The 56,339-nt window shown below is 62.6% G+C and carries 52 protein-coding genes (1 of these 52 cut by a window edge); 30 read left to right on the forward strand and 22 right to left on the reverse strand.

The annotated features are described in order from the left end of the window. Window positions 1–244, forward strand: the end of a protein-coding gene (locus LAJ50_RS11910) for a competence protein CoiA family protein (RefSeq protein ID WP_017514159.1). 536 nt of this gene lie to the left of the window's left edge; the window shows 244 of its 780 coding nt (coding positions 537–780); the start codon falls outside the window, past its left edge; the stop codon is at window positions 242–244. Window positions 245–310: 66 nt separating this feature from the next. Here the strand turns inward: LAJ50_RS11910 and LAJ50_RS11915 are convergent, their stop codons facing one another. Further along, entirely contained in the window at window positions 311–2,125 is a 1,815-nt protein-coding gene (locus LAJ50_RS11915) for an ATP-dependent helicase (RefSeq protein WP_020924957.1), read from the reverse strand. Next, the gene (locus LAJ50_RS11920) at window positions 2,112–3,896 is read right to left on the reverse strand and encodes an AAA family ATPase (protein WP_011871446.1); all 1,785 of its coding nucleotides are present in this window, start codon (window positions 3,894–3,896) and stop codon (window positions 2,112–2,114) included. Before LAJ50_RS11920 ends, LAJ50_RS11915 begins: the two co-directional genes overlap by 14 nt. Before the next feature lie 222 nt (window positions 3,897–4,118). Here LAJ50_RS11920 and LAJ50_RS11925 point away from each other — a divergent pair, with 222 nt between their 5' ends. The 7 genes from LAJ50_RS11925 to LAJ50_RS11955 are packed head-to-tail and all read left to right on the forward strand — an operon-like array spanning window position 4,119 to window position 10,159. Beyond that, window positions 4,119–4,718 carry a PilL N-terminal domain-containing protein gene (locus tag LAJ50_RS11925; protein ID WP_020924956.1) on the forward strand — a complete coding sequence of 200 codons (600 nt, stop codon included), beginning with the start codon at window positions 4,119–4,121 and terminating at the stop codon, window positions 4,716–4,718. After that, window positions 4,715–5,365, forward strand: a complete 651-nt coding sequence (locus LAJ50_RS11930; protein WP_009876593.1) for a hypothetical protein — start codon at window positions 4,715–4,717, stop codon at window positions 5,363–5,365. Before LAJ50_RS11925 ends, LAJ50_RS11930 begins: the two co-directional genes overlap by 4 nt. Before the next feature lie 14 nt (window positions 5,366–5,379). Next, on the forward strand, window positions 5,380–6,105 hold the full coding sequence (locus tag LAJ50_RS11935) for a TIGR03759 family integrating conjugative element protein (RefSeq protein WP_009876594.1): 726 nt from the start codon (window positions 5,380–5,382) through the stop codon (window positions 6,103–6,105). After that, window positions 6,087–6,677: a transglycosylase SLT domain-containing protein gene (locus LAJ50_RS11940; protein WP_009876595.1), complete on the forward strand. Its 591-nt coding sequence runs from the start codon at window positions 6,087–6,089 to the stop codon at window positions 6,675–6,677. Before LAJ50_RS11935 ends, LAJ50_RS11940 begins: the two co-directional genes overlap by 19 nt. Next, the gene (locus LAJ50_RS11945; protein ID WP_009876596.1) at window positions 6,674–7,222 is read left to right on the forward strand and encodes an integrating conjugative element protein; all 549 of its coding nucleotides are present in this window, start codon (window positions 6,674–6,676) and stop codon (window positions 7,220–7,222) included. Before LAJ50_RS11940 ends, LAJ50_RS11945 begins: the two co-directional genes overlap by 4 nt. A 4-nt stretch (window positions 7,223–7,226) precedes the next feature. Continuing rightward, entirely contained in the window at window positions 7,227–9,413 is a 2,187-nt protein-coding gene (gene traD, locus LAJ50_RS11950; protein ID WP_011871448.1) for a type IV conjugative transfer system coupling protein TraD, read from the forward strand. Further along, the gene (locus tag LAJ50_RS11955) at window positions 9,410–10,159 is read left to right on the forward strand and encodes a TIGR03747 family integrating conjugative element membrane protein (protein WP_009876598.1); all 750 of its coding nucleotides are present in this window, start codon (window positions 9,410–9,412) and stop codon (window positions 10,157–10,159) included. Before traD ends, LAJ50_RS11955 begins: the two co-directional genes overlap by 4 nt. A gap of 29 nt (window positions 10,160–10,188) precedes the next feature. Here LAJ50_RS11955 and LAJ50_RS11960 read toward each other — a convergent pair whose 3' ends face one another. The 3 genes from LAJ50_RS11960 to LAJ50_RS11970 all read right to left on the reverse strand — a co-directional run bounded on the left by LAJ50_RS11960 (window position 10,189) and on the right by LAJ50_RS11970 (window position 14,792). Next, the gene (locus LAJ50_RS11960; protein WP_011871449.1) at window positions 10,189–12,813 is read right to left on the reverse strand and encodes an ATP-binding protein; all 2,625 of its coding nucleotides are present in this window, start codon (window positions 12,811–12,813) and stop codon (window positions 10,189–10,191) included. A gap of 100 nt (window positions 12,814–12,913) precedes the next feature. After that, window positions 12,914–13,966 carry a DUF3800 domain-containing protein gene (locus tag LAJ50_RS11965; protein WP_011871450.1) on the reverse strand — a complete coding sequence of 351 codons (1,053 nt, stop codon included), beginning with the start codon at window positions 13,964–13,966 and terminating at the stop codon, window positions 12,914–12,916. Between the two features lie 151 nt (window positions 13,967–14,117). Then, window positions 14,118–14,792 carry a hypothetical protein gene (locus tag LAJ50_RS11970; protein ID WP_011871451.1) on the reverse strand — a complete coding sequence of 225 codons (675 nt, stop codon included), beginning with the start codon at window positions 14,790–14,792 and terminating at the stop codon, window positions 14,118–14,120. A 104-nt stretch (window positions 14,793–14,896) separates the two neighbouring features. Here LAJ50_RS11970 and LAJ50_RS11975 point away from each other — a divergent pair, with 104 nt between their 5' ends. The 17 genes from LAJ50_RS11975 (at window position 14,897) to LAJ50_RS12055 (ending at window position 29,970) form a co-directional block, all read left to right on the forward strand. Beyond that, window positions 14,897–15,799: a bacteriophage abortive infection AbiH family protein gene (locus LAJ50_RS11975; protein ID WP_017514686.1), complete on the forward strand. Its 903-nt coding sequence runs from the start codon at window positions 14,897–14,899 to the stop codon at window positions 15,797–15,799. Between the two features lie 136 nt (window positions 15,800–15,935). After that, the gene (locus tag LAJ50_RS11980; RefSeq protein ID WP_009876602.1) at window positions 15,936–16,316 is read left to right on the forward strand and encodes an RAQPRD family integrative conjugative element protein; all 381 of its coding nucleotides are present in this window, start codon (window positions 15,936–15,938) and stop codon (window positions 16,314–16,316) included. Next, entirely contained in the window at window positions 16,313–16,546 is a 234-nt protein-coding gene (locus tag LAJ50_RS11985; RefSeq protein ID WP_009876603.1) for a TIGR03758 family integrating conjugative element protein, read from the forward strand. Before LAJ50_RS11980 ends, LAJ50_RS11985 begins: the two co-directional genes overlap by 4 nt. 16 nt (window positions 16,547–16,562) lie before the next feature. Continuing rightward, complete coding sequence (locus LAJ50_RS11990; protein ID WP_009876604.1) at window positions 16,563–16,922, forward strand: TIGR03745 family integrating conjugative element membrane protein; 360 nt, start codon at window positions 16,563–16,565, stop codon at window positions 16,920–16,922. 12 nt (window positions 16,923–16,934) lie between these two features. Continuing rightward, window positions 16,935–17,345: a TIGR03750 family conjugal transfer protein gene (locus tag LAJ50_RS11995; RefSeq protein ID WP_003158639.1), complete on the forward strand. Its 411-nt coding sequence runs from the start codon at window positions 16,935–16,937 to the stop codon at window positions 17,343–17,345. Beyond that, window positions 17,342–18,031, forward strand: coding sequence for a PFL_4703 family integrating conjugative element protein (locus LAJ50_RS12000; RefSeq protein WP_009876605.1), 690 nt, complete (start codon window positions 17,342–17,344; stop codon window positions 18,029–18,031). Before LAJ50_RS11995 ends, LAJ50_RS12000 begins: the two co-directional genes overlap by 4 nt. Beyond that, window positions 18,028–18,945, forward strand: a complete 918-nt coding sequence (locus LAJ50_RS12005) for a TIGR03749 family integrating conjugative element protein (RefSeq protein ID WP_009876606.1) — start codon at window positions 18,028–18,030, stop codon at window positions 18,943–18,945. The genes LAJ50_RS12000 and LAJ50_RS12005 overlap by 4 nt, the downstream gene beginning before the upstream one ends. After that, window positions 18,935–20,365, forward strand: a complete 1,431-nt coding sequence (locus tag LAJ50_RS12010) for a TIGR03752 family integrating conjugative element protein (RefSeq protein WP_011871453.1) — start codon at window positions 18,935–18,937, stop codon at window positions 20,363–20,365. Before LAJ50_RS12005 ends, LAJ50_RS12010 begins: the two co-directional genes overlap by 11 nt. Further along, window positions 20,346–20,786, forward strand: a complete 441-nt coding sequence (locus LAJ50_RS12015) for a TIGR03751 family conjugal transfer lipoprotein (protein WP_003158644.1) — start codon at window positions 20,346–20,348, stop codon at window positions 20,784–20,786. The genes LAJ50_RS12010 and LAJ50_RS12015 overlap by 20 nt, the downstream gene beginning before the upstream one ends. Continuing rightward, window positions 20,786–23,668 (forward strand): conjugative transfer ATPase, encoded by a 2,883-nt coding sequence (locus tag LAJ50_RS12020; RefSeq protein WP_009876609.1) that lies wholly within the window; start codon window positions 20,786–20,788, stop codon window positions 23,666–23,668. The genes LAJ50_RS12015 and LAJ50_RS12020 overlap by 1 nt, the downstream gene beginning before the upstream one ends. Window positions 23,669–23,681: 13 nt before the next feature. Next, a complete protein-coding gene (locus LAJ50_RS12025) occupies window positions 23,682–24,446 on the forward strand; it encodes a DsbA family protein (RefSeq protein ID WP_011871455.1) in 765 nt (254 codons plus the stop codon). A 184-nt stretch (window positions 24,447–24,630) separates the two neighbouring features. Next, on the forward strand, window positions 24,631–25,125 hold the full coding sequence (locus tag LAJ50_RS12030; protein WP_009876611.1) for a JAB domain-containing protein: 495 nt from the start codon (window positions 24,631–24,633) through the stop codon (window positions 25,123–25,125). Window positions 25,126–25,283: 158 nt separating this feature from the next. Continuing rightward, window positions 25,284–25,730, forward strand: coding sequence for a TIGR03757 family integrating conjugative element protein (locus tag LAJ50_RS12035; RefSeq protein WP_011871456.1), 447 nt, complete (start codon window positions 25,284–25,286; stop codon window positions 25,728–25,730). Continuing rightward, window positions 25,727–26,674, forward strand: coding sequence for a TIGR03756 family integrating conjugative element protein (locus tag LAJ50_RS12040; RefSeq protein WP_009876613.1), 948 nt, complete (start codon window positions 25,727–25,729; stop codon window positions 26,672–26,674). Before LAJ50_RS12035 ends, LAJ50_RS12040 begins: the two co-directional genes overlap by 4 nt. Window positions 26,675–26,743: 69 nt before the next feature. Further along, window positions 26,744–28,081, forward strand: coding sequence for an integrating conjugative element protein (locus LAJ50_RS12045; protein ID WP_009876614.1), 1,338 nt, complete (start codon window positions 26,744–26,746; stop codon window positions 28,079–28,081). Further along, a complete protein-coding gene (locus tag LAJ50_RS12050) occupies window positions 28,078–28,437 on the forward strand; it encodes a hypothetical protein (protein ID WP_009876615.1) in 360 nt (119 codons plus the stop codon). The genes LAJ50_RS12045 and LAJ50_RS12050 overlap by 4 nt, the downstream gene beginning before the upstream one ends. A gap of 15 nt (window positions 28,438–28,452) precedes the next feature. Beyond that, a complete protein-coding gene (locus LAJ50_RS12055; protein WP_009876616.1) occupies window positions 28,453–29,970 on the forward strand; it encodes a conjugal transfer protein TraG N-terminal domain-containing protein in 1,518 nt (505 codons plus the stop codon). A gap of 13 nt (window positions 29,971–29,983) precedes the next feature. Here the strand turns inward: LAJ50_RS12055 and LAJ50_RS12060 are convergent, their stop codons facing one another. From LAJ50_RS12060 to LAJ50_RS12070, 3 genes are read right to left on the reverse strand one after another with little or no spacing between them, the layout of a single operon-like run. Then, entirely contained in the window at window positions 29,984–30,361 is a 378-nt protein-coding gene (locus LAJ50_RS12060) for a DUF3742 family protein (protein WP_011871459.1), read from the reverse strand. Between the two features lie 27 nt (window positions 30,362–30,388). Beyond that, window positions 30,389–30,847, reverse strand: a complete 459-nt coding sequence (locus LAJ50_RS12065) for a type II toxin-antitoxin system YhaV family toxin (protein ID WP_009876618.1) — start codon at window positions 30,845–30,847, stop codon at window positions 30,389–30,391. Next, on the reverse strand, window positions 30,847–31,164 hold the full coding sequence (locus tag LAJ50_RS12070) for a type II toxin-antitoxin system PrlF family antitoxin (RefSeq protein WP_009876619.1): 318 nt from the start codon (window positions 31,162–31,164) through the stop codon (window positions 30,847–30,849). Before LAJ50_RS12070 ends, LAJ50_RS12065 begins: the two co-directional genes overlap by 1 nt. A gap of 305 nt (window positions 31,165–31,469) precedes the next feature. Here LAJ50_RS12070 and mobH point away from each other — a divergent pair, with 305 nt between their 5' ends. Next, a complete protein-coding gene (gene mobH / locus LAJ50_RS12075; protein WP_009876620.1) occupies window positions 31,470–33,314 on the forward strand; it encodes a MobH family relaxase in 1,845 nt (614 codons plus the stop codon). Between the two features lie 80 nt (window positions 33,315–33,394). Here mobH and LAJ50_RS12080 read toward each other — a convergent pair whose 3' ends face one another. The 12 genes from LAJ50_RS12080 to LAJ50_RS12135 all read right to left on the reverse strand — a co-directional run bounded on the left by LAJ50_RS12080 (window position 33,395) and on the right by LAJ50_RS12135 (window position 47,160). Beyond that, window positions 33,395–36,046: an excinuclease ABC subunit UvrA gene (locus tag LAJ50_RS12080; RefSeq protein ID WP_020924950.1), complete on the reverse strand. Its 2,652-nt coding sequence runs from the start codon at window positions 36,044–36,046 to the stop codon at window positions 33,395–33,397. 25 nt (window positions 36,047–36,071) lie between these two features. Beyond that, on the reverse strand, window positions 36,072–37,937 hold the full coding sequence (nhaA, locus tag LAJ50_RS12085; protein ID WP_011871462.1) for a Na+/H+ antiporter NhaA: 1,866 nt from the start codon (window positions 37,935–37,937) through the stop codon (window positions 36,072–36,074). Between the two features lie 54 nt (window positions 37,938–37,991). Beyond that, window positions 37,992–39,305 carry a replication-associated recombination protein A gene (locus tag LAJ50_RS12090; protein WP_023106336.1) on the reverse strand — a complete coding sequence of 438 codons (1,314 nt, stop codon included), beginning with the start codon at window positions 39,303–39,305 and terminating at the stop codon, window positions 37,992–37,994. A 51-nt stretch (window positions 39,306–39,356) separates the two neighbouring features. Continuing rightward, window positions 39,357–40,664 carry an NAD(P)/FAD-dependent oxidoreductase gene (locus LAJ50_RS12095; RefSeq protein WP_011871464.1) on the reverse strand — a complete coding sequence of 436 codons (1,308 nt, stop codon included), beginning with the start codon at window positions 40,662–40,664 and terminating at the stop codon, window positions 39,357–39,359. A gap of 16 nt (window positions 40,665–40,680) precedes the next feature. After that, a complete protein-coding gene (gene fghA / locus LAJ50_RS12100; RefSeq protein ID WP_011871465.1) occupies window positions 40,681–41,511 on the reverse strand; it encodes an S-formylglutathione hydrolase in 831 nt (276 codons plus the stop codon). 58 nt (window positions 41,512–41,569) lie between these two features. Beyond that, on the reverse strand, window positions 41,570–42,904 hold the full coding sequence (locus LAJ50_RS12105; RefSeq protein WP_023106334.1) for a DUF3422 family protein: 1,335 nt from the start codon (window positions 42,902–42,904) through the stop codon (window positions 41,570–41,572). A 182-nt stretch (window positions 42,905–43,086) separates the two neighbouring features. Further along, window positions 43,087–43,485 carry a VOC family protein gene (locus tag LAJ50_RS12110; RefSeq protein ID WP_017514589.1) on the reverse strand — a complete coding sequence of 133 codons (399 nt, stop codon included), beginning with the start codon at window positions 43,483–43,485 and terminating at the stop codon, window positions 43,087–43,089. Between the two features lie 43 nt (window positions 43,486–43,528). Further along, the gene (locus LAJ50_RS12115) at window positions 43,529–44,638 is read right to left on the reverse strand and encodes an S-(hydroxymethyl)glutathione dehydrogenase/class III alcohol dehydrogenase (protein ID WP_007182549.1); all 1,110 of its coding nucleotides are present in this window, start codon (window positions 44,636–44,638) and stop codon (window positions 43,529–43,531) included. A 59-nt stretch (window positions 44,639–44,697) separates the two neighbouring features. Then, the gene (frmR, locus tag LAJ50_RS12120; RefSeq protein WP_007182548.1) at window positions 44,698–44,973 is read right to left on the reverse strand and encodes a formaldehyde-responsive transcriptional repressor FrmR; all 276 of its coding nucleotides are present in this window, start codon (window positions 44,971–44,973) and stop codon (window positions 44,698–44,700) included. A 282-nt stretch (window positions 44,974–45,255) separates the two neighbouring features. Then, window positions 45,256–46,146 carry a carbon-nitrogen hydrolase family protein gene (locus LAJ50_RS12125; RefSeq protein ID WP_007182547.1) on the reverse strand — a complete coding sequence of 297 codons (891 nt, stop codon included), beginning with the start codon at window positions 46,144–46,146 and terminating at the stop codon, window positions 45,256–45,258. After that, window positions 46,143–46,751, reverse strand: a complete 609-nt coding sequence (locus LAJ50_RS12130; RefSeq protein ID WP_007182546.1) for a GNAT family N-acetyltransferase — start codon at window positions 46,749–46,751, stop codon at window positions 46,143–46,145. Before LAJ50_RS12130 ends, LAJ50_RS12125 begins: the two co-directional genes overlap by 4 nt. A 1-nt stretch (window position 46,752) precedes the next feature. Next, the gene (locus LAJ50_RS12135) at window positions 46,753–47,160 is read right to left on the reverse strand and encodes a ketosteroid isomerase-related protein (protein WP_017514126.1); all 408 of its coding nucleotides are present in this window, start codon (window positions 47,158–47,160) and stop codon (window positions 46,753–46,755) included. A gap of 154 nt (window positions 47,161–47,314) precedes the next feature. Between LAJ50_RS12135 and LAJ50_RS12140 the strand changes: the two genes are divergently transcribed. Next, window positions 47,315–48,220, forward strand: coding sequence for a LysR family transcriptional regulator (locus LAJ50_RS12140; RefSeq protein WP_020924945.1), 906 nt, complete (start codon window positions 47,315–47,317; stop codon window positions 48,218–48,220). A 150-nt stretch (window positions 48,221–48,370) separates the two neighbouring features. Here the strand turns inward: LAJ50_RS12140 and uvrB are convergent, their stop codons facing one another. After that, window positions 48,371–50,347 carry an excinuclease ABC subunit UvrB gene (uvrB, locus tag LAJ50_RS12145; RefSeq protein WP_020924944.1) on the reverse strand — a complete coding sequence of 659 codons (1,977 nt, stop codon included), beginning with the start codon at window positions 50,345–50,347 and terminating at the stop codon, window positions 48,371–48,373. Between the two features lie 493 nt (window positions 50,348–50,840). On the opposite strand from uvrB, the gene LAJ50_RS12150 reads away from it, so the two are divergent. Further along, window positions 50,841–52,112 carry an IS4-like element ISPa45 family transposase gene (locus tag LAJ50_RS12150; protein WP_020924943.1) on the forward strand — a complete coding sequence of 424 codons (1,272 nt, stop codon included), beginning with the start codon at window positions 50,841–50,843 and terminating at the stop codon, window positions 52,110–52,112. Window positions 52,113–52,369: 257 nt separating this feature from the next. Here LAJ50_RS12150 and LAJ50_RS12155 read toward each other — a convergent pair whose 3' ends face one another. Continuing rightward, window positions 52,370–52,801, reverse strand: a complete 432-nt coding sequence (locus LAJ50_RS12155) for a DUF488 domain-containing protein (RefSeq protein ID WP_023835768.1) — start codon at window positions 52,799–52,801, stop codon at window positions 52,370–52,372. A gap of 484 nt (window positions 52,802–53,285) precedes the next feature. Here LAJ50_RS12155 and LAJ50_RS12160 point away from each other — a divergent pair, with 484 nt between their 5' ends. Both LAJ50_RS12160 and LAJ50_RS12165 read left to right on the forward strand, forming a co-directional pair. Then, window positions 53,286–54,227, forward strand: coding sequence for a LysR family transcriptional regulator (locus tag LAJ50_RS12160; RefSeq protein WP_028698648.1), 942 nt, complete (start codon window positions 53,286–53,288; stop codon window positions 54,225–54,227). 514 nt (window positions 54,228–54,741) lie between these two features. Continuing rightward, on the forward strand, window positions 54,742–55,908 hold the full coding sequence (locus LAJ50_RS12165) for a glutathione-independent formaldehyde dehydrogenase (RefSeq protein ID WP_020924942.1): 1,167 nt from the start codon (window positions 54,742–54,744) through the stop codon (window positions 55,906–55,908). The last annotated feature ends 431 nt before the right edge of the window (window positions 55,909–56,339 follow it).

Raw genomic sequence — 56,339 nt, forward strand, 5'->3', positions numbered from 1 at the left:
CGGCCACTTCGGCCCGTGCCTTTCTGACCTGCCGGTCGCGATGCTTGAGCTAGATCCGGCCCCAACGGTCAAGGGTGCCGGATTCTTCAACGCAACCCTTCCAAACATACTTGAAGCAGTGCTTAGTGAGCGCTTTCTTTGCATCAACGGTCTATGGTGTATCGATAACCTAGACTCGATGAATAACGCCGCCAGACTCGCGCGCGAGCGTTTCGCAGCCAATCGCTTGGCTGCAAAGATGTAGCTCGACTGTGGTGTTGCTCGACATGCGCCGACGCAGCACCGACACTCCAGATTCCCGGGTTCACACTCAAATGCCAGCGGCACGCATTCGCGCCTCCAGCTCATCAAGGAATGGCGAGCGCCCAAAGCGCATAGGGCCATAGCGGCCATCAACGAAGCCCGAATACAGCATGTGGACCTCGTCGCGAGCACGTGTGAGTCCCACATAGAAGAGCCGGCGACTTTCGCGCAACTTCTCTGGAGTTTCATTGCGCCACGGCAGATTTCCGAGGTCGAGTCCAACCATGATGACGACGTCGTACTCACAGCCCTTTGCGGAATGCAGTGTCAGCAGATTCAGGTGATCGGGCGAACCGTCCCGACCGCCCAAACTCGTGATGTCTAGCGAAGCCAGTGCACCGCCTTCAGCGAGCGCTGCCGTCATGCGATCCAGTTGCTCCTTCTGATCAGCGAGCGCCAATTCAGCCGCCAGCAGATGATCCACTACACCGTTGCGCAGCGAAGCAACAAATTCTCGCGCAGGTTGCTGGTCAGCACGCAGCTCCCATAGCAAGGCGGTTAGCTCTTGCTCTTCGCGCTTGGCCTGTGAATCGTCCAAGCTCGCCCGATGAAATGCGCGATAGCGGTCGAGTAGTCCACGCAATTGTGGGCGTCCAACACGCCAGCCACCCGCGCACCACGCCGCACAATCTTCTACCCAACTTGTTAGGGCAACCTTGCGGTAAGGTGCTGCGGTATCCACACGGATGTGATCGAGACCACCGGTTGCCACAGCTTCAGCCACGATATCGCCTGCGCGATAGTCTTTGTATAGGATCGCGATATCGCCCAGTGTTCGTCCCGGCTTGGAGGCTAAGGCCGCCGGAATGATCTGCGCGACGGCGTGCGCAGCCTGGTCCGCCATACCACCCGGGCGCAGGACAAATTCGATGGTCGTTTGTCGCGCAGGATCGCTCGCTTGATAGCCTCGGGCTTCTCCAAGCGCCATCTCTGACGCAGTCACGATCCCTGCACCAGAACGGTAATTTAATTGAAGCTGGACAGGCTCAATGTCTCTGCGAGCCGCCAATTCCATGAGCAACGCGCCATCAGCTCCCGTAAATCCATATATCGACTGATCCGCATCCCCGACAGCGAAAAGTCGGACACCCCCGTCGAAGGCAAGGCGTTTGACGATGCGATGCAGTGCCACGCCTAAATCCTGGTACTCATCCACCGCGAGCACGGGGAATTTTGCCTGAACCAGAGGTAGTACCCAGTCGTGCTCGGCGATCAAACGCTGGCCGAAGACAACCATGTCATCGTAGTCAATCAGCCCCTCGTCGCGCAGAGCGGCCTCGTAGGCCTCGGCCCAGGCAGCGAGTTCCTCCTCGCTACGCCAAGCGACGCTATTTCGATTGAGCACGGAACGGCGATGCCGCCCGAGGTCAATAACTTTGTACGGATGGTTCTGGCCGAAAAGCGCATCTCCAGTTTGCTTCAACAACCGATCACTGACTCGTTGAGTGGCTACCGAAAGTGGGAAAGATATGGGCAGGCCGGCCAGGCGTCCATACGGCATCAAGAGATGACGCAGACAGAACCCATGGACCGTACCAATGAAAAGATTAGGTGCCTGCTGAAGTCCCAAGTTTTCAATTCGGCGAGCGAGTTCGCGAGCGCACTCCTGGCTATAAGTGATGCACGCAACGCCACGAGGGGCCTCGACGTCTTCGGCCAGGATGCGGGCGAGCTTTAGGACGAGTGTCTTGGTCTTACCGCTCCCGGGACCAGCGAGTACCACACAATGTCCTTGAGAGTTGTAAGCTGCCAACTGCCCTGGATTTCCAGCCAACTCGGCAGCCTGCGCCAGGTAGGCTGTACCGACGTTACGCGACGGCATCGCGGATATGCTCCAGCGCAGAGCGAATGTAGGCCGGGCAAACGTCCTCAGACACCGACGGCGCAAGTGCCTGTGCAAATCTCCCCTTGCCAATCCGTTCAATCAACTTCAGCAGCCGGTCTTCATCGACCTGATCCGGATCATCCACCCACTCTTGCAATGCGTCCCGGGTGACTTGCCTCAGCGGCAACTCCTGCTCGATTACCGACTTCATCGCCTCGGTCATTCCGGCGGCAAATAGGTCGGATTCCAGCGTGCTCTCGTTGACGAAGTATCCAAACTCTGCGGCGTATTTGAGCACCTCATCTATATCCAGGTCATCGTAACCATATTCGTCATCGACCTCGTTTAAGAGATTAATTAATCGCCTGTGGGCTAGTGGAGGTTTGCCATTGACCGGGTCGCGATCTGTCAAAATTACATGTGGAATATTTAGCCCTTTAGGGCCCAAAAGCTTCACATAAGGAGTGAAGTTCGTCCCCCCGACCGAGCACACAGTGATTCCAAGTATGTCGAAAGGAATCCCGAGGGCGTCGGCGAACGCGGGAATGATGAAGCGCTCGGCGTCCCCTTCAACCAGAATCACTCCCCGGGAAAATAATATTTCTCCGCGAGTGACGTCGATGTAGCGCTGGAGGTCGTCTTCATCCCTCTGTGTGAAAGGTGTGTTCGCGGTCGAAACCGCGACGGTTTTCCCGTCCGTTGCGTTATGACGCAGGAGAACGATGGACCTAATCGGTGTAACGCTTGCGATATGCGGCGAGTGAGTAGTGAGAATTGTCGTCAGTGGAGGGGCTTCGTCCTCATCTTCCGCTCTTGTGCCGAGAAAGTAGCGATAGACAAGACGCTGGACATGCGGATGCAGGTGCGCTTCGGGCTCCTCGACGACGAAGAATGTGTGGTCGCGCTCCCCCTCGGAGACGAGACGGTCGAGTTCGAGGCTCTTCAAGGCCAGGAAGATCAGATTCGCCGTTCCTAGGCTGGCATCGCCGACACCGCGAACACCGTTGTCGATAAGCAGCCGAAGGCTACGCAGCAATGCATCCACTCGTGTAGGTGCAAGTCCGAGCGATACCGGGACAGCATGTTGCCCCCCGGCGATTGCGATCAGCCGTTCGCTGATCCGTTCTGCTGTCGCTACCACTTCCTCGTGTCCAGCCAGCTCTCGCTGTGCTTGGTCGACCTGATTCTGAATCTCCTCACGGGCGTCATCATCCAACGACGCGGCAAGATCCTCAATGAGTGGCCTCAATGGCGAATTGCGCCAGCTCGCAAGGTCCTTCTCAGCGTCACGCAGGGCTACCTGAACATCTATTGGCAACATCCGGCGAAGTGCGCCGCCGATACGCATTTCGGGATCGTTGCCACCGAAGATCACATACTCATAGTCCTTCAACGATTCCGGGGCGCGCCCCAGGCCCGCCTTAGGCTGGAAGCGGTAGGTGAGTCGGGCCACCATGGGTGGGCCAGGATCAATCACGCAATCGTTGAGGTGAGCCATCAGCCGGGGATCGTTTGTGAAGTCCGTTAGATCCACAGAGACCTCAATGGTCGCACCAACCTTGTCTTCGCCAAGTCCGTCCCAGAAATGTTCAAGCCCCAGTTGTCGATCGCGTTCAGACAAGCCCGGATCAAGGATCAACTGCAGGCCGCGAATGAAATTGCTCTTGCCAACCTTGTTCTCTCCCACGATGACGATACTTTCCCCCGTCTCGACATCAACATCCGAGAAATTGGCGAAATTGATCAACCTGACCCGAGAAACCCTCATTTACGCCCCCGTCCACTGGTGTTTTAACAAATAGTAGCAGTCAAGCGGCCGGCCTCCATCCGCCGACCGCGACTGAGCTTTTCCGTTTCGGCGCCCTCAAGGCCGCTTTTGTTCGACTAGACCGCTGCCGGCAAATCGGACGCAGCGTGGTTCGCATTGTTTGCTGCTGCCCCGGGCCTTAGCGGCGATGGTGAGGGCTCGTTGTTTCAGGACGCCGAGCTTATGTGCCCCTCTCCACCTTGGTTTCACCATCCCGAACGCCGCCTGCTGGCAGGAGTCCTCGGCCTGCTCTGGTCGGTGCTGGCTGGCGGCTGCGCTACGACGACTGCGCCGCCCGCACCTGATGCCATCGAGGAAGTGTTGGCCACGCCCGAACCCGAGGCGCCCGAGTACATCCCCGTCGTGCGCTACGGTCGCTACACGCTGGTCGAGCTGGCACCCAGAGCGGCGCAACGCGACCTGCTGTTGCAGACCATCGACGTGTCCATGCCCGAAGATGCCCGCGCCACCGTCGGCGATGGGCTGCGGCATGTGCTCAAGCGCAGCGGTTACAGCCTGTGCCAGACGGCGCACGCGGTAATCGAGCTGTACGCGCTGCCGCTGCCGGCGGCGCACCTGCACCTCGGCCCCATGACCTTGCGCGATGCGCTGCTCACACTGGCTGGCCCGGCCTGGGAACTGCACGCGGATGATCGCGCACGGCAGATTTGCTTCGAACGGCCCGCCGACAGCGCGGTCATCGAACCCGCATCCGAGCCACCCGCCGCCGAGGCGGTGCAGACGTTCCCGCTGGAGCCTTCGGTTTCGGGAGGCCAGCCATGAGCGCCCCACAGTCTGCCCGGCGCCCGGCCGCCGTCGTGATGGTGCAGAGCCTTCTGTGGCTCTGGCTGATCGGCCTCAGCGTCTTCGTAGCCTTGGGCTACCAGACCATGAACGACCAGGCCGACCAGGAACGGCTGGATTCCCGCCTGCAACGCCTGGAAGCCCGGGCGGCGGGCCTGGTCGAGTCGATCGAGGCCATCCAGCAGCGTTCGGCCGTCGCAACGGCGGCAGACCTCAAAGACACCCGCCAAGTCTTGGAAGCACGCGCTGCCCAGGTTGAGAAAACGCTGAGCGGCTATGCCGCTGCCGACGACCTTCAGGCGCTGCGCGCGGAGGTCGAGCAGATCAAGGCGCGCCAGACCGCTGCGCCCGTTCCGCGCGCCGCAGCACCCGCCCAGCCGCGCGCATCGGGCAAGGCCGCCGCCAAGCCCGAACCGCCGCCGCTGCCGTTCCGCGTCGTCGGCGCCGAATTGCGCGCTGGCCAGCGCAGCGTGTCCGTTGCGCCGAGCAGTGCGGACTTCACGCCTGACCAGCTTCAGGTGCTGCTGCCAGGTGATGCGCTCGGCCCGTGGCACTTACAGGCGATTGAGGGCAACACCGCCGTGTTCCAGGCCGGCAACCAGACCCGTCGCGTGGCGATTCCCTGACCGGAGCACACCACATGAATCCGTCGATCATCCTTTCCGCGCTCCTGCTGGCATCCGCCCAATTGCCCGCCTGGGCGCAGCAGCCGGTCACCGCCCCGGCCCGCAATGCGCAGAACCAGGAGCGTCCGCTGGTCGCCCGAACCCCGGACGACCAGGTAGCAGGCGACTGGGGCCTCCAACCGCAGGAATGGGCGCTATACCGCGAGCTGATGGACGGGCCGCTGGGCATCTATTCGCCTAACCTGGACCCTCTGTCCGCCCTGGGCATCGAGGCCCGCACCGACGAGGAACGGCGGCGCTACGCAGAACTGCAGGTGCAAATCGAAGCGCGCCGCGTCGAGAAGCTGCTTGCCTATCAACGTGCCTACGACGAAGCCTGGCAGCGCCTGAACCCCGGCATGCAACGGGTGAACCTGCCTGACGACAAACCCAGCGGCGGCGCAGTGCGCGGCGGCGGCCGCACGGCGGTGTTCGTCAAGGACGGCTGCGCGGCCTGCGGACAGCTCGTGCAACGCCTGCAATCCTCAGGTACCGAGTTCGACCTGTACATGGTCGGCAGCCGCCAGGACGACGCGCGCATCCGCGACTGGGCCAAGCGCGCACAGATCGACCCGACACGGGTGCGCAGCGGCACCATCACGCTCAACCACGACGGCGGCCGCTGGCTGTCGCTGGGTCTGCCCGGCGATCTGCCCGCGGTCGTGCGCGAGGTGAACGGCCAATGGCAGCGCCAGCCCTGACGGCGCGGTTTCGCGTACTGGTGATCGCTGCTGGCCTGTACGCCTGCGCCGTCCATGCCCAGGAGGTTCCGCCTCCGGCCTATCAGCTTGCCGCCCAACGTGCGGGCATTCCCTCCACGGTGCTCTACGCCGTGGCCTTGCAGGAGAGCGGCATCCGGCGGAACGGACGCATCGTCCCGTGGCCGTGGTCCCTCAACGTCGCCGGCCAATCGCGCCGCTATGCGACCCGCGCCGACGCCTGCGCCGGTTTGCAGCAGGCGATGCGCTCCACGCCGCACACGCGCATCGACGCGGGCCTGGGTCAGATCAACCTCGGCTACCACAAGCACCGCTTCACCAGCCCGTGCGACTTGCTCGATCCGTACCGCAACCTCGCCATCGCCTCCGAGATCCTGAAGGAGCAGCACATCCCGGGGGAGAACTGGCTGCTGGCGATCGGCCGCTACCACCGCCCCGCGGGGGGCGAGCCCGCAGCCCGCTACCGGCGGAGCGTTTCCCGCCACCTCGCCCGCGTGCAGGGCACGCGCCCAACCGCCGCGGTCCTCGCCGCGCGCCAGGAGACCACCCCATGACGAAATCCCATCTGGCCCATCTCGCGGCGAAAGGCCTGCTCGTGCTGCTGGCGGGTCTGCCGCTGGCCTCGCGTGCCGGCGAGCCGCTGATCTTGGTCGAAGACCGTGGCGGCACGTCGGCGCTGCCGTACTACGAAGCCCTGAGCCTCCAGCCGCGCGCCAACACTCCGGCCCGATCGCCCATCCCTGCGACTCAGATCCCGGCCACGCCGGCGGATGAGGCCGCGATGTTGCCGGTGCGCAGCGCCAAGCTCACGCCCGGCACCGTCGCGCGGCGGGTGATCGAGGCCCCGGGCCTGCGTCCCTTCGTGGTCGTGGGCGACGACGAGGCTTCCCAGGCCTGGTTGCGCCGCCATGCAGCCTCATTGCGCGAGCGCGGCGCGGTCGGTCTGGTGGTCAACGTCGAGACCGTGCAAGGCCTGGCGCGGCTGCGCGCACTGGCGTCCGGCGTGCCGCTTGCGCCCGTGTCCGGCGACGACTTGGCCGAGCGCTTGGGCCTGCGGCACTACCCGGCGCTAGTCACGGCCACCGGCATCGAGCAATGAAGCCATGTCGGGGAAACAGCCGGTCGAGGTTCTGCTTCGCCCAGCGGTGGAGCTATATACCGTCGCGGCGTGTGCAGGCGCCGCGTTTCTGTCCCTGGTGGCCCCGTGGTCGCTCGCGCTGAGCCCCGCCATGGGTGTCGGCAGCGCGCTGGCGTTCGGAGCCTATGGCGCGATCCGCTACCGCGATGCCCGCGTCATCCTGTGCTACCGGCGCAACATCCGTCGCCTGCCGCGCTACGTGATGACCAGCAAGGACGTGCCGGTCAGCCAGCAACGTCTGTTTGTGGGACGCGGCTTTCTGTGGGAGCAGAAACACACCCATAGGCTCATGCAGACGTACCGGCCAGAGTTTCGGCGCTACGTCGAGCCGACGCCGGCCTATCGGCTGGCCCGGCGCCTGGAGGAACGGCTGGAGTTCGCGCCGTTCCCGCTGTCCCGGCTATCGAAACTCACCGGCTGGGACGTGCCTTTCAATCCGGTGCGGCCGCTGCCGCCAGTGGGCGGCCTGCCGCGCCTGCACGGCATCGAACCCGACGAGGTGGACGTCAGCCTGCCGCTGGGTGAGCGCGTGGGCCACTCCTTGGTTTTGGGAACGACAAGGGTGGGCAAAACACGTTTGGCCGAACTCTTCGTCACTCAAGACATCCGCCGGAGGAACGCCGCGGGCGAACACGAGGTCGTGATCGTCATCGACCCCAAAGGAGATGCCGATCTCCTGAAGCGGATGTATGTCGAGGCCAAGCGCGCGGGCCGCGAAGGCGAGTTCTATGTCTTCCATTTGGGGTGGCCGGACATTTCGGCACGCTACAACGCCGTAGGCCGATTCGGTCGCATCTCGGAAGTCGCCACCCGCATCGCGGGGCAGCTCTCCGGCGAAGGCAACAGCGCAGCCTTCAGGGAATTCGCGTGGCGCTTCGTCAACATCATTGCCCGCGCCTTGGTGGAACTGGGGCAGCGCCCGGACTACATGCTGATCCAGCGGCACGTCATCAACATCGACGCGCTGTTCATCGAGTACGCCCAGCACTACTTCGCCAAGACCGAGCCCAAAGCCTGGGAGGTGATCGTCCAGATCGAGGCCAAGCTCAACGAGAAGAACATCCCGCGCAACATGATTGGGCGCGAGAAGCGCGTGGTGGCGCTGGAGCAGTACCTATCCCAGGCCCGTAACTACGACCCGGTGCTCGACGGCCTGCGCTCGGCGGTTCGCTACGACAAGACGTATTTCGACAAGATCGTCGCGTCTTTGCTGCCGCTGCTGGAGAAGCTCACCAGCGGGAAGATTTCCCAGCTTCTGGCGCCGAACTATTCCGACCTGGCCGACCCCCGCCCGATCTTCGATTGGATGCAGGTCATCCGAAAGCGCGCAGTCGTCTATGTGGGCCTGGACGCGCTATCCGATGCCGAGGTCGCCGCAGCGGTCGGCAACTCGATGTTCAGCGATCTCGTTTCGGTGGCAGGCCATATCTACAAGCACGGGATCGATGACGGCCTGCCGGGCGCATCGGCTGGCACGCGCGTGCCGATCAACGTCCACGCGGATGAATTCAATGAACTGATGGGTGACGAGTTCGTGCCGCTGATCAACAAAGGCGGCGGCGCCGGTCTGCAGGTCACCGCGTACACGCAGACGCTTTCGGACATCGAGGCCCGTATCGGGAACCGCGCCAAAGCGGGTCAAGTGATTGGCAATTTCAACAATCTGTTCATGCTGAGGGTCAGGGAGACGGCCACCGCCGAACTGCTGACCCGGCAATTGCCGAAGGTCGAGGTCTATACGACCACCATCGTCTCCGGCGCGACCGACAGCTCGGACATCCGCGGCGCGACGGACTTCACCAGCAACACGCAGGACCGCATCAGCATGTCCAGCGTGCCGATGATCGAGCCGTCGCACGTCGTCGCCTTACCCAAGGGCCAATGTTTCGCATTGTTGCAGGGCGGCCAGCTTTGGAAGGTTCGCATGCCGCTGCCGGCACCGGACCCCGATGAGGTCATGCCGCAGGATCTGCAACAACTGGCGGGCTACATGCGCCAGAGCTACAGCGAGGCCACGCAGTGGTGGGAGTTCACCAGTTCCCCGGCGTTGCAGGACGGGGCCTTGCCCGACGACCTGTTGGATGATGCCGCTGCGGCCGAACCTGGCCCGGTGGCCACCGACGACAGCGCCGGCAATGAGGCCTCGCCATGAAGGATGCCGCCTCGACCGCGCAGCGGGAGCAGAACCAGCGCCAAGGCCTGATCGTCGGCACCATCACCTTGCCGTTCCGGCTGCTGGGGGTGCTGATCGGCTCGCTGCTGTTCTCCATTGTCGTGGAGTGCGTCGGAATGCACCTGTTCTGGAAGGACGAGGGCTGGCGACACTCCCAGCAGATGTTGCAGTACGAGTTGGGGCACCTGTCCAACCACTTCACGCGCAGCGTGGTCGTGCAGGAACCGGGGCGCACGGCGCACGAGCTGGTGGATACCGGATACGAATGGGTGTTCGTGCGCTCGGGCTTGCTGGAGCGCATGAGCCAGACCGCCGAGCGCGCCCGTGCACCCAGCCACGGGCAGACACGCAACTTTCGCTACTACATCAGCCAGGCCTATGTCTGGACCGAGAGCTACCTGATCGCCGCAGCCTTCACGACGCTGACCTTCCTTGTGCGCCTGCTGGTCCTGGTGCTCACGTTGCCGCTGATCCTCACCGCGGCATTCGTCGGCCTGATCGACGGCCTAGTGCGGAGGGACGTGCGCCGGTTCGGCGCGGGCCGCGAATCGGGCTTCATCTACCACCGCGCGAAAGCAAGCCTGATGCCGCTGGCCGTTCTGCCCTGGGTCACGTACCTGGCCTTGCCGATCTCGGTGCATCCACTGCTGATTCTGCTGCCGAGCGCCGCCTTGCTGGGGCTGGCCGTGAGCCTGACCGCGGGCAGCTTCAAGAAATACCTTTAGGCGAATGCTGTCCCGCGTGGCTGTAGTGCTCATCGGTTCTGCAGAACATCTAACGCAGCGTCCAACGCCGTAATCGATTCGACAATGACTCTCACTAAGGAGCGGTCGAACTCGTGGTCTCGCTGGGAATCGTGGACACCGCTGTTGAGACACCCCCATTCAATGCTTCCTGCACCAACACCAAGCAGCCGGGTCAAAGCGACAACGACGTCTGGCGCGCCAGCATGCTGCGCGGAGATGCGATCGACGGCTGATCTCAACTTTGCGCATTTGTTGTTCAATTCCCAGGGGGAGCGTGGCCCGCCTAGCTTGAGTTCGATGCGCCCATCTGCTCGCCGGCCCAGCCAAGTCCAGAGACGGTCAGTCAGACTCTCCAGCGCGGGCCGCGCCTGGCGCAGCGCCTCACGCTTCTCATCGGCTGCCAACGCCTGCTGGGCCAACAGGACGTAGTTCTTCGTCGGTGGATCGCTGTCAACGCGCAGCTCATGCTCGCCCTGGTGCGGGAGGAACTTGTAGCGCTTGATGGACCCGGCCCGCCGGGCGCCCAATTCCTGCTGGATCCGGTGCAGAAACTCCTCGGCGTGTGAGGTGAGGATGACCTGCTTGCCGACGAGCAAGCCATCCTCGAAGAAGGTACGCCAGATTCCGTCACGATGGTCATCGTCGATCGCGTTGACGACGTCATCGAAAATGACCACGGGGCACCCCTGCGCGATGTTCTTCGCCAGCAGAATCGCCAGACCCAGGCACTTGATATGCCCTTCGCTGAAGACCACCAGCGCGTCATAGCGCACGCCAGGCTCACCGGTGAACTCTACTTCGATCTTGCCGTTTTCGGCGACAGGCAGCCACAACGCGTGCAAGAGGTCGCCAGGCGGATCAGCACGATTGAATGCGTTGTACAGATTGCGTGCCTGTTCTCCGAGGCCCTGGAGCAGCACGCCCGGCAATGCGGCCAAGTAGGCTTGGATTTCGGGCAAGAAGCCGTCGTAGGCGGCCTTGACCCGCAGGTGGTGCGCGACTACCGGCACTTCGGTTGCGACCGACTCGATCAACTCACGGTTCGCCTCGTCAAATTGGGCCACGGTCTGGCGGGCAGCGGCCATTTCTTGGTCGGCTGTCATGCGTATGGTCCGCAGCCGTTCGATCTCCAGCCGGTGCTGGTCCAGTGCGTCCCGCTCCCGGGCCAGCGCCCCGCGCAGGGCATGCGCTTCGCGGGCTTGCGCGTCGGCGCGCTCGATGATTTCCGTGACCTGCAGCAGAGCGTTCCAGGCACGCCGGTCGCCATCGACCCATGCGCCAAGCCAGGCGCCTGTCGAGGTAGGCGGCAATGGAGGCAGGCCTGCTGCCTGCAACTGTGCAGGACAAGCGTTTGCGCCAACCGCGACTACCCGACGCATCTCGTCCCACAGCGCCCGCACCGCCTCGCTCAACTGCGTCCGTAGGCCGGCTTCCTGCTGCTGGAGGGTGGCCAACTGCGCGAGCTGCTCCAGGCCCGTGCGGGCCTTGGCGAAAGGATCCTGTGCGACAGCAGCCAATCCGGTTCCGCATGCGGGACAGGTGGTCGCCCCGTCAGTCAAGGCCAGCACAGCCTCGTAGAGCTTAGCGTACGACACTTCCCCAGCACGCGCCGAAAGCTGTCCGGTGGCCGCCTGCCACAGGCCTTGAAGGTGATAAGCCTCATCCAGCAGCGTCTGCAGCCGCGCTTGGCTCACCTCATGAACGGCAGGTGGGACGGCAACCAGTTGCGCCTGGACGTACGGCAGCCGCCCTTGCTGCTCCGGTGTGCCGAGCAGCCAGTCAACGCAAGCCTGGTACGTCGCGCCGGGCGACATTCGTTGCGCCAGCGCTTGCTCGGAGTTCTCCACCGCCGCGATCTTTTGCGGATAAGCAGCGATCGTCTGTTCAGAGTTCGCCAACTGCAAGCGCCGCTGCGCGAGTTGAGTAGCCTGGGCGCCGACGAGCATCAGGTCTTGGTCGAGCGCGGGATTGAAGCCGCGCACGAAGTCGCTGAACTGATCCACGCCAAACAAGGTAGCGATGAGCTGCCGCTGATCGCCCGGAGTACGCGCCGCGATGCGGGCGAAGTCATCGAGGCGGTTCTTTTCGATGAAGCAGAAGCGGTACTCCGCTTCGTTGGGCTGCACAGCCTGGGCCTGGTCTGGTGCTCCGGAAGACAGGACGGGCGCGACATGGCGACGCAACCGGGCATTGTTGCAGTATGTCCGTTGGTCGACCCGCTTGACTTGGGCCTCGCTGATGGAGCCGAGCATCGCCACTTCCAGCGCCTCGCAGAAGCTGCTCTTGCCGGTACCGTTGGCGCCATAGACCAAAGTGATGTCGTGGCTGAGGTCGAATGTCTCTTGCCGCATGAATCCGCGAAACGGTCCCACCTCAAGCTGGCGCAGGCGCCCCAGCGCCGGCCCGACTTCGGGTCCGTGGCCATCTCCCTGGTACGCGACCGGCATCTGCGCCAAATGGGCGACGGCCAGTGGCGCCATGCGGGTGGAGCGTCCACGGCGCGCTGCACCAACTTCAGCCAGAGGTTGCAGGTGATCAAGCACCAGATGCGCGAGCCGGCACACGTCGTCATGCACCTGGCGTTGCGCCAAGTGCGCCAAGAAGCGGTGGTACTCCGAATGAATGCTTGCCATGCAGCCCCCTCTACACAGGAAGACGCTTCGATGGCGTCCTTGATGATGTTGATCGGTCGCCAGCGCAGTAGGCACAGGCGGGTCATGCTTCCATTCGCTATTACGGTTTGTGGAAGTTCTCAGCAAAATAGTCGATGACCTGCCCCGCTTGGGATCCCTGACGGAAACGCTTTTGCTCCTCGAAGTCGATCGAGGGCAGCATATGGATCAGTTGATGATCGGCGTACAGCGCCATGACCTTCTCGGCATCCAGTACCCCGGCGCGTTGTCCGGTAAGCGTATTCGCCGCTTCGATGGCCGCGCCGATCATCACGTCCGCCACTTGCACTGCAGGACTGTGCTTTGAATCGATCTGAGTCACGGACTGAAGCTTGAGCGGAAAGGTGATGCTGGCGATCTCCGATTGACGAAACGTGATCGGTTTCTCATGGCGGATGTACCGCTGCAGCAGGTCGTGATAAGTGAGCAGGTTCTTGGACTGATCGTGCTCGACCCGATACGGGCCGTCAGCCATGATTTCCATCCGACTGACCAGGGACTGCAGCACCACGAAAGCAGCATCGGTGTTGACGCCCGGCGTGACGATCGCCTTCAGGCATTCAGGGGCAGCGAACTGCGCAAGCGGGCCAAGCGCTTCCGGCAGTTCCCACCAGCGCGATGCGCACGCCGCATCGATCAGGTTCCCAAGCGCCTCCGAGCTCTTTTCCTTCACCGCGCGCTGGAAGCTGACCAACAGCCGGTCGAGCGCGCCTTTGCCGAGGAGCGTCGGTCCAACCGTATACAGCAGCGACGCAAGCGAGTAGTTCTGCCCGTCTTCGTAGAAGTCCATGCCGCGCTCGTAGTAGAACGGCTCGACCGCGTAGTCCAGGAACATCAGCAGCAACAGGTAGCGCTTGTCGCAGACGTAGGTCACGCACTTGTGGTCGGTTAGCAAGTCGCGCTGCAGCGCCATCAGACGGGGGTGATTGGCTGGGCGCCGAGCCAACGCCCGGTACTTGAGTTCGTCCGCCTGAAGCTTGGGAAAGTGCTCCCGGATCAGGCGCCCGGCCTCGTCATCCTCAATGGCGATGGCCGTCGCTCCTTGGAACCGCTGCTCAGGGTTCATCAGGTCAAAGCCGGTATAACCACTTTCATCGATCCGGAAGCATTCCATTCAACTCTTCCCCTGGACAATGGACACTCCGATCCTGTCGGCCAATTCGAGCACGGCATCGTAGGCACCGACGTCGTTGTGCGAAGGCTCAGACGCGGCCGAGGATGGTTCACTAGGTGGCTCGCCATCGGCGGGCAGATTGGCGCATCGCTTAGTCATGGGTCATTTCAAGAATTTCATCCACAGCGGCCGCAATGACACGGTCCGGTGCCGAAGCGAGTAGATCCTGGGGACGATTTCCACCCAGGAAGCTGTTTTCGGAGCGGAACCAATAAGCCATGCCCCAGCCGTCTTTGTGTCCTTCGAAGGTTTCAATCACTTTGGCCAGCGATTTCAGTGGACGGAAACCAGCGTCACGATCCAGCCCGTAGTCCGGAAAGTAATCGATGCCACCGTGGTTGATAGCGAAGATTTGGCGTTGCTTCTTCCACTTATTGGGCTGAGCGCTCGGGTTCCGGGTGCTCAGTTCCGCGAGTTGTGCGATGTTCGCGGCGGTCAACCAGTCTCCACTTTCCAACACCGCCTTACGCGCCTGCACCAGCAGGCTCGCTTCCTTGAGCAGCCGGGGCGACAGCGGATTGCGCGGCACGAGCATTTCTGCCAGCCGTTCGAGCGATTCGCGGTCCTGACGTTCAAGCAGCACCTCGAACATGGATGAAGCGACGTTGGTGAAGTTTTCCGCCAATGCCGCGAAAACACTGGGCTTGATGTGGTCGAACGCCACCACCAGCACGTGGTCAGCCTGCGACCGAGCGAGTTGAGCCTGAATCTCTTTGGGCGTACCCACAAGGGTCGACACGCCGAGACGGTCTGCAACGACGCTCATGACTGACTCCTCAAATGGGTTATTTACGCTATTTGATATTACTATATCGACCATAACCTTCAATGCCCAGACACTTCGGATTCTTGGGACCTAAGGAGCACACCGTGCACCCCACCACGCTTTATGTAGTCGGCAATGGATTCGACCTGTGGCACGGCATTCCATCGGGCCTCGGACAGTTCAAGGAGTATGTCCTGGCCACAGACCGGGACATTCATCGCGAGGTCGAGGACTACCTTCCAGCCGGAGACGACTGGTGCGACTTGGAATTAGCCCTGGCTGAACTGGATGCCGATATGCTGGTCGACAACTTGGGGCACTTCATGGGGGCCTATGGTGCCGAGGACTGGAGTGATTCAGGGCACCACGACTTTCAGTACGAGGTGGGGAACGTCGTCGAGCGACTGTCCAAGGGGCTTCGGACGCGCTTTGCCGAATGGATCCGAGACTTGCCCATCCCGACACACGACACCGCCCCGCGACGGCTTGCGACGCTGGATCCACAGGCGCTGTTCCTGACCTTCAACTACACGAGCACGTTGGACACTCTCTATGGCATCGATCTGGCACGTGTTCTGCACATCCACGGCCGATCCGATGCGGCAGACGATGAGTTGGTCTTGGGCCACGCCTGGAATCCCCAATCCCGCCCCTCGCTCAACGACCGTCCGGATATCGAGGAGATCGATACCCGGGTGGCTGAAGCCAACGACATCATCGACGACTACTTCTCAGCCACCTTCAAGCGTTCCGAGGAACTGATCGCCCAGCATAGGACGTTTTTTCAGGCGTTGGGAGCCATCCAGAAGGTCGTCGTGCTTGGCCACTCTCTGTCCCCCGTGGATGCGATCTACTTCCAGGCGCTCCTTCAGCAGCCCAGCGTTGCCGCGGCGCGATGGACAGTCGCATGCCGCAGCAAACAAGAGTGGCCTGATAAGGAACAACGGCTCGTCGCCCTGGGTTTGTGGCCGGGTGCTGGACAGCCATCTTCTTGGGACGCACTGTAGAACAAAGCGTCGTTCGCTCCTGTATTTGCGGATCGCTGCGCACCTAATCCGGTCGGCCCCAGTTCCTATTGTTTGTGGCCTAAAGCAGCCCTGATCTCCACGATCAAGCCATTGCTGATTTCACAGGAATGGCGCGATGTTGGCTCCGATCTGGCTGCGCGCCGCGCATCGCGGCGTGCCCACTTTTCTCGTGACGGCCCTCCTGCTGGGCCAGTCCCCGATGGCGTTGGCCGAGCCCCCCACGCAGCGCCAGGAACTGGTCGCGGCGCTGCGCCAGCTCGACGCGCTGGAGCGCACCGTCGCCGACAGCGCCGCGCATGCCCCCATCCAGCCGGGAGAGCGCTACCACTTCGATTACCCGCGGCTGCTGGCTGACCTAGCGCGCGTGCGCGCCGGTATCCAGGCCCACCTCTCACCTTCGCGTGCCCAGCCGCGCGACCCCTCCGAACTGGCCGGCGACTACCGCACTGAGCGGGCCGTCGAGCCATCGCCGACGACCGCGGAGGTCAAGCCATGAACGGCGCCCAGGTCTCGGCATTTCAAGCCAACAGCGGCATCGCGCCTTCCGCGATGGCGACCGTCTTGGTCGGCGTCGTGTTCGCGGTCCTGCTCGTCTGGGGCGTCTGGGCCATCCGAACGGCCTACGTGGGGTGGTCCGAGAGCCACCTCAACCAGCGCCAGTTCCTCGGCGTCTGCATCCGCTTCGTCGCGATGTACCTCGTCCTGAGTTTCTTCCTCCTCTCCTGACCTGAAAGGCCTGACCATGCAAAACCGCATCCTCACTTCCCGTTTTGTCCAGCGCGCCACCGTGGCTCTGGGCGCCGCCGCGCTGCCCGCGCTGTCGTTCGCGCAGGGGTTGCCGCAACTGGAGAACCCGACCCGCGGCACGGGCAACGGCATCATGGAAACGATCAGGAACTACGGCTACGACATCATCATGCTCGTGGCCCTGCTGGTTGTGGCGTCGATGTTCATTGGCGTGTGCTACCACGCCTACGGCACCTACGCGGAAATCCACACTGGTCGCAAAACCTGGGGCCAATTCGGCCTCACGGTCGCCATCGGCGCGGTGCTGCTCGTGATCGGCATCTGGCTGCTCACCGAAGCCACCGGCATCCTGTAAGGCGAGGCCGGTATGTCCGAGCAGCAGCACGTCCGTGCTGACGGGACGGTCACGTTCCTTCCGCACCGGCTCAACCGCCATCCCGTTGTCGTGCGCGGCCTCACCGCCGACGAGCTGTGGATCTGCTGCGGCCTGTCCGGCGCCGCCGGCCTGCTGGTCGGTGCGCCGCTGTCCTGGGTGTTCCGCACGATCGCGCTCGCGCCCACGTTCGTCGTGCTGGGCGTGGCCTTCGGCGTGTTCATCGGGGGCGGCATCCTGCGTCGCCTCAAGCGTGGGCGTCCCGACACCTGGCTGTATCGGCAACTCCAGTGGCGCATCGCCACGCGCTATCCGCTGGTGGCGGGCTGGGTGGGCGGCCATGTGCTGATCTCACGCTCCGGCTTCTGGACCACCCGAAGGTCTGCTGCAAGGGGGGCACGATGAGCCGCTTCAAGAACGAGATCACCCATCTGCAGGCGCACATCAAGACGCTTCGCCTGGGTGCTGGCGCGCTGGTCATCGTCGCCCTGGTCATGGGCGGCGGCTGGTGGAGCGCTCCGCGCGACCTGACCATCCACGTCCCGCCTGATCTGCGCTCCGGCAGTACCCGCAAGTGGTGGGAAGTGCCGCCCGAATCGGTCTATGCGTTCACGTTCTACGTGTTTCAGACCCTCAACCGCTGGCCGACGAATGGCGAAGAGGACTATGCGCGTAATCTCCACACGCTCTCGCCGTACCTCACCCCATCCTGCCAGGCCTTCCTGCGGGCGGACTACGACTATCGCCGCTCCACGGGCGAGCTGCGTCAGCGCGTGCGCGGCATCTACGAAATCCCCGGTCGCGGCTACGGTGACGACCCCACGGCGCGCGTGCGCGTGGTGTCCGACCGCGACTGGGTGGTGACGCTGGACATCACCGCAGACGAGTACTACGGGGCGGAACAAGTCAAGCGGGCTTTGGTGCGCTACCCCGTGAAAGTCACGCGGGTGGACATCGATCCCGCTCGCAATCCGTTTGGCCTGGCGCTCGACTGCTACGAGGGTGCGCCCCAGCGCATCAGCACACCGGAGCCGTCGCGCCCGGCACCTGGCGGCCTGTCTCCGCAAGCGCCTCAAGGAGAAACCCCATGAAGCACCTTGTACTCGCACTGCTGGGGCTGCTGGCCGTCGCCTCGGCTCCTTTTGCCCAGGCCGTGGAGATCCTTCGCTGGGAACGCATGCCCCTGGCCGTGCCCCTGCGTGTCGGGCAGGAGCGCGTCGTGTTTATCAACCGGAACGTCCGCGTGGGCGTGCCCGCGGGCGTCGGCGAGCGCTTGCGGGTGCAGAGTGCGGGCGGCGCGGTGTACCTGCGCGCGAGCGAGCCGATCGAGCCCACACGGCTGCAATTGCAGGATGCCGACACGGGCGCGCTGATTCTGCTCGATATCGCGGCCGAGCCGGCCAAGGACGGCGAAGCCGAGTTGGAGCCGGTGCGCATCGTCGAGGGCGACAGCGCCCCGACGCGCTATGGCGATCAAGCCGACGGAGCAGACGACGCCCCGGCGCGCGCCCAGGACCAGGCAGGCGCGCGGGCAGCGCGGCGTGAAACCCCGGTTCCGGTCGTGCTGACGCGCTTCGCCGCGCAGAACCTCTACGCACCGCTGCGCACCGTGGAGCCGCTGCCGGGCGTCATGCGGGTGAACCTGCGCCGCGATCTCGACCTCGGCACGCTGGTGCCGACGCTGCCGGTGCGCGCAGTTGCGCTCGCCTCGTGGCGTCTGGAAGACCAGTGGGTCACAGCCGTGCGCCTCACCAATAGCAGCGGCGGCTGGATCACCCTGGACCCGCGCGTGTTGCAGGGCGATTTCCTCACCGCCACCTTCCAGCACGAAGCACTCGGCCCGCGCGGGACGCCAGAGGACACGACCGTCCTGTACTTGGTGACGCGGGGGCACGGCCTCGCGCAATCGCTGCTGCCGGCGATCAACCGCTTCGACCCAGCCGTGCATCTGCCGCAGCCCGAAGCCGAGGCCACCGACGACAAGGAGGCCCGCCATGCGCAGTAACGGACTCCTGAAGTGGTTAATGATCCCCGTGGCCCTGCTGGTGCTGTTCGTCGCCATCCGGCTGTTTTCGGGTGGAGGCTCGTCGGCGCCGCCCGCTGCGGATGCCGGCGCCAAGCTCACGCCGGAGGAGATGAAGGCGCTGGGCATCGAGGGCGATACCCCCCGCGATACCGTGGCGACGCTCGTGGCGCAAGTGAAGCAGTTGCGCACCGAACTGCAGACGGCGCTGTCCGACAACAAGTCCCAGCGCGAAGAGAACCAGCGCCTGCGCCAACGCGAGAACTCGATCGACCAGCGCATCAATTCGGCGCTGGAGACCGAGCGCTCCAACCTGCGCCGCGACCAGCAGCAGGCAGCCAGCGAACGCCAGCAGACCGAGGGACTGCTCGCCGACCTGCAGCGGCGCCTGGAAGGCATCGGCGGGCGCGGCGGCGGCCACGCCGATCTACCCGTGGGCCTGGGGCTGCGTAACGGCGACGAGGCAGGCATGGAAGGCGGCGTGCGCTGGGTCGAGCCGGACGACGCGAAGCCCGCTGATGGGCGTAACGGCAGTCGCGGCACGGGTGGCGGCATGAGCTTTCCGACGAGCTTCGGCCCCGCGCAGAGCACGCTGGAAACCACGGCACAAACCGTGGCGAACGCGGGCGCCCGCGCCGCAGGCGTCAAGAGCGCCAAGCCGGTCTATACGGTGCCGACCAACTCGACGCTGATGGGATCGGTGGCAATGACGGCGCTGATCGGCCGCGTGCCGATCGACGGTACGGTCAACGATCCGTATCCGTTCAAAGTCCTGGTCGGTCCCGACAATCTCACGGCAAACGGTATCGACATTCCCGACGTGGCGGGCGCCGTGTTTTCCGGCACGGCCTCGGGCGACTGGACGCTCTCTTGCGTGCGCGGCCAGGTGCGCAGCATCACCTTTGTGTTCCATGACGGGACCATTCGGACGATTCCCGAAGACCGCGACGGCAACCAGCAGAACAACCAGCAGCAGAACTCTCAAAGTGGGGGCCTGGGCTGGATCAGCGATCCCTATGGCATTCCCTGCGTCAGCGGAGAGCGGCGCAGCAACGCCCAGCAGTACCTCGGTTCGCAGGCGCTGATCACCGCGGCGGGTGCTGGCGTGGCCTCGCTCATCGACAGCGACAGCGGTCAGATGTCCTACGTGGGCGCAGACGGTTCCATCGGCAGCGTCGGCATTTCCAGCAACGAGGCCGTAGGTCGCATCCTGGCCGGTGGCGTGCGCGACATGGCCGATTGGGTGAACAAGTTGTACGGCCAGGCCTTCGCCGCCGTCTATGTCCAACCCGGCGCAAAGGTCGCCGTCCACCTCGAAAAGCCGCTCGCCATCGATTTCGATCCCGAAGGTCGCAAGGTCGATCACCGTGCAGGAGAAAGCCATGCTCTCGAACTTGAATAAGGGCCTGGCGCTGGCCCTTGCCGTCGCGGTGCTCGGCGGCTGCGCCACCAGCAAGGAAAAGCTGCTGCCCCACGGCGACAGCACGATGATGGACATCTGGCAGCAGAACGCCGGTGACGGCGGCGGTGGCGCCGGCCAGGTGGCACGCAGGCAATTGCTCGACGCGCGCCAGAGCCTGCGCCGGCCGCTGACCGAGATGGATGTACAGGCCGCGCCCGCCGAGCAGATGCGCTACACGCGCACAGCGCGCAACGAGGTCTATCGCCAGTTCCAGCGCCTGCCGAATCCCGACCTGGTGATGTACGTGTACCCGCACCTGGCAGGCACGGACCCGGTGCCCGTGCCGGGCTATACGACGGTTTTTCCCTTGTACCAGCGCGTGCAGTACGCCATGCCGGGCGAGCGCGTGGAGGACTACTGATGCGCTGGAAACTCCCCTGGCACAAGTCGGCCGCGCCGAAGCTGGCCGCATCCGGCGCAGGCGATGACGAGCGGCCGGAGGGCTGGCAACGCCACGTCGAGGCCTTGCGCCAGGCCGGCATCCCAGAACCCGGCACGGCGGTCCATGGCCGCAGGCCGGCGACCGTGGCCGACGAGCAGGCGCTGTACGACGTCGCGCCGTCGTTCGCGGAATTCCTGCCCTGGGTGGAGTTCCTGCCCGATTCGAAGTCCATGCTGCTGGAAGACGGGCAATCGGTCGCGGCATTCTACGAGCTGGTGCCGCTGGGCACCGAGGGCCGGGAACCCGGCTGGCTCGCGCATGCCCGCGACGCCTTGGAGAACGCGCTCCAGGACTCGTTCGATGAACTGGACGAGAACCCCTGGGTACTCCAGCTCTACGCCCAGGACGAACCCAGCTTCGACCAGTACATGCAGACCCTGCGCGACTACGTGCAGCCGCGCGCCCGCAATACGGCTTTCACCGAGTTCTACCTTCGCTTCTTCGGACACCACCTGCGCGCGGTAGCGAAGCCGGGCGGGCTGTTCGAGGACACGGTGGTCACGCGGCTGCGTTGGCGCGGCCAGACGCGGCGCGTGCGCATGGTCGTCTATCGCCGGGCCACCGGGCAGGCGAGCCGCCGCGGCCAGACGCCCGAGCAGATGCTGAACATCGTCTGTGATCGCCTGTGTGGCGGGCTGGCGAACGCCGGCATCCAGGCCCGGCGCATGGTCGCGGCCGACGTCCATGACTGGCTACTGCGGTGGTTTAACCCGCGTCCCACGCTGCTCGGCCCTGGGGTCGAGGACCGCGAACGCTTCTATGCGCTGGCACGCTACCCCGACGAGACAGAAGACGGTGAGATCGAGCTGGCGAGCGGACGGGATTTCAGCCAGCGGCTTTTCTTCAGCCAGCCACGTTCGGACGCGGAGCACGGCACCTGGCACTTCGACGGCATGCCGCATCGTGTGCTGGTCACTGACCGGCTGCGCATGCCGCCCGGCACGGGGCATTTGACTGGCGAAACTCGCAAAGGCGATGCGATCAATACGCTGTTCGATCAGATGCCCGAGGACACGACGATGTGTCTGACCATGGTGGCGACCCCCCAGGACATCCTCGAATCGCACCTGAACCACCTGGCGAAGAAGGCAGTCGGCGAAACACTGGCATCGGAACAGACGCTCAAGGATGTGCAGGAGGCCCGCTCGCTGATCGGCAGCGCGCACAAGCTGTACCGGGGAACACTGGCGTTCTATTTGCGCGGCCGGGATGAAGCCGAACTGGACCGGCGCGGCCTTGATCTGGCGAACGTGATGCTTAACGCCGGTTTGCAGCCCGTGCGCGAGGACGATGAAGTCGCGCCTTTGAACAGTTATCTGCGCTGGCTGCCGTGCTGCTACAACCCGAGCCAGGATCGACGGAACTGGTTCACCCAACTGATGTTCGCCCAGCACGTGGCGAACCTCTCACCGGCCTGGGGCCGCAGCCAGGGCACGGGCCATCCGGGTAATACGTTCTTCAATCGAGGCGGCGGGCCGATCACCTTTGACCCGCTCAACCGCCTGGATCGGCAGATGAACGCGCACCTGTTCCTGTTCGGCCCCACCGGCTCCGGCAAAAGCGCAACGCTCAACAACCTCTTGAACCAGGTCACGGCCATCTACCGGCCGCGCCTCTTCATCGTGGAAGCCGGCAACAGCTTCGGCTTGTTCAGCGATTTCGCCAAGCGCCTGGGCCTGACTGTGAACCGGGTCAAGCTGGCCCCTGGCTCGGGCATCAGCCTGGCGCCGTTCGCCGACGCGCGTCGGCTGATCGAAACGCCGAGCGACGTGCAGACGCTGGATGCCGATGTGCTGGACGAGGACATGCCACCCGATGCATCGGCCATGGAAGCGGACGAGCAGCGCGACGTACTCGGCGAGTTGGAAATCACCGCACGGCTGATGATCACCGGCGGCGAGGATAAAGAAGAGGCCCGGATGACGCGGGCCGATCGCTCGCTCATCCGCCAGTGCATCCTCGACGCCGCCGAGCATTGCGTGGCCGAGAAGCGCACGGTGCTCACGCGCGACGTGCGCAACGCGCTGCGCGAGCGCGGCCAGGACCCAACGCTGCCAGAGATGCGGCGCGTGCGGCTGCTGGAGATGGCAGATGCCATGGACATGTTCTGTCAAGGCACCGATGGCGAAATGTTCGACCGCGACGGCACGCCGTGGCCCGAGGCCGACATCACCCTGGTCGATCTGGCGACCTATGCCCGCGAAGGCTACAACGCGCAGCTTTCCATCGCCTACATCAGCCTGATCAGCACGGTGAACAACATCGCCGAGCGCGACCAGTACCTGGGCCGCCCGATCATCAACGTGACCGATGAAGGGCACATCATCACCAAGAACCCGCTGCTCGCGCCCTACGTCGTGAAGATCACGAAGATGTGGCGCAAGTTGGGTGCCTGGTTTTGGCTCGCGACGCAGAATATCGACGATCTGCCGCGCGCCGCGGAACCCATGCTCAACATGATCGAGTGGTGGATCTGCCTGTCGATGCCGCCGGACGAGGTAGAGAAGATCGCCCGGTTCCGCGAACTCTCGCCCGCGCAGAAAGCGCTGATGCTTTCGGCGCGCAAAGAGGCGGGGAAATTCACCGAGGGCGTCATCCTCTCCAAGAGCATGGAAGTGCTGTTCCGCGCCGTGCCGCCGAGCCTGTACCTCGCGCTCGCGCAAACCGAACCCGAAGAGAAGGCAGAGCGCTACCAGCTCATGCAGCAATACGGCTGCACCGAGCTGGAAGCAGCTTTCAAGGTCGCCGAGAAGATCGACCAGGCACGCGGCATCGAGTCGCCGGCCTTGGAACTGTCGTAAGCCGGAGAACACCATGGAGCAGAAGCGTCCTTCCATTCCGATACAAGTCCAGGCGTTCCGCCGTCGCCACAGGCGGCCCCGCTGGCCTTGGGCCTTGACTGCTGCGCTGGTCGCGCTGCTGCTGATCTGGCTCGTGTCCCGGTCGCCCGGCGAATCCTCATCGCAGTCGCCCACGCCGGCTAGCACGGCGCAGATGGCCGGGCCGCCCTGGAAAATGGGCAACCCCGAGGGCCGTTTCACACTGACGCTCTATGCCGATCTGGAATGTCCGTTCTGCCGGGAGTACTTCCCGCAGCTCAAGCGCTGGGTCGGCAGCAACGCCGACGTGACCCTGCAATGGCATCACCAGCCGCTGGCTGCGCACGAGCCGGCCGCGTTGGCCGAGGCGCGTCTGGTCGAGTGCGTCGCCGAAGCCGGCGGGCATGCTGCCTTCTGGCGAGCCGTCGAGTGGGTCTATGCCCACACGCGCAGCGACGGCCTGGGACTGCCCGATGGCCTGCGCTACCCCGAATCGACGCCGGCCGTCGAGCAGTGCATGGCAAGCGAGCGGGTCGACGCGGCCATCCGCGCCCAGGCCGCGGAAGCCACGAAAAGCGGCGTGACGGCCACGCCGTCGCTGCGCCTGCTCGATCGCCAGACGGGTCAGTCCATCCTGCTGCAGGGACCGATCGAAGGCGATGCCTTGCTGTCGGCCATGGACATGCTGTCCGCTGATGAACCACCCGCCACACCCGCCACCGAAATGCCTGCCGACGTTGTCGGCGACATGCCCAGGTAGCCCGCGGTCCTTGAGGCTACGGCGCAGTCTTCTGCGCTGACCGCTCCCCGTTCGCTCCGCATCCTGGCCGCGAACAATCACCTCTGCGTGGTGGTGGATGCACCTTGTTCCGTTGTTCTCATCCCCAGGAGGGCTTGCCCTCCCAGGGCGTGCGCCCTCTGATCTCATCATCCGGAGGTTCGCCATGTCTCTCGTCGTCAATGACTCCTGCGTGGAGTCGCTTTCCGCTGTCGCAGCCCAGCGTGAGGACTGGATCATCCAGCAGGCTATCGCGCTGCTGGAGAGACGGATCTTCAAAGTCGGACCGTGCCTCAGCCGACCGGCCGCCGTGCGGGACTACCTGCGTCTAAAACTGGTCGCTGAGCCCAACGAGGTATTCGCAATCGTTTTCCTGGACAGCATGCACCAAGTGTTGGCCTACGAGCCGATGTTCAGGGGCACGATCAATTCGACTGCGGTCTATCCCCGTGTCGTCGTGCAGCGTGTATTGGAGCTGAAAGCCGCCGCAGTGGTCTTCGCGCACCAGCACCCCTCGGGTGTCACTGAGCCGTCGAGCGCCGATCGTGCGCTGACCCAGCAACTGCAGGCAGCGCTGGCGCTGATCGATGTTCGGGTACTGGATCACATCATCGTTGGCCAGGGGATTCCGTACTCCTTCGCGGAGCACAGCTTGCTGTAGCGCATCGTTCATTGATCACAACGGGGGCTTCGGCCTCCGTTTCTTCCTTGCCCCGAAGCAAGCAGGTATGCGGGGTGTCCGCGATGCGCATTGTTTGTGGGGGCTGCACCGGATTCGGCGTTTGACTATGGCCCTGATCAACTTCCGGGGCACGTGTCATGCCAGCATCTTTTCCCAGGTTCGCGCCAAGCTGGCGAGCCCTTGGCCTGGCCGTTGCACTGCCGGTGTCCTTGGGTGTCTTTAGTCCGGCCACATTCGCTGCCGATGTGCTGGTCATCACCGACAGCCGCCATCCGGTCAAGACCATGGGCGGCGAGCGGCTGATCGAGCTGGACGAAGCGCACCGGATCGAAGCGGAGCTTTCTGCGGAACTGCCCGCCGAACCCGAGCAGGCGACCGCCATCGTCAAGCGCCGACTGAACAGCGGCGGCACCGATCTCCAACGCCGCATCGCTTCCGCCTACCAGGGCGTCACCGACGCGTGGAGCCTGGGCATCACCAGCATCCCGGCCGTCGTGGTGGATCAACGCTACGTCGTCTATGGCGAACCGGATGTGGCCCGCGCAGTCGCTCGCATCGAGCAGCACTGGAGGGCCCAGCCGTGACCCGCCCATTCGACCTGATGCGCCGCCTGCGTGCTGGCGTGGCGTCCGTTCTGCTGCTCAGCGCCACGGGCAGCTACGCGCTCAACACCGCAACCATCGTCGGCTCGGTGGCATCGCCAGACTGCCTCGAATACCGCGTCGTCGGGATCTGCTACTGGCTCTACTGCACCTGGACGGGCTGTACGGTACGCACGTCCATCAAGGTCCGCCACTACATCCCCGATGCGATCGTCTCCAGCTACAGCAACACCGGCGAAAACCCCTGGATCGAAGTCCGGCCGATGAGCACGCCCAACCCATCCGCCCAAACCGGCGGGGACGGAACGACGAACGAGGACCACGAAAACAACCTCGCCAAGTTCAAGAACGCGGACGTCATCGGGCACCCGGGCGTCGAGGTGTTCAACCAGTTCGTGTCGTCCTCGGGCTACTTCTGCGAGGGTGCGGGCACGGCGTTCATGCCGTACTTGCTCGGCACCCTGGACACGCTGGCCTGGCGCTACAACGTGCCCGAGATGGCCTACCCGGAGGCGCTAATTCCCGGCATGCGTGAGGTCGGTGCACGCACCACGATGAACCTCTGGGGCAACGTGTATCCCCGCGGGGGTTTCCTGCACCAGACCGACGACCACAAGGCCAGTGCAGTGGTGGCCCAGCGCGCAGGCGATGTCGTCACGCGCCGGGGACAGATCCACGTTTATCAGCCGCTGCTCGCCAACTCCCGCGATGGCTACTGGCCGGCTGGCGCGCTCATGGAGAGCGATGCCTCGACGGGCAAGTGGCAGGAACTCACGCCAGTCCTGTCCTCGTCCTGCTCGGTCTTCCCGCGCAGCGGCGCCCTGACACAGGCCCGGCAAGGCGATTACGCCTGGGCGCTGTGGCGGCCCTATGCGTGCTGCGAACGCCGGGGCCAGGTGTTTCTCGGCAGCGTCGATTTCCTCTGAGGTGGTGCCATGAAGTTCCGTCCTGCATTCAATCCGTTCTCCCGCCGGGTACGTCGCACGAGGATCGTCATGGCGGTGGCCGGTGCGCTCGCGCTGACGAGCGGTGTGGCCTGGAGCCAACTGGGCTACCAGACCGGCGGCAGTGTCATCGGCGATGACGTCATGTACTCGATCGGCGGCGGAAACGCCGTGTCGATGGGACGTGCGGCTGGCATGCGCTCTCTCGGGGTCGGCGTGGGCTGGAACAGCAACTTGATCTGCGGTGACATGAGCATCCAGACCACGTTGAAGAATCAGCTCAACGGCGTCACCAACGGCTTCCAGCAAATCATGTCATCGGTGATCCAAAGCGCCACCAGCGCGGTGGCGTCGTTGCCGGCACTGATCATTCAGCGGGCCGATCCCGGCCTCTACAACCTGCTCACCAATGGCGTGTTGCAGGCACGGCTCGATTTCGACCGCTCCAAGCTGACGTGCCGTGCCATGGCGGAGAGGATGGCCGAGACGGCGGGCGGGCAGCTCGGCTGGAGCCAGATGGCAGAAGGCTTGGCGCTGCGCGATGCGGTGTCGAGCACGGATGCGGTCTCGGCCGTCGAGCAGGCCGAGACGCGCCGCGGCAATGACGGTGTGCCGTGGGTCGGGGGCAGCAACGCGGGAGGCTCCGGCCAGCCCGCGATCAAGGTCGTCGGCGATGTCACCCGCGCCGGCTACAACCTGGTCAACGGCCGCGGCGTGACCGATACATCGTCCATCGCACCGACCAGTTGCAGCAGTCTCTCGTGCCAGACCTGGACCTCGCCGCAGGCCGCCGTCGAGTGGGCCACGCGCGTACTCGGCGAGAAGGAACAGCGCACTTGCGATGCCTGCACCAAGACCGAGACGACGCCCGGCGTAGGGCTGACGCCGTTGATCCAAGAAGAATACGACGCCAAGCTGCAGGCGCTCCAGGATCTGGTGTCCAAGGCGAAGAACACGACGCCCGAGAACCTGCGCGAGGCTGGCAGTGCATCGCTGCCCATCACCCGCGGCGTGATCGAGGCGCTGCGTGACGAGCCGGACCAGCACCTGCTGTCGCAGCGCCTGGCGTCCGAGGTCGCGCTGTCCTCCGTGCTGGAGAAGGCGCTGTTGCTACAGCGCACGCTGCTCACGGGCAAGAAAGAGCCCAACGTCGCGGCCAACGAGCTTGCGGTGGAGGCCGTGAACAAGGAGAGCGATACGCTCGACCGCGAGATCCAGAACCTCAAAACGGAACTGGAACTGCGCCGCGAGCTGGCCAACAACTCGCCGATGGCCATCATTCAGCGCCATAGCACGCGCGCTTCGGGTTCGCGCGGCATCTACGAGGGCGATCCGGTGCCCGACCGTCTCGACCAACTCCAGAAGGGCAATCCGGGAGGTCGGCCATGAGCGAGGCTCGCATGACTTGGCGTCCACTACGCTGGCTGTTCAGCCGGCACGCGGCGAAAACCCTGCTATGGCTTGTGCTGGTCGTGGCCGCCGCCGTAGGGGCCAACGTCGCGGGCATCTACCTGGTCGGCAGTGTCGCGGCCTGGGAGCGGTGGCTGGCGGCGTCCGCAGGGTATTTCTTCATCTGGCGACTGTGCCTGTACGGCGGTACGGCCTATGGATGGGTCTGGATGCGCCGTCGGCTGCTGGCCCGCGAAGACAGCACGCAGGCGCGACGTCGGCTGATCCGCGCAGAGGTCGCCGGCGTCCTTGCCATTGTGGCGCTCGAAGCCAGCCTGTTGATGCAGGCCGCTTGAGGGGAGATCGAGGCAATGACGCTTTTCACGACCGACTACCTGGAGTACTACCTCACCCTCGTGTCCTGGATCGTCAACAACGGCATCTGGGCCGTGCTGGTGTCCAGCGGGGTGTTTGCGCTGCCCTTTGTGGCGATCGTCATCCAGGAATGGCTCAAGGCCAGAGCGGAGGGCGCCGACGAAGGCAACAAGGGCGTGCTCTCGGCGGCGCGCATCGAGAACCGAGTATTTGTGGCCATCGTGGTCGTGATGTTCGCCGGCATTCCGTTCATCGACGTCGACCTCAGCACTATCCAGTACGACAGCTCGCGCTCGGCGCAGTGCCAGGTCAGCGTGCCGCAGCCCGCGCAAACTGGCTGGTCGCAGTCCTTCAGCACCATCAACAACCAGTCGGCGAAGGTTCCGGTCTGGTGGGCTTTCATGCACGCGCTTTCGCGCGCCGTCACGAGCGCCTCGGTGGCTGCGATCCCGTGCGGCACGGATCTGCGGCAGATGCGGATGGAGATCGATGCCACACGCATCGACGACCCGGTGCTGGCCCAAGAAGTGGCGGATTTCACGCACGATTGCTATGGACCGGCTCGCGCCAAATTGTTCATGGCGCGGCCGGAGCTGGACGAAACGCAGATGAACGATGTGACCTGGATCGGTTCGAGGTTTTTCACGGACACGGGCGGTTACTACGACAGCTACCGCTCTAGCACGGCGCGCGAGGCATGGCCCTATGACGACACCCGCGACGCTGGGCTTGCGCAGGTTGCCAATGGTGGCGGCTACCCGACCTGCAGGCAGTGGTGGTCCGACGGCAGTAACGGACTGCGCGCGCGGCTGCTGGGGCAAGTGGACCCAAGCCTGCTGAATCGCCTGGCGGGCTGGGCTGGATTCCTGAGCCGGGCCGAGGTGGACGACTCCGTGATCCGCGCCATCGCGTCACCGCGGCAGCAGAAATTGAACCAAGGCAGCGTCTATACGGACTACGGCGGTCAGATCGACAAGACATTGCCCAATGTCGTCAACCGTGCCACCAGCGATGTTGGCTTGGCGGTTGGGGCTCTCGCCGCCTTCCCGGCAATGGACGTAGTGCGCCAAGCACTGCCCATGGTGCTCGCGCTGCTCAAGATGGCGCTCGTGATCTGCATTCCGCTAGTGCTGGTCGTGGGCACCTATGACCTGAAGATGGTCGTCACCGTCAGCACCGTCCAGTTCGCGCTGTTCTTCACGGACTTCTGGTTTCAGCTCGCACGCTGGATCGACAGCACCATCCTCGATGCGCTCTACGGGTGGGGCTTTGGCTGGAACCGGCCGCATACCAACTTCGACCCGCTGGTGGGGCTGAACAATGCCTTCGGCGACATGCTTTTGATGTTCGTCACCGGCACGATGTTCTTGGTCCTGCCGACTTTCTGGGTGGCAGCGCTTGGGTGGGTCGGAGTAAAAGCCGGGGTAATCGCTCAGAACCTGGCTGTCGGTTCCAAGGAAGCACGCGACAGCGCGGGATCAGGCGTAAACAAGGTTACCGGCAAGGTGCTTTGATCGGTCGCCCATTTCAGTCGTTGAACGGATCGTTCGGGTCGTGCGGGTCGATCCGCTGACCGCTGGACGAATACAGGCCAAAGCCTGCCTCGCCGTTTCGCAGTTCGTCCGGTTGCGTCCAGCGATCATCATTGACCGTCGAATTGCTGGCCGTCCATGCTGCGGCAACCCCAACCAGAAGCACCAACGCCAGCCAGAACGCGGCGTAGAACAGCAATCCCAGCGCGACCAGCTTCACTACCCATACGAGCACGGTGGCCCCGGCAAGCGGCATCCCCTTGGAGGCGAGCCAACACGACAACCTTCGCTCGCCGCGCGCATAGGCGCGCCATCCACGGCCAACGCTGCGGCCGAGGCGTTCTGCGGTGCTGATGCGGGTTGTCGTGTTCATGGTCGTCTCCTGCTACATGAGGAATGCCTATTCCAGTTTGCTCCAATCCTGCTTGCTTGCCTGCACCAATACGTTCCAATCGTCTGGTGGATTTCCACGTCCGAGCATTTTCTCGAACACGGCATAGGGATCTGACTTGCTCCCCGAAGACCGCAAGGTCTGCTCATCATTGACCCAGGCGTACACGATGACCTTGGCCTTCGAGTCGTACCGGAAGAACAACCGGAACCGCCTTCCGATCTTGGCCCTTCGCCAGTGCCGGTGGGCCAGCCCCAGGGTGTTGCCCTGGCGGTACTCGTCGCGTGCCGGATCACCGGGCACCACATCTAATATCAACTGGTTCAAGGCCCGGAAGAGCTTGACGTTGGCGTTGGACTCGAAGCCCTCCGGGTCGTTCTCCTGCGCGCGCCGTGCGGCTGCGTGCAGCTTCTGCAACTGCTCGATCACACAGTCGTGGAACAGCAATGCCCAGCCATGCCGTTGCATCAGAGTTCCACTTCGCCGTCGATTTCCTCGTCCAGCTTCACGCCGTGACCCGCTTGCTCCAGCATGGCGCGAGTTAGATCCTCGGGCAGACCATGGACGTTCCGGCCCGCCTCGATGTCGCGGGCCAGCAGACTCAGGAACGCACCGATGGCGGGGTCCTCGTGCTCGGCGTCGGCACGGGTCACGACGACTTCTCCGTCACGCAGGTCGAACGCAACCTTGCCGCCGGCATCGACACCGAGCGCCTGCCGGATGGGCTTGGGCAGCGTGATCTGGCCTTTGGAGGTCAGCGTGGCAACTTCATGAATGGCAGGCATGGCCGTTCTCCTAATAGCGATGCCCTGATGGTAAGGAATATTCCTTACCATGTCAATATGGGGTCTCATGGCGTCCTCCCGAGTCCAAGAATCGGCCCATCGTAGGGCGGGAACACCAAGCCTTCACGCATCAATCCGGCCCGCCGAACCTCGCATTGGCCGTGGACGGTCAATGCCCCACGCCCTATACCCAAATGGTTAAAGGCTAAAGGGCCGAAAGGGCAAGGGAATGGGGTGCAAGGGGAAAGGCCCTACCTCGAAAAGGCGAAAAGGCCCCCCGCTCGGCCCACCACCAGGACACCCGCATGCTCTTTCTGTTCCAGCGGAAACGACCTCCGGTCGCTGCCGCTCCGTCGCCAGCGCCCGCCCTCGATCTCCCGAAAGGGCTGCTGCGGCCCGAGTCGGCCGCATCGCTGCTGGCCACGCCGCGCCGGCAGAAGCTGCTGGAATACATCTGGCAGCGCACCTCCCTCTCGCGCAAGCAGTTCGTCACCCTGTACCGCACGCCGCTGGAACGATATGCCGAGCTGGTCCAGCAATTTCCCGCTTCCGAAAGCCACCATCACGCTTACCCGGGCGGCATGCTCGACCACGGCCTGGAAATCGTCGCCTACAGCCTGAAGCTGCGCCAGTCCCATCTGCTGCCCATCGGTGCCAGCCCCGAGGACCAGGCGGCGCAGTCCGAGGCCTGGACCGCCGCCGTCGCCTACGCGGCACTACTGCACGACATCGGCAAGATCGCTGTCGATCTGCACGTCGAACTCGCCGACGGCAACACCTGGCATCCCTGGCACGGGCCGCTGCTCCAGCCGTACCGCTTCCGCTATCGTGAGGATCGTGAATACCGCTTGCATAGTGCTGCAACAGGTCTGCTCTACCGCCAACTGCTCGATCGGCACGTCTTGGACTGGCTCAGTGGCTACCCGGCGCTATGGGCCCCGCTGCTCTACGTCTTGGCCGGACAGTACGAGCATGCCGGGGTCCTGGGCGAGCTTGTCGTGCAGGCTGATCGCGCTTCTGTGGCTCAGGAGCTGGGTGGTGATCCGGCCCGCGTCATGGCAGCACCCAAGCACGCACTGCAACGCAAGCTGCTCGACGGGCTGCGTTATCTGCTCAAGGAAGAGTTGAAGCTGAACCAGCCGGAAGCCTCCGATGGCTGGCTCACCGAGGATGGTTTGTGGCTGGTGAGCAAGACGGTTTCGGACAAACTGCGCGCACACCTCCTGTCTCAGGGGATCGATGGCATTCCTGCGAACAACACCGCCGTGTTCAACGTGCTGCAAGACCACGGCATGCTCCAGCCCACCTCGGACGGCAAAGCGGTCTGGCGCGCGACCGTGACCAGCACGACCGGCTGGTCCCATTCGTTCACCCTGTTGCGTCTCGCTCCCGCGCTGATCTGGGAGTCTGGCGAGCGACCAGCACCTTTCGCGGGCACGGTAGAGATCGACGCGACGCCCGCGGAAAACGACGCCTGCATGTCGGCTCCCGCGCCTACCGTCTCGGTGAACCCAGCGCAGGGAGGTCAAGAGCCTCCGATTTGGGAGGGCGACAGCACCACCATCGTTTCACCGCCCGCAGCCCAGCCCGTGCCCGACGTCATGGAGGATTTGCTCGCGATGGTGGGCTTGGGTGAGTCGGCCGGCGTTGGCCAGGATGCCGAGGAGTTCCTCCACACCCCCGCGCCAGCAACAGCCGCGACGTCCATTCCATCGCCTGCACCTGCACCCGCGCCTACGCCTGGGTCATCGGCAACGAAGCCATCCGGGGAACAGTTCATGGTTTGGCTGAAGCAGGGAATCGCCTCACGACGGCTCATCATCAACGACGCGAAGGCACTCGTGCATACGGTGAATGAGACGGCCTACCTGGTCAGCCCGGGTGTGTTCCAACGCTATGCGCAGGAGCATCCCGAAGTGGCCGCACTCGCCAAGCAGGAGAATCAACAGGATTGGCAGTGGGTGCAGAAGCGCTTCGAGAAGCTGCAGCTACATCGAAAGCAGCCCAATGGCCTGAACATTTGGACCTGTGAAGTCACGGGCCCGAGGAAGTCCCGCCGACTGCATGGCTACCTCCTCGAAGATGGGTCCTTGGCACTCGCCGAAATACCGCCCAACAATCCCTATCTTGCTCTGACTCAGGAAGGATGACGCGATTCGGGCATTGATCGCCACCGTCGTGTGGCGACGATCAATGCCCCGCGAAAATTGGCAACATTTGGCGAACTGAGCTACTCGGCCCGCGCCAACTCCTGTGCAAGGAACGGAGCGGTTCTGCTGCCAGACGTTCGGGCCACCTGCTGAGGGGAGCCCGCCACCACGATGCTGCCGCCGGCAGCGCCTGCACCAGGCCCCACGTCGATCACCCAATCGGCCTGGGCCACCGCGCGCATATCGTGTTCGATCATCACTACGGTATTGCCGGCATCGACCAGGCGCTGCAACTGCACCAGCAGCCGGTCGGCGTCCGACGCATGCAGCCCGGTAGTCGGCTCGTCGAGCACGTACAGGCTTCGGCCGCGCTGGCTGCGCTGAAGCTCGGTCGCCAGCTTGATGCGCTGCGCCTCGCCACCGGAAAGCTCAGTGGCTGGTTGTCCCAGGCGCAGATAGCCCAGTCCGATGTCGCGCAGCAGTTGCAGGGGCCTTGCCACCGCGTCTTCACCCGCGAAGAATTCGCTGGCCTCGTCCACGGTCATCTGCAGCACCTCGGCGATGTTGCGCCCGTTCCACTGCACCTTCAGCGTGGCCTCGTTGTAGCGCGCGCCATGGCAGGTCGGGCACGGCGCGTACACGCTGGGCATGAACAGCAGTTCCACGCTAACGAAACCCTCGCCCTCGCAAGTCTCGCAGCGCCCCTTGGCGACGTTGAACGAGAACCGTCCGGCATCATAGCGGCGGCGTCGAGCATCGGGCGTGGCAGCGAACAGCTTGCGCACATGGTCGAACAGGCCCGTGTAGGTGGCCAGGTTCGACCGCGGCGTGCGCCCGATCGGTTTCTGGTCCACCTGCACCAGACGCTGTACGGCGTCCACGTCGCCCGCCAGATGGCCGCCGGTCGCTTCGATCACTGCCGGCCCTTCGCTGGTGGCGCTTTCGGCTACATCGTCTTCCGGCTCGTGGCCCAGGTGCAGCAGCACCAGCTCCGGCAGGGCCTGCGCGACGAGGCTGGACTTGCCCGAGCCGGAGATGCCGGTGACGGCCGTCAGCACGCCCAGCGGAATGCGCGCATTCACGCCATGCAGGTTGTGGCGGTGAATGTCCTGCAGCTCCAGCCAGCCGGTCGCTTCGCGTGCCCGGCTTCCCGGCGCGGGGATCTCATCGAACAGGTAGCGTGCAGTACGCGATTCGGCAATCTTGCGCAGGCCATCCGGCTCGCCGCTGTAGAGCACGCGGCCGCCACGCTCCCCAGCATCCGGCCCGACATCCACCAGCCATTGCGCGCGGCGCATCAGGTCCAAGTCGTGCTCCACCACGAACACCGAGTTGCCGGCGTCGCGCAGCCGGTCGAGCGCGTCGTACAGGGCCTGGCTATCGGAGGGGTGCAGGCCCGCGGAGGGCTCGTCGAGCACGTACACGACACCGAACAGCAGGGAACTCAATTGCGTGGCCAGCCGCAGGCGCTGCAACTCGCCGGCCGAAAGCGTCGGCGTGGCCCGGTCCAGCGTCAGGTAGCCCAGGCCCAGCCCACGCAGTTGGCGCAGGCGTGCCATCACGCCACCGGCCAGGCGCTGCGCGGCGAGGCGCTTTTCTTCCGATAGCGCCGAGGTGCGGCGCACGTCGGGCGATACCGCATGGACGGCGCGGCCGGAGGCCGCGCGTTCGGCACGGTCGCGTCGGGTCGCTTCCTTGTCCGTAGCCGCCCCCGCTGCATGGGCGCGGAAATCGCCCTGGGCGATGGGTTCGAGCAAGGCCGCCAACTGGTCCAGCGGCATCTGCATGAACGCGCCGATGTCCACGCCGGCGAAGGTGACCGACAGCGCCTCGGGCTTGAGCCGCTTGCCGTGGCAGGTGGGGCACGGTTTGCCCTCCATGAACCGGGACACGCGCTTTCTCATCAACGCGCTCTGGGTGTTGGCAAAGGTGTGCAGCACGTAGCGCCTGGCGCCGGTGAAGGTGCCCATGTAGCTCGGCTCCATCTTGCGCTTGAGCGCGGCGCGGGTTTCGGCGGGCGTGAAGCCGGCGTACACCGGCACCGTCGGTGTTTCCTCGGTGAACAGAATCCAGTCGCGATCCTTCTTCGGCAGGTCCTTCCACGGTCGGTCAACGTCGTAGCCCATGCTGACCAGGATGTCGCGCAGGTTCTGGCCTTGCCAGGCGGGGGGCCAGGAGGCGATCGCCCGCTCGCGGATGCTCAGGGAGGGATCGGGCACCATGATGGCCTCGGTCACCTCGTACACATGGCCCAGGCCGTAGCAGGTCGGGCACGCTCCCTGCGGCGTGTTGGGCGAAAAATCCTCGGCGTACAGCATCGGCTGGTTGGCCGGATAGGCGCCGGCGCGCGAATACATCATCCGCACCAGGCTGGACAAGGTGGTCACACTGCCCACGGAGGAACGCGCGTTGCTGGAGCCCCGCTGCTGCTGCAGCGCCACCGCCGGCGGCAGGCCGTCGATCGCATCGACGTCCGGCACGCCGGCCTGCTCGATCAGTCGCCGCGCATAGGGGGCCACCGACTCGAAGTAGCGTCGCTGGGCCTCGGCATAGATGGTGCCGAAGGCCAGCGAGGACTTGCCGGAGCCGGAGACACCCGAGAACACCACCAGCGCGTTACGCGGGATGGAGACGTCCACCTCCTTGAGGTTGTTCTCGCGCGCACCGCGCACTTCCACCATGCCGCTGGCCGCAGCGGTACAAGAGGATTCACCGAAAGAATTGTTTGGCAAGTTTTTATCCTGTAGTTCGTCCCGCTCAGGACGGGACTTCCTGAGTTCGGGTGCCGCGGCGGCTGGCTTCGAGCACTGCGGTGACAGTGCGGGCGTCGTAGCTGCCGCGCAGACGACGACCCTCGACGAAGAACGTCGGCGTGGCGTGCGCACCGCTGGCGACCGCACTGGCGAGGTCGCGCTCGACACGCTCGATCACCGCAGGGCTGTCGAGATCCGCGATGAACCGTTCGACGTCGAGCCCAAGCTCGGCGGCGTAGCCGATCAGATGCTCGCGCTCCAGCGCATGCTGACGGGTGAACACGAAGTCCAGCCACGGCCAGAACATCCCCTGGTTCGCCGCTGCCTCGGACGCCCGCGCGGCAATCGGCCCGTGCGGGTGGTGCGGCAGATGGCGCACCACATACCGCAGGTCGTCACCGAAGTGGGCGCGAAGATCGTCCCACGAACCGGTGGCGTGCGCACAGTACGCGCACTCGAAGTCCACGTACTCGACGAGTGTGAGCTGGGCGTCCTCCGGCCCGCGGATGTGATCGATCTCCGGATCGACCGGCGGCTCAAGCACCATCGGCAGGTCAGCGGTCTTCTCACCCCACCGCTGGGCGGCGACCTTGAAGATCAGCCACCCGAGCAACGTGGCGAACACCATCGACACGAGCACGCCGACCGTCGCCTGGCGGCCCAGGTCGGAGGTCGTGCCGAACGCGAGCCCGATGATCAGCAGCGACACGGTGAAGCCGATCCCGGACAGCGCCGCCCCACCGAACACGCTCCCCACCCCGACGCCCTCGGGCAGCCGGCCCAGGCCGAGACGGACGGCGACGAGCGTGGTGAGCCCGATGCCCAAGAGCTTGCCGAGCACGAGCCCTGCGATGACGCCCCACGTGACTGGCGAGCCAAAGGCCTCGGCGAGCAGCCCGCCACGCACGTCCACCCCGGCGTTCGCCAAGGCGAAGATCGGCACGATCAGCAGCGCCGTCGGCAGCCGCAGGAACTCGTGCAATCGCTCGTTCACCGAGATACCCCGGGACAGCCCGCAGTCCACCGCGCGGGCCGATGCGGCACTCGGCGACTGCCAGAAGTCACGGAACAACTGTCTTGCCGCAACGACCCCGTGACGTTGCGTCGCATAGGCGGGGATCAGCAGCCCCGCGGCCATCCCGGCGAGGGAGGCATGGATGCCGGAATACACGGTTGCGAACCACAGCACGATCACGATCAACACATACGGCGTCGCCCGCCACTGGCGGGTGCGCCCCAACAACCACAATCCAACGAGGCTGGCGAGGGCGATAAGCAACGGGACGATCCGGATCTCCTCGCTATAGACGATGCCGATGATGGACACTGCGAGGAAGTCATCGACCACGGTCAGGGTGAGCAGGAACACGCGCAACTGACCCGATAGCCGCGGGCCGACGATCGCCAAGGTGCCCAGCATGAACGCCGTATCGGTGCCGACCACCGCACCCCACCCGTGCAGGCCCTCACTTCCGGCTAGTTTCACGATCAGGACATACACCAGCGCGGGAAGCACGACTCCCGTGACCCCCGCGATCAGGGCGAGGCGGGCACGGCTGCGGTCACGGAGCGATCCGTGGGCGAACTCCTGACGCACCTCCAGTCCGATCAGGAAGAAGAAGACGACCATCAGGCCGTCGTTGACCCAGTGATGCAGATCCATGTGTAGGCGCAGTGGCCCGAAGTTGAACCCGACGTCTAGGTGCCACAACTCGAAATAGGCGTTAGATAGCGGCGAGTTCGCCCACACGAGCGCCACAACCGTGACGATCACCAGCAGCACCGCAGCGCCAGACTCCGTGCGTAGATAGTGGGCAACGCGTCTCCGTCTGATATGCGCCGAGGACTCACCAAAAGAAGAGGCTGGCATGTGCTTATCCTGTAGTTTGTGAGATCACGATGGGCAGGTTTCGGAGGCGACCGGTCAGGCGTCCGCCTCTGGCAGCGTCCCATCATCCAGCGAGCGCAGCCAAGTAAGCCATTCTCCCAGCCTGCGCTCAACACCTCTGTCCGTTGGCTGATACCAGCCCGGCCGCGCCACGCCCTCGGGAAAGTAGCTTTGCCCAGCGGCGTAGCCGTTGGGCTCGTCAGGAGCGTAGCGGTAGCCTTCGTGATACCCCATCTGCTGCATCAGCTTCGTCGGCGCATTGCGAAGATGGAGAGGCACAGGCAGGGAGCCGCTGTTCTTGACGAAGGTCTTCGCCTTGTTCCAGGCGGCATAGGCAGCGTTCGACTTGGGGGCGGCAGCAAGGTAGGTCGCCGCGTGGGCAATCGGTATTTCGCCTTCGGGGGAACCCAGCCTCTCATAAGCCAGCGCGGCATTGAGCGCCAGTTGCAGCGCCTGCGGGTCGGCATTGCCGATGTCTTCGCTGGCCACTACCACCATGCGGCGGGTCACCTGGCTGACGTCGCCGCTACCGTCAAGGATGCGGGCCAGCCAATACAGGGCCGCATCAGGGTCGGAGCCCCGTAGCGACTTGTGGAAGGCTGAGAGCTGCCAGTAGAACTCGTCACCGCCCTTGTCGAACCTGCGCAGCGATGGACTGGTGGACAGCTTGGCGGACTGGCCATCGACCACGGTCTTGCCAGCGCCCGACGCCGCATTCGTCACCTGCTCAAGCAGATTGAGGAAGCGCCTGCCATCGCCATCGGCAAAGCCCTTGAGCAGATCCAGCGCGTCCGCGTCCAACGTGACGCCCTGGAGATGCGGCAGTGCGCGTTCGTAGAGTTGGTTCAGTTCGTCGCTGGACAGCGGTTCGAGGGTATAGACCTGCGCGCGCGAGAGCAGTGCGGAATTGACCGCCAACCCCGGATGCTCGGTCGTCCCCCCCACCAGGGTCAGGAGCCCCGACTCGACATGGGGCAGCAGGGCATCCTGCTGCGCCTTGTTGAAGCGATGGATCTCATCGACGAAAAGCACCGTCGATCGACCATGGTTGTCCAGTTCGGCCTGGGCCTCGTCGATGGCTTGCCGGATGTCCTTCACCCCGGCCAGCACGGCCGAGATGGCGATGAATCGGCTGTCGGTCGCACTGGCGGCCAGGCGCCCTAGGGTGGTCTTGCCCACGCCTGGCGGCCCCCAGAGGATGAACGAGTGCAACTTGCCCGCCTCGAACGCGAGACGCAGCGGCTTGCCGGGGCCGAGCAAGTGCCGTTGCCCGACGAATTCGTCCAGCGTCTTGGGCCGCAGGAGTTCGGCCAAGGGAGGCTTGGGCTTTGTCGTGAATAGATCGGTCAAGTTCCTCTCCCTGGCATTTCTGATAGTTGACGTTCCGATAAGGTGGGCACCTCAATCCAGAGAGCCGGATTTATCCAACGCCGTGGGCTCTTTGTCGGCAATCGCATGCATGATGATGCGAGAGCCGCGGTAGCCGATGCTGTGGTTCCATACCCAGCTCAAAGCGACACTGAGACGATTTCGCGTGCCGATCAGAAAGTAGATGTGCGCCAGCTTCCAGATCCACCACGCAAAGGCACCACGCAGCTTCACCCGCCCCATGTCAATCACCGCCAGGCTGCGGCCGATGGTGGCCAGGTTCCCCTGATGCCGGTATTTGAAAGGCCCGTCAGCGGGCTTGCCCTTCAAACGCCGTCCAATCAGGTTAGCGACGTACTTCCCTTGCTGTTTGGCGGCCGGGGCGATGCCCGGCACGGGCTTCCCATCGGCCATGGTGCACGAGGCTGTATCGCCGATGGCGAAGACCTCCGGGCGACCGGCCACCGTCAGGTCAGGGCCAACGACCACTCGACCAGCACGATCAGACGCAGCGCCCAACCAGCGAGCCGCGGGAGACGCCTGGACTCCGGCGGCCCAGACGATGGTCTTGGCCGAAAGGGGCTTGCCGCCATACACCACGCCGTCGGCCGAGCATTCGGTGACCGGAGTACCCAGCACGACCTCGACCCCGAGTTTTTCGAGTGCCTGGCGCGTATAGGCCGAAAGATCCTCTGGAAAGACCGACAACAGACGCGGGCCAGCCTCGATCAGTACAACCCGCGATGTGCTCGGGTCGATCGAGCGGAAGTCACGCGCCAGCGTGTCTCGTGCCAGCTCGGCGATGGTTCCGGCCAATTCAACCCCGGTGGGACCACCACCGATGATGACGAACGTCTGCAGCGCGGCACGCTGCTGAGGATCGCTCGTGCGCTCAGCTTCCTCGAAAGCCGCGAGGATTCGGCCCCGAATGGTCGTGGCATCTTCCAGCGTCTTCAACCCCGGCGCGAAAGCCCCCCATTCGTCGTGTCCGAAGTAGGCATGGGTAGCACCTGTCGCGAGCACGAGCGTGTCGTAGGTTTGCCGCATTCCATTGTTGAGAATGACCTGACGCGCGTCCTGGTCGATACCTTCCACTTCCGCCATCAAGGTGTTCACTTCCGGGCGATTTCGGAAGAGATAGCGAATAGGCCAGGCGATCTCGGATGTCGAAAGTGACGCACCTGCGACCTGGTAAAGCAAGGGTTGGAACAGGTGATGATTGCGCCGATCGATGATCGTCACATCGACCTCGACACCAGCAAGCTGGTTGGCAACCTCGATCCCGCCGAAGCCCGCTCCGATAATGACGACGTGATGTCGGTTTTTGGAGGTCTTTGTCATGACCTGATCTCCTCTCTCAGCGTTTCAGCGCCGATGCGTGGTGTGCCATATGCTCGCCAATGAAGCTGGCAATGAAGTAGTAGCTGTGGTCGTAGCCTGGGCGCAGATTCAACGTGAGCGGGTGCCCCGTCTCGTCGCAGGCTTTGCGCAGCAGGTCGGGCTGAAGCTGGCTCTCCAGGAACTCGTCGCCCAAGCCCTGATCAACCAGCAACGGCAAACGCTCCTGCACGGTGCGAATCAGCTCCACGGTGTCGTACTGCTTCCACACTTCCCGATCGCTGCCCAGGTACGCCTCGAAGGCCTTGTGCCCCCAGGGAACCTGGGTGGGGGCGACGATGGGCGAGAAGGCCGAGACGCTTCGATAACGGCCCGGGTTGCGCAGGGCGATGACCAGAGCGCCGTGTCCTCCCATGGAATGGCCGCTGATGCTCCGCTCCGCTGTCACGGGAAAGTGGGCCTCGATCAGCGCCGGCAATTCCTGCACGACGTAGTCGTACATCCGATGATTCGCAGCCCAGGGTTCCTGTGTGGCGTTGACGTAGAAACCCGCCCCCTGTCCGAGGTCATAGGCAGGATCGTCGGCAACGCCTTCGCCGCGAGCACTGCTATCGGGCGCGACGACGGCAATGCCATGTTCGGCCGCGTAGCGCTGGACGGCGGCCTTGGTGATGAAGTTCTGCTCGGTGCAGGTGAGGCCTGAAAGCCAGTACAGCACCGGCACCTTGCCGTGCTGTGCCTGCGGAGGCAGATAGACGCCGACCTTCATCGTGCAACCGAGCGTCGTGGATTCATGCTGATAAACGTCCTGCCAACCATCAAAGCTGGCGTGATGTTCGATGCGTTCCATGTAGTTCTCCTATGTTCAAAGGAACGGCGCAGCTCTCGCGCGCCAGGACGGCAGCTCGTCAGGAAGATTTCTCTTCCGCTGCCGTGTCGCCGTGGGCGTGTCTGATCCTGCGCACGATCCACCAGATCGTCAGCATCACCGCAGGCACCAGAACCGCCATCACCGGCGCCACGCTGTCGTGAACCATCGGAATGCCCTTGAGCAAATAGCCGAGAAGACTCACGACGTAATAAGAAATTGCCGCGACCGACAGGCCTTCGACGGTTTGCTGAAGGCGCAATTGCATCTTGGCCCGGTTGTTCATCGACGCAAGCAGATCGCGGTTCTGGCGTTCAAGCTCGACGTCGATCCAGGAACGCAGCAACGCGATGGCCCGGGTCAGCTTGTCGGAGAGCTTGGTCTGGCGCTCCTTTACGGATTGGCATGTCCGCATGGCGGGAGCGATGCGACGCTGCAGGAAATCCGCCCAGGTGCAGTACCCGGATACGGCCTCTTCCGAAAGCGCTGCCAGCCTTTCCTCGACGATCTCGTAGTAGGCACGACTGGCGCCGAAGCGATAGAGATTCGCCGCAACGCCAGCTTCCAGTTCGGCAGCCAGGCCGGTCAATTCGGACAGCAGCACGTCGCTGTCGCGCCGTTCCACCAAGCTCGTACACATCTCGTCGGTGATCGCCGCAAGGCGCGACTCCATGCGCCGCAGCTCCGACGTCATCGACCGCGTCAACGGCAAGGACAGCAACGCCAAGGTACGGTAGGTCTCGATCTCCAGCAGACGTTGAGCCAGCGCACCCGCCCGCGCCGGGGTCAAATCGCGGGCAAGGACGAGGATCTGCGTCAGGCCATCCTCATCCTGTCGGAAGTCGGTGAGGATGGCGGCAGAGCCGTTCTCCACCAGCGAGTAGCACAGGCTGGCAGGATCGAAGCGATCGGCCTCCTTCTCCGTTTCCGGCGTCCATGGAAGAAGTCTCAAACGGATGCCGGATACGACCGGGCCGGGAGGAACAAATCCATGCTTGAACGGATTTTCGCCGCACGGCTCTCCCGTCTCGGAATCCAGCGAAGCGCACCAGAGATACGTTGAGAACTCGGTGTGCTTTTCACAGTGCAGGTCTCCCTCATCCCATGTCATGCCGTGAAGCGGCGTAGCGTGGTCGGGCTCGGCAACGCCGAAGCGATGAGACAACTCACTCATCGCCATCTGATCCCTGGCCTGATCGCCTTCGGTCATGAAAGCGAGCTGCAATATGCCGCGGGGGGCCTGAATCAACAGATGCGGGCGCGCATGCACTTCACCCACGGCCGCAGCACGATCGGCATAGGCCGGCATGCCGTACACGGTGGCGGTCGGGGCGGGTTGTACGGTCGTCGCATTGATGTTGGCCGGCTCTTGCATAACGACCTCATTTCTCATTGGTTGAAAAACACGCTTCAAAGCAAATGCCCGCAGCCATGCGTTTCGCACATGGCTGCGGGCCGATCTTCATGAGCAGGCACCGCTCTACACGGTCCGTCTAATAGGCTCGCCGTATAGAGGCTTGTGCTGGCCCTTTCAGAACGCCCTCAGCTTCCTTGCTTTCAGACGAAGGTGTACGAGCAGACCTTGTTGCCCGCCGGATCACGCAGGTAGGCCGCATAGGCACCCGGCAGGTGACCACGTGCGCCAGGCTGGCCCTCGTCGGTGCCGCCTGCGGCAAGGCCGGCAGCATGGAAGGCATCCACTTCGGCGGGAGTGGCGGCCGCAAAGCCGATCGTCACGCCGTTGCTGGAGGGCGCTTCACCATTGCCCGGACGGGCGATGATGAAAGCCGGCTTTTCGCGACCGAAAAGTACCCATCCGTTGTTGAAAGGACCGAGGTTCTTGATGCCAAGAGCACCCAGAGCGGCGTCGTAGAACGCGACCGACTTCTGAAGGTCGGCAGCGCCGATAAAAATGTGCGAAAAGATGCCATCGCCAGAAATGACAGGAGTGGACATGATTAATTTCCTTGGTGGTTGGTGTTGAATGGGTAGTGGGCGGTCAGTAGTGGATCACCGTGCGAATCGACTTGCCTTCATGCATCAGGTCGAAGGCCTTGTTGATGTCGTCGAGGCCCATGGTGTGGGTGACGAACGGGGCGAGATCGATCTCGCCTTTCATTGCGTCCTCCACCATGCCGGGAAGTTGAGTGCGGCCCTTGACCCCGCCGAAAGCCGAGCCCTTCCAGGTGCGACCGGTGATCAACTGGAACGGGCGCGTCGAAATTTCCTTGCCTGCACCAGCCACGCCGATGACGATCGACTGGCCCCAGCCACGATGTGCTGCTTCTAGTGCCGAGCGCATCACGTTGACGTTGCCGATGCACTCGAAGGTGTGATCGACACCCCAACCGGTCATCTCGATGAGAACCTCGTGAATCGGCTTGTCGAAGTCCTTCGGGTTGAGGCATTCGGTCGCGCCGAAGGTACGAGCCAGCTCGAACTTCGCTGGATTGGTGTCGATGGCGATGATGCGACCTGCCTTGGCCTGGCGTGCCCCCTGAATCGCAGCGAGCCCGATGCCGCCGAGGCCGAAGATGGCCACAGAGTCACCCGGCTGAACCTTGGCCGTGTTGTGAACAGCGCCGATGCCGGTGGTCACACCGCAACCCAGCAGGCAGACATGCTCGGGATTGGCGTCCGGGTTGATCTTGGCCAGCGAGACTTCGGCCACCACCGTGTATTCGCTGAAGGTCGAGCAGCCCATGTAGTGGTAGATCGGCTGGCCGTTGTAGCTGAAGCGGGTGGTGCCATCGGGCATCACGCCCTTGCCCTGGGTGGCGCGCACCGCGACACACAGGTTGGTCTTGCCGGACTTGCAGAACAGGCACTCGCCGCACTCGGCGGTATAGAGGGGAATGACGTGATCGCCAGGCTTCACGCTGGTCACACCTTCACCCACCTCCACGACGATACCCGCACCTTCATGACCCAGCACGACCGGGAAGAGACCTTCGGGGTCGTCGCCCGACAGGGTGAAGGCGTCGGTATGGCAAACGCCGGTGTTCGTGATCTTGATGAGCACCTCGCCCTTGCGCGGCGGCTCGACGTCGATCTCGACGATTTCCAGCGGCTTTCCTGGCCCGAAGGCAACTGCTGCACGTGATTTCATGATGTCGCTTCCTTTACTAGCTAACTAAATTTGCCCTCACCGAGGGCACCCTGGTGCCTCTACCGCAGATAGGAGCGGACGATAGAGATGGTCTCGTCAATGGACTTGTTCTGCGAATCGCTCCTGATTTCGCTACTGGGAAACTCTTCCCGCAGATAGCTCTCCAGAACGGTTGCCATCAATCCGTTGACTGCCCCACGAACGGCCGCAAGCTGCTGAAGAATTGCAGGGCATTCCGCACCTGCATCGAGCGCTTGCTCAAGAGTCGCTACCTGACCTTTGATGCGCCGGATGCGCGTCAGGGCTTGCTTCTTTTCTTCCGGGCTGTGTGGCATCGAACACCTCTCTACTTGGGTACACCGCCGCATTATACAATACTCCACCATAGTATATGCGGCCGAACTTCGCCACAAATTCTGTGCTCTTCGAGCACTATTACAGGCTAGTACAGATTTGTTCCCAAGAAGCGCAAAACATTCAAATCAATGAATATTTCTTGCATGTATCGACAGCATCGGGGCAAGTTCAAAACCGGTCAAACTGGAAAAATCTATGCGCAGATAGATATGGCCTATCTAAGCCAACTCATCGAGCTGAAGCTATCAAGATGAGACCGGCTAGGCGACCTGACGACCCGAGTACCGAGCCTTCCTCAGTGCAGGCAACATCTGGCCGTCCCAGTCACGATCGACCGCAACCTGGGCCTGTTCCTGGTTTCGTTCGAGGGCTTCAACGTCCAGATCAGCAATCGCCCATGTCTGCGTGCCGCAAGTCGTCGCGAGAATGCCATCCTCCGGGAATCCGCGATCCATGGGTGCATAGATCGTGGCCTCGCCAGTATTCGTGTCCAGCGCCGGGCTCCAGTCAGCAGCTCCGGTCGTCACGGCCTGCGCGATGAACATTCGGTTCTCCAGTGCCCGCGCCATGCAGCCCACACGGACCCGGGTTGCACCTGCTTGGGTGTCGGTACAGCTCGGGACCAGCAGCAGGCGCACTCCCGCCTCTCGCTGGGCTCGCACGGGCAATGGAAACTCACTGTCATAGCAAACAGCGATGCCGGCACGCACGCCTTTCAAATCGAACACCTTCAGTTCGTCGCCACCCTCGATGACGCCGGCGTCTTTCTCGAACCCCGTCAACTGCAATTTGTCTTGGTAGTCGCGTGTGCCGTCAGGCGCAAACCACCAAGCCCGGTTGCGGTAGCGGTCCAATCCAACCTGGGTCAAAAACGTACCGGCCTGAATGGTCATGCACAACTCGCGCGACAGGTCGGCATACAGTGCCAGCCACGCAGGCTGCAAGGCCTGCAGCGCGGCCAGAGAGGCGTTGAAATCATGGCGGATGCCAGGCTCGAACGTTGCAGCCAGTTCGAGGGATAGATACTCGGGCAACACGGCCAGTTCCGCCCCGCCACGGCGCGCCTCCTCCAGAACCAGCCGCTGCCGCGCAGCAAATGCCTCGAAGCCCGCGGGCTGACCCACTGAGTATTTCGCAACTGCTACTTTCATTTCGCGTTCTCCAGGGAGTGCAGCCACATCGTGAGCGTCTGCTCGGTTTCGCTCGGCTCACCCACCTGCTTCCAGGGCAGCGTAACCTTCATGTCCGACTGCCGCACGTAGCCGCGACGGGTCCAGAAGGGGTCATTACTGCGGTAGTTGGAAGGACGCCGGAGATCGTCGTCTGCACGATCCACCGACGCGAACGATGCCCACTGCATGCCGCCCAACGAACGGGCATGCGCTTCGCGCTCGTCAAAGAAGCGATGGCCCAGGCCAAGGCCCCGGAAGGCCGGGAGCAGGACTGATTCGCCACAGTAAAACACTGCCTCCACCGGGATTCCTCGATCGGCGAACGGCACATGGAAGGCCGGCTCCGCATCGCCGAGCGGCAACCCCGTGGACGCACCCACGACCACATCATCAGCGAGCGCGAGTACCAGCAGGCTGTCTGCCGAACGGGCGTACATGGCGAGGTAGTGCTTCTCGTATTCGGTGTCGCCCTCGTACAGGTAAGGAAAGCTGCGGAAGACGCTCGCCCGCAGGCCTGCCACGGCATCGAACCATTCGGCAATGTCCGGGCCACGACGAACCAGCACCTGCACGTCGCTGGTCATTTCAGGCGTCCCCTCCAACCTGTGCGATCCAGTCGCCGAGGTTGTAGTAGTTGGTGACACGAGCGATCTTGCCATCGCGGATCTCGAAGAACGCGCCGCCCGGCAGCACGTAGCGCTGGCCCTGGGCTTCCGGCAGCCCGTCGTCCGTCACCTTGTATTCGCCATGCACCACGTACTCCGCGCCTGCACGCAGGCCGTCGGCGCTGACCATCACCACGATCCCGCGCAGTTGCTCGCCATAGCAGCGGTCCATGCGCTGCAGGAAGGCGCGGAAGGCTTCGCGACCGACCTCACGAGCGCCCTGGTTCAAGTCGTGCGCGACGTCATCGGTCAACATTGACAGCATGGCCTCGCGGTCGCCGCGGTTGAAGGCGTCGTAGTAGGCAGTGATGAGAGTCGCAGCGTTCATTCGCGTTCCTTGTTGGGTTGTTCGGAGCGGAGCATTCCGGGGTGTTGTCAGTCTGGGCAACCGCGCTCTCCTTGTATATGGAATTGTTGCGATTTTATAATTCCACAATCTGGAACAATTAACGAGCAGCGAAACCGGCCATGAGGCGTGCGTCATGAACAAAGAAATGGAACTACTGCGCATCTTTCGGGTGGCGGCCGAAAGCAGCAGTTTTCGCGATGCGGCCGTCCGGCTGGGGACTTCTCCGCAAGGTGTAACCCGTGCCATCCAGCAACTGGAGCAACACTACGGCGAGGTGTTGTTTCATCGAAGCACGCGCCAGGTGCGCATCACCGCCTTCGGCGAAGGGCTGCTAGACCAAGTGCGCCCCGCATTGGAGCGGTTCGAGGATCTGTGGCGAACGCCTAGCTCCGACCAGCAGGCCTCTCTGTCCGGTACGGTTCGCATCACCGCACCGCACAGCTTGGGCACCAGAGCGGTGCTACCGGCACTGGAGCGCGTGGCCGCGCGTCATCCCGGCATCACGCTGGATGTGCGCCTGTCCGATCGCATCAGCAATACGGTTGACGAAGGGATTGACGTCGGGATCAGGGTCGGATTCATGCGCGATAGCCGCTTCGTCGCACGCAAGGCCGCCGACATGAGACTCCCCATCGTTGCCGCTCCGCGCCTGATCAAGAAAGTGGGCGTACCTGCAAACATCGATGCGCTAAGCAGCCTGCCAGTTACCGTGGCCTTGGATATCAATACCGGCCGTCCCTGGCCTTGGCACTTCAAGGCGGGACGCCAGTGGACACCTACCGCACCCACTCTCGTCGCCGACAATGCCGACATGGAAATGGGAGCGGCGCTGGCCGGGATCGCGTTCGCGCAACTGGCGGACTACATGGCCGCCCCCTACATTGCCAGCGGGAAGCTCGTGCGAGTGCTGGAGAACGAAGAACCTCCGGCATGGGGGTTGTACGTCTATCGGCCTCAGCGTGGCCCCATTCCGGGAAGGGTTCGAGCGGTATTTGATGAAATGCTGGTCGCCGTTGGATCGTTGCCAGCTTTGCGCTGACACGTCGCAAGACGCTGTAGGGCACACATCTTGGAAAGCGGGGCACTGAGCCTCGGCGGCTCACCCCTCCGGTTGAATGATGAACCGACCGTCTGCCCGCTTGCCCCAGATGCAGATCGGTCGGCCATGCAACCCAATGCCGGCGAACGATTAGATGTAAATGAATTGCCGGTACAACCCATCCAACTGACGACGAATGTCTTCGACGCGCTGCTCGTCACCGGTATCGGTAAATTCGAGTAGCTGCTGTTCCTTGGCAGTGATCTGATCGCAAAGGTCGGACAAGTTCTCGCAGAAAGCCTCGGAATGAACGGTGGGCTCCTCCGTATTCGTCTCTTCCCCTGCTAGTTTTCGCACAGACGAGGCTGGAGAAATCCCATTTTCCTCGTTAAAGGCAATTTGAAGCTGCCTGCGCCTATTGGTCTCATCGATCGCCTGCTTCATCGCCGGCGTCACCGCGTCGGCGTACAAGATCGCCTTGCCGTTTTCATTCCGAGCGACTCGACCGATCATCTGAATGAGCGCATGGGCCGAACGCAAGAACCCTGCACGGTCTGCATCGAGAATGGCAACCAATGATGCCTCTGGAATATCCAGCCCTTCGCGCAAAAGACTAATCCCAATCAAAACATCGAACTCTCCTGCGCGCAGGCCATTGATGATCTCAACACGATCCTCCGCTTTTATGTCCGAATGCATGTAGCGCGCTCGAATCCCGTTGTCCGTCAAGAAATCCGTTAGCTCTTCTGCACTGACCTTCGTCAGCGTAGTCACAAGCACTCGATTCTTTCTCTTCACGCACTTCGATATTTCGGCAAGCAGGTCATCTATGTATCCATCCGCTTTCCGCACTTCAACCTTGGGGTCAAGCAGTCCCGTTGGCCTGATAACCTGTTCGACAACCCTGCCTTTCGACACCCTCAGCTCGTAGTCGCCCGGAGTAGCGGAAACAAAGATGGTCTGAGGCTTGACCTTCTCGAACTCGTCAAAGTTCAATGGCCGGTTGTTCTTCGATGAAGGCAAACGGAACCCGTAATCGATCAGCGTGTCCTTGCGCGCCTGATCCCCCCGGTACATTGCGGATATCTGTGGCACCATGACATGAGATTCATCGACGAACAGCAGCCCGTCTTTCGGCAAATAATCCAGCAACGTGATCGGAGGAGAAGCTGCGTCTCGGTCGCTGAAGTAGCAGGAATAATTCTCCATCCCCGAGCAATAGCCGACCTCGCGCATCATTTCCACGTCATGCGTGATCCGCTCGTACAGCCTGATTGCCTCGACCAAGCGATTATTCCTGTTCAGCTCGGCAACCCGCTCTTCCATATCAGCGAGTATCTTTTTGGATGCAGAATCTATTTTGTTCGTGGGCGGCGCGAAAAGCGTTTTTGGCGAAACCAAATAATGGTCTATCTCTCCCAACGTCTTGCCGGTAACAGGGTCCATCCATTGGACAGACGCAACAGTGTCATCCAACAGTTCCACCCGAACCGCCCTGTACTCGGAATCAGCGGGGAAAATGTCAATCACATCACCTTGGACGCGGAACGTTGCACGCTTGAGAGTGCGCTCCGTGCGATCATATTGCAGCAAAGCCAAGCGACGAATTAGCTCTCTCTGGTTTAGTTTGACCCCAGGGGACAGAGCGATCTGTAGCGCTCGGTATGCATCTGGATCACCCAGGCCGTAGATTGAAGACACCGAAGCGACGACGATCACGTCACGACGCTCAATCAAGGATTTGGTCGTGGACAGGCGCAGGCGCTCAAGGTGGTCATTGATGGCCGAGTCCTTTGGAATGAAACGATCGGTGCCCGGCATATAGATTTCGGGCTGAAAATAATCGTAGTAGGAAACGAAGTACTCGACCGCGTTCTCAGGAAAGAAGTGCTTCATTTCACCATAAAGCTGCGCGGTCAACGTCTTGTTAGGAGCCAAGATCAACGTAGGCCGCTTCAGACGATGAATCACATTGGCCATGGTGAAGGTCTTACCTGAGCCGGTGATACCTTTCAGCGTCTGGTGCGTCGCACCTTCTTCTATGTCCGACAGCAGGCGCGCTATCGCCTCTGGCTGGTCCCCCGCCGGCGTATAGTTGGAGTGCAGAATAAACATACCGGTTGACATTAGATATCTCCTAATTGAGCTACTTCAATTTGTCCTGATGTATCGGCTATTCCAGAAGACCTATAGCAGTACCAAACTGGGGTGTAAATGACGGCGATCCTGCCGCGCCCCACCTGGGCGTAGGCGTCGCCAACATGATAGCCCAGCACATGGGCGGGCTTCCCAGTGCATATCCGCCGATCGCCACGACGTCAGCCAGCGGCCCGTCTGCCAATGCACCTGGAGCCACTCGCCTCGTTGAGCGCTGACATCGAGCCGTGGCGGGCGAGGTTGCTCTGTACGCCCAATGTGTGGCGCCGGCTCCCGCCGATACGCGCCTTTGTCTCTCTCAGCCCTCCAGACGAGGCGTTGGAAACGTGGAGCTACGTCAATGTCATCAACTTAAGGAATTTTTCCTATAAATATCATATAATTAGCGCTAAATTCAGCGCATAGGAGAAACCCTTTTGGCCCCTCATTCCACACCGTTTGACACCGCCCAGCAAACCCTGGCTTGAAAATTGTACAAAAAATAACCAGTCAGCTCGATTGTCCCGACTTCATCGATACCCACCGCCAGCGCCCTCACGACTTTACCCGCCGACGCCAACTGACCTTCAAGAACCTCGTCCTGTTTTTGCTCAATCAGCCACGCACCGCCCTGCAAACCGAGCTCGATCAGTTCTATCGCGTGCTCAACCAGGCCTCGGCCGAGACCCAGGTGGTCACCGCGCAGGCCTTCAGCAAGGCGCGCGGCAAGCTCAAGCCCGAGGTCTTCGAGAGCCTCAACCAAACCCTTCAGCAACAGCTCGACAGCCTCGGGCTGCGCCAGACGTGGCGCGGGTTACGGGTACTCGCCGTGGACGGCTCGACCGTCCATTTACCGCTGGAGTCGGTCATGACGCGCTTTTTCGGCTGCCATAGCGAGTTTCCCGTTGCCCGTCTGTCCATGCTCTACGACGTCGCCGACGGCCAGACGCTACACAGCCTGATCGTGCCATCCGCAGTCGGCGAGCGCGATTGCGCCCATCTGCACCTCGAGCATCTGCCCGCTGACAGCCTGACGTTGTTTGATCGCGGCTACCCCGGACACTGGCTGTTTGCGCTGTTCGAGCAGCACCGGCGACATTTCCTGATGCGCCTGCCGTGTGGCTACAACGCGCAGGTCAAACAGTTTCTCCGCTCGGGGCAGACAGAAGACACGCAGTTCTTCTCTGCCAGTCATCCCGAGGCGCGCCTGTTCTGTACCGAGGCCGGCGTCGATCCCGCGGGCCGGGTCGAATTGCGCCTGATCCGGGTCGAGCTAGCCAGCGGTGAAAGCGAAGTGCTGCTGACCTCCCTGCTGGATCGACAGGCCTTCCCGGCCGAGGTGTTCGCGGATCTTTACCACCGCCGCTGGGGCATCGAAACGGACTACCGCCGCCTCAAGCAGACCCTCTGCCTCGACAACTTTAGCGGCCGTAGCGTGACGGCCGTGAAGCAGGACTTTCATGCCGGGCAACTGCTGAAAAACCTAGCGCTGCTGATGCAACATCTGCTGCAACCGGTCATCGAGCAGCGCCACAAAGGCCGCAAGCTGCGCTGGAAGGTCAACTTCACCCAAGGGGTGTCACGCCTCAAGAACACCCTGGTCGACCTGCTGGTACGCCCCGGTGTGCAGGGGCTGGCCAACGTGATGGAGTTGATGGCCAACAGCCTCAGCGCTGTGCGCCCGGGCCGCAGCTTCCCGCGCCAGCGTATGCGCCTGGCCAGTCGCGGCTGCGAGGGCTACAAACCGACGCGCTAAGAACAAGCAGCACCCGAACTGCACCGCAAAAAAGCTGGCCAGACAGCGGCCGGCACGCGCTCGCCCGGAAAACGAGAAATCCCGCCCGCCGAGGCGAACCGGCATCCATTAAGCTGGCGTCTGGGTCGCACATGCGCTGAACTGGGGAGCAAAACCAGTGAAGGCACTGCTGCAACCGCGCGTCCAAGCCCCGGGATTTCTTGCCCCGGCCAGGGCTGGGGGCTTAAGTTGATGACATTGGGAGCTACGTCGCCCCTCTAAAGATGCACGATCTCAACATTCGGCCATTTGCCTGCAAGGTACTCGGCCACTAGCCTCCGATGGCAGTGATGGGGCTTGTCTTCGCTGCAAAGCAGGCAACTGTTATCAATCTTTTCTTTATCGATTGACTCAATCTTTCGGGACGACATTAAATCCAGAAATTTACTGGCGTAGATATCCCAATCTCCCCCTTTTATTTTATATTCCTCGAACATGTCTTTGGTTGGAGCAAGTGCTGGTAGATGTTCATATTCCATCCCACACAACGCCTCGGAAAAATATCGAAGATCCTCGCGTTTAGCGAATCCGGCCAATTGCGAAACATTATTCAGGCGAACATCGACAAGGCGCTTGGCACCAGAAGCACTTAACTTGGTGAAGAAGGACCGCGCGGAGGTCTTAGTGAATCCAATCGTGAATATCTTCATCTGCCTTATTCCCCTCGTTCCTTCATCCATAAATGGCTGTTATTGAGCTACCGCCAGGCATGCCCGTCAATCGCAGCTAAGGAAACGCTGGGGGCATGGTGTACTAGCTGCGCCACAACGGCCATGGCAGGCTCCATTCTCTCGCCGCTTCAACGGCCACGACCCGAACAGCTCAAGAGCTTAGCACCGCCTTTTGCGGTTGCGTGCCTCACCACTCACGCTTACTCCCTTCCAGAACGCGCCAACTGCTAAGCTACATGAGGACGACTCGCCCACAGCGCAAAGCACCTGTGTTCGCGCTATTGGCTGTCCCGTGCGTTGTGGTGCTGACCGTCGATGACGAGTCGAACCTACTGTATGGACACTGCGCGCGGCAGCCTTTCATGCGTGCCAGCTACGTGCCCAAGGTTGGACGCGGATCGAAGCGTGCGCAGGGTTTTTCGTGAAAGTATAAAATCCAATCAACTTTATCAGAAGAAAATATATGATCGTAAGAAACTTTGAATACTTGCTTGCTTTGCACCGTGAAGGCCATTTTGGCAACGCGGCCAAAAGCTGCAATGTTTCTCAGCCGACACTCTCCGCGGGCATTAAGCAATTGGAGGAAGACATGGGTGTCGAGATCGTGCGTCATGGCCGACGCTATGACGGCCTCACTTCTGAAGGGATGCGCGTACTGTCTTGGGCTCAGCAGATGTATGACGACTGCAAAGGGCTGGAGCGAGAACTCTCCGCACTACGGCGAGGTATAGAGGGGCAATTCCGGCTAGGGATACTCCCAGGAACTGCCGGTGTAGCGCCCACATTAAGCATCGCCCTTGCTGAAAAAACACCCTTACTTCAACAATCAGTTCTGGTTTCCGGCGCTTCTTCCCTGCTACAGGCGATTCGAGAAAACAATTTGGATATCGCACTCATGCATTTGGAGGATATCCCAGGGGAAGACTTCGATACTCACCTTCTGTACCGTGAACGCATTTTCCTTTTTCACGCCGCGAGAACACAGCAACCCCGAAGCACAACGTGGGACCATGTTCTCAATAGACAACTCTGCGTGCTGAACTCGGCAGTACCTGAACCCATTCAAGATAGGCTGATGCAATGTACCGCGCAGACTATTCGCACTGATTCAATTGACGTGCTATCGGCACACGTGGCGACAGGAAAATATTCGGCAGTTCTTCCGCAATCTCTCGCCGGCCAACTCGCGCACATTCCAAATCTCCACGCAATCGCAATCAATGGACCAATGTCGCACTCAAATGTCGGATTCGTTGCTGGGAAAAATGCGTTCGAGGCACCGTCATCGCGTGCATTGCTCGAAATGGTGCACACCCCCGAACTCGCCGCCACTCTTCAATCCGTTATATCGATCCATCGTCGGTTCCAGCCCAAAGCAGACTCATCTCAAAGCCCCCTGAAATAGCGAGTCTTGAAGAGCAACTCTGTATTGCTTCAACCAGGCGAAGATTGCAGGCATGCCGTGTGCGCCGCTAACAGGCGCCACGTGCTGAGCAACCCATCGAAGGCCACTAGGTCCAGGGGCAACTCGGGGGGCAGGAGTACCTGCTGCATGCGGCCTCCTCATGTCTCGCTGGGTCGAGCTGACTGTTCCTAGATCAAGCTAGGAGGCGCGATGTAGCGATGATCGTTGCCCTCTCCCGGCTAGGAGACGAGCACGGCTCGACGATCCCGCGTAGATAGATCGTGCCTATCTGCACATAGATTATTCCAGTTTGACCACTTCTGAGCTTGATCCGATGCTGTCAAGACCGCAGAAGGAGACGCGACCAACGGCTAGGCAATACCACGATCGTTCTTCTTGACAGCGGTAAATTTCGTTTCCCACTTCGATTTAGAAGATGGAAACATTAACGCACAGAGGTGACGAAATGACTCCGACCGGTAACCGAATCGTGACTTTCGAGAAGCCCTTGGAAATGAAGGTCAACACCTTCAAATTTCCAGAGCTGATAACCCCTCAAGGGAAAAGCGCACCCCATGGCGCTATCCTCAAAATAGTTACCACAAATATCTGTGGCAGCGACCTTCACATTTATCGCGGTTCGTTTGCTGTTCCCAAGGGAATGACCATGGGCCATGAAATGACCGGCGAAGTGATCGAAGTGGGATCAGACGTCGAAGTCGTGAAGAAGGGCGACATCGTTTCCGTTCCCTTCAATGTGGGGTGTGGGCGTTGCTACAACTGCAAGCATATGCGCTCCGATGTATGCGAGAACACCAACCCCGAAATCGACTGCGGAGCCTACGGGTTCAACCTCGGTGGCTGGACGGGGGGGCAAGGTGATTATCTCTTCGTACCGTATGCGGATTTCAATCTCCTTCGCTTCCCTGACAAGGATGCCGCCATGGAAAAAATCCGCGACCTGACCCTTCTCTCTGACGTATTACCCACAGCTTTCCATGGGTTCGCTGGCCCAGACTGGCCAGCCGCGCCGGCCTACGTCGTCGGCGAAAACATCCTGATCTTCGGTGCCGGGCCGGTCGGCAGAGCGGGTGCCGCCTGCGCCAGACTTCTGGGTGCAGGCGCCATCATCGTTGCCGATTACATTCAAGAGCGGCTGGACCTTCTCAAGCCACACGGCGTGGAAACCATCAACCTTTCCGACGGCGTGCCGATCGAGGAGCATCTCGAACGCATTACCGGGCACAGGGAGGTGGATCGCGTCATCGACTATGTTGGTGTGGACTGCCGCGGGTTTGGCGCGGAGGCTGACAAGATCGTGGAGAGCGCTGTTACCAACGCAATGCTCAAATATGTCCGCTTCGGCGGAATGACCAGTACGGTCGGTGTGTACTGCGCAAACCCGATCTCGAAAGACCCGAAAGCCAAGAAAGGCCATATGGATCTGGAATGGTCCAACGCCTGGATCAAGTCGCCGCGAATGTCGGCTGGTCAATCTCCGACGGCCAACTACAACCACGCGTTAATGCGGGCGATACTGAACGATCGCATGCCTTACCTTTCGCCGATGATGAACACTAAGTTCATCAAGCTCGAAGACGCGCCCGCCGCGTACAAAGAGTTCGACGCGGGTTCTGCATACAAGTACGTCATCGACCCGCATGGTTCAGTGCGGCATTAAGCATCCGGCGCGGGCTAAGCATCAGGATGTCTCACACTTTCTGGTGAGAGGCATTCTGGTCCCGCCAGTCTCCGGGCAGCAACTGGAGCCGGCGAATATTTTCGCCGGCATTTGCCGTCTGCCCCAGGGTACTTGCCTTGGCTCGGACCAGGAGCAGAGCCTCAGCAATCCGCAGGTGATGATCAACCGCAAGCGTGTTCAAGCGCTTGGTTCGCAATCGGCCAAGGGTCAGACGGGGACGATGCACGGCATCCATTGACGTGCGTGGCTGGAGATAGCCTTCGTCTGATCCTTATCACCCCACGGACTTGACAGGCTCGCCTGGTGTTGTGCCTGCCTCGGGCCATCGCACGGTCAACCCAGCCCTGGCTCATTCAGCCAGAAGTTTCCAATGATGTGGCCGAACTCGCCGCCGCCAGAATGGCAGTCAC

Origin of the sequence: Pseudoxanthomonas sp. X-1 (genome assembly GCF_020042665.1) — a bacterium.
Taxonomy (GTDB): Bacteria; Pseudomonadota; Gammaproteobacteria; order Xanthomonadales; family Xanthomonadaceae; genus Pseudoxanthomonas_A; species Pseudoxanthomonas_A spadix_A.

What these genes read in the sequence shown, in the direction of transcription:
- LAJ50_RS11915 (WP_020924957.1), bottom strand. Translation starts at nt 2,125, where the DNA reads ATGCCGTCGCGTAACGTCGGTACAGCCTACCTGGCGCAGGCTGCCGAG.
- LAJ50_RS11920 (WP_011871446.1), bottom strand. Translation starts at nt 3,896, where the DNA reads ATGAGGGTTTCTCGGGTCAGGTTGATCAATTTCGCCAATTTCTCGGAT.
- LAJ50_RS11925 (WP_020924956.1), top strand. Translation starts at nt 4,119, where the DNA reads ATGTGCCCCTCTCCACCTTGGTTTCACCATCCCGAACGCCGCCTGCTG.
- LAJ50_RS11930 (WP_009876593.1), top strand. Translation starts at nt 4,715, where the DNA reads ATGAGCGCCCCACAGTCTGCCCGGCGCCCGGCCGCCGTCGTGATGGTG.
- LAJ50_RS11935 (WP_009876594.1), top strand. Translation starts at nt 5,380, where the DNA reads ATGAATCCGTCGATCATCCTTTCCGCGCTCCTGCTGGCATCCGCCCAA.
- LAJ50_RS11940 (WP_009876595.1), top strand. Translation starts at nt 6,087, where the DNA reads ATGGCAGCGCCAGCCCTGACGGCGCGGTTTCGCGTACTGGTGATCGCT.
- LAJ50_RS11945 (WP_009876596.1), top strand. Translation starts at nt 6,674, where the DNA reads ATGACGAAATCCCATCTGGCCCATCTCGCGGCGAAAGGCCTGCTCGTG.
- traD (WP_011871448.1), top strand. Translation starts at nt 7,227, where the DNA reads ATGTCGGGGAAACAGCCGGTCGAGGTTCTGCTTCGCCCAGCGGTGGAG.
- LAJ50_RS11955 (WP_009876598.1), top strand. Translation starts at nt 9,410, where the DNA reads ATGAAGGATGCCGCCTCGACCGCGCAGCGGGAGCAGAACCAGCGCCAA.
- LAJ50_RS11960 (WP_011871449.1), bottom strand. Translation starts at nt 12,813, where the DNA reads ATGGCAAGCATTCATTCGGAGTACCACCGCTTCTTGGCGCACTTGGCG.
- LAJ50_RS11965 (WP_011871450.1), bottom strand. Translation starts at nt 13,966, where the DNA reads ATGGAATGCTTCCGGATCGATGAAAGTGGTTATACCGGCTTTGACCTG.
- LAJ50_RS11970 (WP_011871451.1), bottom strand. Translation starts at nt 14,792, where the DNA reads ATGAGCGTCGTTGCAGACCGTCTCGGCGTGTCGACCCTTGTGGGTACG.
- LAJ50_RS11980 (WP_009876602.1), top strand. Translation starts at nt 15,936, where the DNA reads ATGTTGGCTCCGATCTGGCTGCGCGCCGCGCATCGCGGCGTGCCCACT.
- LAJ50_RS11985 (WP_009876603.1), top strand. Translation starts at nt 16,313, where the DNA reads ATGAACGGCGCCCAGGTCTCGGCATTTCAAGCCAACAGCGGCATCGCG.
- LAJ50_RS11990 (WP_009876604.1), top strand. Translation starts at nt 16,563, where the DNA reads ATGCAAAACCGCATCCTCACTTCCCGTTTTGTCCAGCGCGCCACCGTG.
- LAJ50_RS11995 (WP_003158639.1), top strand. Translation starts at nt 16,935, where the DNA reads ATGTCCGAGCAGCAGCACGTCCGTGCTGACGGGACGGTCACGTTCCTT.
- LAJ50_RS12000 (WP_009876605.1), top strand. Translation starts at nt 17,342, where the DNA reads ATGAGCCGCTTCAAGAACGAGATCACCCATCTGCAGGCGCACATCAAG.
- LAJ50_RS12005 (WP_009876606.1), top strand. Translation starts at nt 18,028, where the DNA reads ATGAAGCACCTTGTACTCGCACTGCTGGGGCTGCTGGCCGTCGCCTCG.
- LAJ50_RS12010 (WP_011871453.1), top strand. Translation starts at nt 18,935, where the DNA reads ATGCGCAGTAACGGACTCCTGAAGTGGTTAATGATCCCCGTGGCCCTG.
- LAJ50_RS12015 (WP_003158644.1), top strand. Translation starts at nt 20,346, where the DNA reads ATGCTCTCGAACTTGAATAAGGGCCTGGCGCTGGCCCTTGCCGTCGCG.
- LAJ50_RS12020 (WP_009876609.1), top strand. Translation starts at nt 20,786, where the DNA reads ATGCGCTGGAAACTCCCCTGGCACAAGTCGGCCGCGCCGAAGCTGGCC.
- LAJ50_RS12025 (WP_011871455.1), top strand. Translation starts at nt 23,682, where the DNA reads ATGGAGCAGAAGCGTCCTTCCATTCCGATACAAGTCCAGGCGTTCCGC.
- LAJ50_RS12030 (WP_009876611.1), top strand. Translation starts at nt 24,631, where the DNA reads ATGTCTCTCGTCGTCAATGACTCCTGCGTGGAGTCGCTTTCCGCTGTC.
- LAJ50_RS12035 (WP_011871456.1), top strand. Translation starts at nt 25,284, where the DNA reads ATGCCAGCATCTTTTCCCAGGTTCGCGCCAAGCTGGCGAGCCCTTGGC.
- LAJ50_RS12045 (WP_009876614.1), top strand. Translation starts at nt 26,744, where the DNA reads ATGGCGGTGGCCGGTGCGCTCGCGCTGACGAGCGGTGTGGCCTGGAGC.
- LAJ50_RS12050 (WP_009876615.1), top strand. Translation starts at nt 28,078, where the DNA reads ATGAGCGAGGCTCGCATGACTTGGCGTCCACTACGCTGGCTGTTCAGC.
- LAJ50_RS12055 (WP_009876616.1), top strand. Translation starts at nt 28,453, where the DNA reads ATGACGCTTTTCACGACCGACTACCTGGAGTACTACCTCACCCTCGTG.
- LAJ50_RS12060 (WP_011871459.1), bottom strand. Translation starts at nt 30,361, where the DNA reads ATGAACACGACAACCCGCATCAGCACCGCAGAACGCCTCGGCCGCAGC.
- LAJ50_RS12065 (WP_009876618.1), bottom strand. Translation starts at nt 30,847, where the DNA reads ATGCAACGGCATGGCTGGGCATTGCTGTTCCACGACTGTGTGATCGAG.
- LAJ50_RS12070 (WP_009876619.1), bottom strand. Translation starts at nt 31,164, where the DNA reads ATGCCTGCCATTCATGAAGTTGCCACGCTGACCTCCAAAGGCCAGATC.
- mobH (WP_009876620.1), top strand. Translation starts at nt 31,470, where the DNA reads ATGCTCTTTCTGTTCCAGCGGAAACGACCTCCGGTCGCTGCCGCTCCG.
- nhaA (WP_011871462.1), bottom strand. Translation starts at nt 37,937, where the DNA reads ATGCCAGCCTCTTCTTTTGGTGAGTCCTCGGCGCATATCAGACGGAGA.
- LAJ50_RS12095 (WP_011871464.1), bottom strand. Translation starts at nt 40,664, where the DNA reads ATGACAAAGACCTCCAAAAACCGACATCACGTCGTCATTATCGGAGCG.
- fghA (WP_011871465.1), bottom strand. Translation starts at nt 41,511, where the DNA reads ATGGAACGCATCGAACATCACGCCAGCTTTGATGGTTGGCAGGACGTT.
- LAJ50_RS12105 (WP_023106334.1), bottom strand. Translation starts at nt 42,904, where the DNA reads ATGCAAGAGCCGGCCAACATCAATGCGACGACCGTACAACCCGCCCCG.
- LAJ50_RS12110 (WP_017514589.1), bottom strand. Translation starts at nt 43,485, where the DNA reads ATGTCCACTCCTGTCATTTCTGGCGATGGCATCTTTTCGCACATTTTT.
- LAJ50_RS12115 (WP_007182549.1), bottom strand. Translation starts at nt 44,638, where the DNA reads ATGAAATCACGTGCAGCAGTTGCCTTCGGGCCAGGAAAGCCGCTGGAA.
- frmR (WP_007182548.1), bottom strand. Translation starts at nt 44,973, where the DNA reads ATGCCACACAGCCCGGAAGAAAAGAAGCAAGCCCTGACGCGCATCCGG.
- LAJ50_RS12125 (WP_007182547.1), bottom strand. Translation starts at nt 46,146, where the DNA reads ATGAAAGTAGCAGTTGCGAAATACTCAGTGGGTCAGCCCGCGGGCTTC.
- LAJ50_RS12130 (WP_007182546.1), bottom strand. Translation starts at nt 46,751, where the DNA reads ATGACCAGCGACGTGCAGGTGCTGGTTCGTCGTGGCCCGGACATTGCC.
- LAJ50_RS12135 (WP_017514126.1), bottom strand. Translation starts at nt 47,160, where the DNA reads ATGAACGCTGCGACTCTCATCACTGCCTACTACGACGCCTTCAACCGC.
- LAJ50_RS12140 (WP_020924945.1), top strand. Translation starts at nt 47,315, where the DNA reads ATGAACAAAGAAATGGAACTACTGCGCATCTTTCGGGTGGCGGCCGAA.
- uvrB (WP_020924944.1), bottom strand. Translation starts at nt 50,347, where the DNA reads ATGTCAACCGGTATGTTTATTCTGCACTCCAACTATACGCCGGCGGGG.
- LAJ50_RS12155 (WP_023835768.1), bottom strand. Translation starts at nt 52,801, where the DNA reads ATGAAGATATTCACGATTGGATTCACTAAGACCTCCGCGCGGTCCTTC.
- LAJ50_RS12160 (WP_028698648.1), top strand. Translation starts at nt 53,286, where the DNA reads ATGATCGTAAGAAACTTTGAATACTTGCTTGCTTTGCACCGTGAAGGC.
- LAJ50_RS12165 (WP_020924942.1), top strand. Translation starts at nt 54,742, where the DNA reads ATGAAGGTCAACACCTTCAAATTTCCAGAGCTGATAACCCCTCAAGGG.